The sequence below is a fragment of the Curtobacterium sp. ISL-83 genome, assembly GCF_018613895.1.
Lineage (GTDB): Bacteria > Actinomycetota > Actinomycetes > Actinomycetales > Microbacteriaceae > Curtobacterium.
The window spans coordinates 1-56,543 of sequence record NZ_JAGGPH010000006.1 but is presented as its reverse complement, the minus strand read 5'-3'; the positions used below and the strand labels follow the sequence as shown (position 1 = coordinate 56,543).

The 56,543-nt window shown below is 65.8% G+C and carries 57 protein-coding genes and 1 pseudogene (1 of these 58 running past the window's edge); 21 read left to right on the top strand and 37 right to left on the bottom strand.

Features of this window, described 5'->3' with window-relative positions; all coding sequences use genetic code 11:
• Together J7E22_RS04095 and J7E22_RS04090 are read right to left on the bottom strand one after the other, a co-directional pair.
• Nucleotides 1-535: the 5' portion of a helix-turn-helix transcriptional regulator gene (locus J7E22_RS04095; protein WP_214979219.1), read on the bottom strand. The gene continues 356 nt to the left of window position 1, outside the view; the window shows 535 of its 891 coding nt (coding positions 1-535); the start codon lies at nt 533-535; its stop codon lies off the left edge, out of view.
• Between the two features lie 22 nt (nt 536-557).
• Entirely contained in the window at nt 558-1,721 is a 1,164-nt protein-coding gene (locus J7E22_RS04090) for an MFS transporter (RefSeq protein ID WP_214979217.1), read from the bottom strand.
• Nucleotides 1,722-1,953: 232 nt separating this feature from the next.
• Here J7E22_RS04090 and J7E22_RS04085 point away from each other — a divergent pair, with 232 nt between their 5' ends.
• Nucleotides 1,954-2,874 carry a helix-turn-helix transcriptional regulator gene (locus tag J7E22_RS04085; RefSeq protein WP_214979215.1) on the top strand — a complete coding sequence of 307 codons (921 nt, stop codon included), beginning with the start codon at nt 1,954-1,956 and terminating at the stop codon, nt 2,872-2,874.
• Nucleotides 2,875-2,948: 74 nt separating this feature from the next.
• Here J7E22_RS04085 and J7E22_RS04080 read toward each other — a convergent pair whose 3' ends face one another.
• From J7E22_RS04080 to J7E22_RS04035, 10 genes are all read right to left on the bottom strand, one after another.
• A complete protein-coding gene (locus tag J7E22_RS04080) occupies nt 2,949-3,821 on the bottom strand; it encodes an aldo/keto reductase (RefSeq protein WP_214979213.1) in 873 nt (290 codons plus the stop codon).
• A 101-nt stretch (nt 3,822-3,922) separates the two neighbouring features.
• Nucleotides 3,923-4,267 (bottom strand): carboxymuconolactone decarboxylase family protein, encoded by a 345-nt coding sequence (locus J7E22_RS04075; RefSeq protein WP_214979211.1) that lies wholly within the window; start codon nt 4,265-4,267, stop codon nt 3,923-3,925.
• A 214-nt stretch (nt 4,268-4,481) separates the two neighbouring features.
• Complete coding sequence (locus J7E22_RS04070; RefSeq protein ID WP_214979209.1) at nt 4,482-5,135, bottom strand: SDR family oxidoreductase; 654 nt, start codon at nt 5,133-5,135, stop codon at nt 4,482-4,484.
• Nucleotides 5,136-5,241: 106 nt separating this feature from the next.
• Nucleotides 5,242-6,822 (bottom strand): Na+/H+ antiporter, encoded by a 1,581-nt coding sequence (locus tag J7E22_RS04065; protein ID WP_214979207.1) that lies wholly within the window; start codon nt 6,820-6,822, stop codon nt 5,242-5,244.
• A gap of 124 nt (nt 6,823-6,946) precedes the next feature.
• Entirely contained in the window at nt 6,947-7,354 is a 408-nt protein-coding gene (locus J7E22_RS04060) for a cupin domain-containing protein (protein ID WP_214979205.1), read from the bottom strand.
• A gap of 89 nt (nt 7,355-7,443) precedes the next feature.
• Nucleotides 7,444-8,556: an FAD-dependent monooxygenase gene (locus tag J7E22_RS17850; RefSeq protein ID WP_214979203.1), complete on the bottom strand. Its 1,113-nt coding sequence runs from the start codon at nt 8,554-8,556 to the stop codon at nt 7,444-7,446.
• Nucleotides 8,553-9,800, bottom strand: a complete 1,248-nt coding sequence (locus tag J7E22_RS04050) for an MFS transporter (RefSeq protein WP_214979201.1) — start codon at nt 9,798-9,800, stop codon at nt 8,553-8,555. The genes J7E22_RS17850 and J7E22_RS04050 overlap by 4 nt, the downstream gene beginning before the upstream one ends.
• A gap of 119 nt (nt 9,801-9,919) precedes the next feature.
• Nucleotides 9,920-10,174 (bottom strand): SDR family NAD(P)-dependent oxidoreductase, encoded by a 255-nt coding sequence (locus J7E22_RS04045; RefSeq protein WP_214979199.1) that lies wholly within the window; start codon nt 10,172-10,174, stop codon nt 9,920-9,922.
• Nucleotides 10,175-10,356: 182 nt separating this feature from the next.
• A complete protein-coding gene (locus tag J7E22_RS04040; protein ID WP_214979197.1) occupies nt 10,357-11,340 on the bottom strand; it encodes an aldo/keto reductase in 984 nt (327 codons plus the stop codon).
• Between the two features lie 46 nt (nt 11,341-11,386).
• Nucleotides 11,387-12,223, bottom strand: coding sequence for an SDR family NAD(P)-dependent oxidoreductase (locus tag J7E22_RS04035; RefSeq protein WP_285439834.1), 837 nt, complete (start codon nt 12,221-12,223; stop codon nt 11,387-11,389).
• Between the two features lie 152 nt (nt 12,224-12,375).
• On the opposite strand from J7E22_RS04035, the gene J7E22_RS04030 reads away from it, so the two are divergent.
• The 3 genes and pseudogenes from J7E22_RS04030 to J7E22_RS18100 all read left to right on the top strand — a co-directional run.
• A complete protein-coding gene (locus tag J7E22_RS04030; protein ID WP_214979193.1) occupies nt 12,376-13,305 on the top strand; it encodes a helix-turn-helix transcriptional regulator in 930 nt (309 codons plus the stop codon).
• A gap of 194 nt (nt 13,306-13,499) precedes the next feature.
• Nucleotides 13,500-13,628 carry an aldo/keto reductase gene (locus J7E22_RS18105; RefSeq protein ID WP_308159145.1) on the top strand — a complete coding sequence of 43 codons (129 nt, stop codon included), beginning with the start codon at nt 13,500-13,502 and terminating at the stop codon, nt 13,626-13,628.
• Between the two features lie 16 nt (nt 13,629-13,644).
• Nucleotides 13,645-13,803: pseudogene (locus J7E22_RS18100) on the top strand (hypothetical protein); the annotation flags it as partial.
• Nucleotides 13,804-13,941: 138 nt separating this feature from the next.
• On the opposite strand, the gene J7E22_RS04020 reads toward J7E22_RS18100, so the two are convergent.
• Nucleotides 13,942-14,943, bottom strand: coding sequence for a LacI family DNA-binding transcriptional regulator (locus tag J7E22_RS04020; RefSeq protein WP_214979191.1), 1,002 nt, complete (start codon nt 14,941-14,943; stop codon nt 13,942-13,944).
• Nucleotides 14,944-15,101: 158 nt separating this feature from the next.
• Between J7E22_RS04020 and J7E22_RS04015 the strand changes: the two genes are divergently transcribed.
• The 3 genes from J7E22_RS04015 to J7E22_RS04005 all read left to right on the top strand — a co-directional run bounded on the left by J7E22_RS04015 (nt 15,102) and on the right by J7E22_RS04005 (nt 19,850).
• Nucleotides 15,102-16,370, top strand: a complete 1,269-nt coding sequence (locus tag J7E22_RS04015) for an MFS transporter (RefSeq protein ID WP_214979189.1) — start codon at nt 15,102-15,104, stop codon at nt 16,368-16,370.
• Between the two features lie 203 nt (nt 16,371-16,573).
• Complete coding sequence (locus J7E22_RS04010; protein ID WP_251008710.1) at nt 16,574-19,036, top strand: glycoside hydrolase family 78 protein; 2,463 nt, start codon at nt 16,574-16,576, stop codon at nt 19,034-19,036.
• Nucleotides 18,996-19,850 (top strand): alpha/beta hydrolase, encoded by an 855-nt coding sequence (locus J7E22_RS04005; protein WP_214979187.1) that lies wholly within the window; start codon nt 18,996-18,998, stop codon nt 19,848-19,850. Before J7E22_RS04010 ends, J7E22_RS04005 begins: the two co-directional genes overlap by 41 nt.
• A 315-nt stretch (nt 19,851-20,165) precedes the next feature.
• On the opposite strand, the gene J7E22_RS17845 is transcribed toward J7E22_RS04005, so the two are convergent.
• On the bottom strand, nt 20,166-20,738 hold the full coding sequence (locus tag J7E22_RS17845; RefSeq protein ID WP_214979185.1) for a TetR/AcrR family transcriptional regulator: 573 nt from the start codon (nt 20,736-20,738) through the stop codon (nt 20,166-20,168).
• Nucleotides 20,739-20,843: 105 nt separating this feature from the next.
• On the opposite strand from J7E22_RS17845, the gene J7E22_RS03995 reads away from it, so the two are divergent.
• Nucleotides 20,844-22,319, top strand: coding sequence for an MFS transporter (locus J7E22_RS03995; protein WP_214979182.1), 1,476 nt, complete (start codon nt 20,844-20,846; stop codon nt 22,317-22,319).
• Between the two features lie 130 nt (nt 22,320-22,449).
• Here the strand turns inward: J7E22_RS03995 and J7E22_RS03990 are convergent, their stop codons facing one another.
• From J7E22_RS03990 to J7E22_RS03965, 6 genes are all read right to left on the bottom strand, one after another.
• On the bottom strand, nt 22,450-23,118 hold the full coding sequence (locus J7E22_RS03990) for a hypothetical protein (protein ID WP_374193251.1): 669 nt from the start codon (nt 23,116-23,118) through the stop codon (nt 22,450-22,452).
• Entirely contained in the window at nt 23,093-24,157 is a 1,065-nt protein-coding gene (locus J7E22_RS03985; RefSeq protein WP_308159144.1) for a LacI family DNA-binding transcriptional regulator, read from the bottom strand. The genes J7E22_RS03990 and J7E22_RS03985 overlap by 26 nt, the downstream gene beginning before the upstream one ends.
• Nucleotides 24,154-27,972, bottom strand: coding sequence for an alpha-galactosidase (locus tag J7E22_RS03980; protein ID WP_308159143.1), 3,819 nt, complete (start codon nt 27,970-27,972; stop codon nt 24,154-24,156). Before J7E22_RS03980 ends, J7E22_RS03985 begins: the two co-directional genes overlap by 4 nt.
• A 662-nt stretch (nt 27,973-28,634) precedes the next feature.
• The gene (locus tag J7E22_RS03975) at nt 28,635-29,498 is read right to left on the bottom strand and encodes a carbohydrate ABC transporter permease (RefSeq protein WP_308159142.1); all 864 of its coding nucleotides are present in this window, start codon (nt 29,496-29,498) and stop codon (nt 28,635-28,637) included.
• A complete protein-coding gene (locus J7E22_RS03970; RefSeq protein WP_308159141.1) occupies nt 29,495-30,370 on the bottom strand; it encodes a sugar ABC transporter permease in 876 nt (291 codons plus the stop codon). The genes J7E22_RS03975 and J7E22_RS03970 overlap by 4 nt, the downstream gene beginning before the upstream one ends.
• A gap of 110 nt (nt 30,371-30,480) precedes the next feature.
• A complete protein-coding gene (locus J7E22_RS03965) occupies nt 30,481-31,803 on the bottom strand; it encodes an ABC transporter substrate-binding protein (protein WP_214979176.1) in 1,323 nt (440 codons plus the stop codon).
• Nucleotides 31,804-32,011: 208 nt separating this feature from the next.
• Between J7E22_RS03965 and J7E22_RS18385 the strand changes: the two genes are divergently transcribed.
• Nucleotides 32,012-32,452, top strand: a complete 441-nt coding sequence (locus tag J7E22_RS18385) for a hypothetical protein (protein WP_374193252.1) — start codon at nt 32,012-32,014, stop codon at nt 32,450-32,452.
• Nucleotides 32,453-32,776: 324 nt separating this feature from the next.
• On the opposite strand, the gene J7E22_RS03955 is transcribed toward J7E22_RS18385, so the two are convergent.
• The gene (locus J7E22_RS03955; RefSeq protein ID WP_214979171.1) at nt 32,777-33,148 is read right to left on the bottom strand and encodes a helix-turn-helix transcriptional regulator; all 372 of its coding nucleotides are present in this window, start codon (nt 33,146-33,148) and stop codon (nt 32,777-32,779) included.
• Nucleotides 33,149-33,164: 16 nt separating this feature from the next.
• On the opposite strand from J7E22_RS03955, the gene J7E22_RS03950 reads away from it, so the two are divergent.
• Nucleotides 33,165-33,998 carry a DUF2332 domain-containing protein gene (locus J7E22_RS03950; protein WP_251008709.1) on the top strand — a complete coding sequence of 278 codons (834 nt, stop codon included), beginning with the start codon at nt 33,165-33,167 and terminating at the stop codon, nt 33,996-33,998.
• A 69-nt stretch (nt 33,999-34,067) separates the two neighbouring features.
• Here the strand turns inward: J7E22_RS03950 and J7E22_RS03945 are convergent, their stop codons facing one another.
• Nucleotides 34,068-34,238, bottom strand: a complete 171-nt coding sequence (locus J7E22_RS03945) for a hypothetical protein (protein WP_214979165.1) — start codon at nt 34,236-34,238, stop codon at nt 34,068-34,070.
• Between the two features lie 277 nt (nt 34,239-34,515).
• On the opposite strand from J7E22_RS03945, the gene J7E22_RS03940 reads away from it, so the two are divergent.
• Nucleotides 34,516-34,701, top strand: a complete 186-nt coding sequence (locus J7E22_RS03940) for a hypothetical protein (protein ID WP_214979162.1) — start codon at nt 34,516-34,518, stop codon at nt 34,699-34,701.
• A 910-nt stretch (nt 34,702-35,611) separates the two neighbouring features.
• Here J7E22_RS03940 and J7E22_RS03935 read toward each other — a convergent pair.
• From J7E22_RS03935 to J7E22_RS03920, 4 genes are all read right to left on the bottom strand, one after another.
• Nucleotides 35,612-35,872 (bottom strand): hypothetical protein, encoded by a 261-nt coding sequence (locus tag J7E22_RS03935; protein ID WP_251008708.1) that lies wholly within the window; start codon nt 35,870-35,872, stop codon nt 35,612-35,614.
• Nucleotides 35,873-35,988: 116 nt separating this feature from the next.
• Nucleotides 35,989-36,309, bottom strand: a complete 321-nt coding sequence (locus J7E22_RS03930) for a hypothetical protein (protein WP_214979159.1) — start codon at nt 36,307-36,309, stop codon at nt 35,989-35,991.
• A 1,286-nt stretch (nt 36,310-37,595) separates the two neighbouring features.
• Nucleotides 37,596-37,901 (bottom strand): hypothetical protein, encoded by a 306-nt coding sequence (locus tag J7E22_RS03925; RefSeq protein WP_214979156.1) that lies wholly within the window; start codon nt 37,899-37,901, stop codon nt 37,596-37,598.
• Complete coding sequence (locus J7E22_RS03920; protein WP_214979154.1) at nt 37,901-38,212, bottom strand: ATP-dependent DNA ligase; 312 nt, start codon at nt 38,210-38,212, stop codon at nt 37,901-37,903. Before J7E22_RS03920 ends, J7E22_RS03925 begins: the two co-directional genes overlap by 1 nt.
• 96 nt (nt 38,213-38,308) lie before the next feature.
• Here J7E22_RS03920 and J7E22_RS03915 point away from each other — a divergent pair, with 96 nt between their 5' ends.
• Nucleotides 38,309-38,641: a hypothetical protein gene (locus J7E22_RS03915; protein ID WP_214979151.1), complete on the top strand. Its 333-nt coding sequence runs from the start codon at nt 38,309-38,311 to the stop codon at nt 38,639-38,641.
• Between the two features lie 431 nt (nt 38,642-39,072).
• Here the strand turns inward: J7E22_RS03915 and J7E22_RS03910 are convergent, their stop codons facing one another.
• Both J7E22_RS03910 and J7E22_RS03905 read right to left on the bottom strand, forming a co-directional pair.
• Nucleotides 39,073-39,297: a DUF2188 domain-containing protein gene (locus tag J7E22_RS03910; protein WP_214979149.1), complete on the bottom strand. Its 225-nt coding sequence runs from the start codon at nt 39,295-39,297 to the stop codon at nt 39,073-39,075.
• 357 nt (nt 39,298-39,654) lie between these two features.
• A complete protein-coding gene (locus tag J7E22_RS03905; RefSeq protein WP_214979146.1) occupies nt 39,655-39,915 on the bottom strand; it encodes a hypothetical protein in 261 nt (86 codons plus the stop codon).
• Between the two features lie 317 nt (nt 39,916-40,232).
• Here J7E22_RS03905 and J7E22_RS03900 point away from each other — a divergent pair, with 317 nt between their 5' ends.
• Entirely contained in the window at nt 40,233-40,394 is a 162-nt protein-coding gene (locus J7E22_RS03900; protein WP_214979143.1) for a hypothetical protein, read from the top strand.
• Nucleotides 40,391-40,594 carry a hypothetical protein gene (locus J7E22_RS03895; protein ID WP_214979140.1) on the top strand — a complete coding sequence of 68 codons (204 nt, stop codon included), beginning with the start codon at nt 40,391-40,393 and terminating at the stop codon, nt 40,592-40,594. Before J7E22_RS03900 ends, J7E22_RS03895 begins: the two co-directional genes overlap by 4 nt.
• A gap of 66 nt (nt 40,595-40,660) precedes the next feature.
• Here J7E22_RS03895 and J7E22_RS03890 read toward each other — a convergent pair whose 3' ends face one another.
• Entirely contained in the window at nt 40,661-40,870 is a 210-nt protein-coding gene (locus tag J7E22_RS03890) for a hypothetical protein (RefSeq protein ID WP_214979138.1), read from the bottom strand.
• A gap of 215 nt (nt 40,871-41,085) precedes the next feature.
• Here J7E22_RS03890 and J7E22_RS03885 point away from each other — a divergent pair, with 215 nt between their 5' ends.
• Nucleotides 41,086-41,442 carry a hypothetical protein gene (locus tag J7E22_RS03885; RefSeq protein ID WP_214979135.1) on the top strand — a complete coding sequence of 119 codons (357 nt, stop codon included), beginning with the start codon at nt 41,086-41,088 and terminating at the stop codon, nt 41,440-41,442.
• A gap of 2 nt (nt 41,443-41,444) precedes the next feature.
• On the top strand, nt 41,445-41,759 hold the full coding sequence (locus tag J7E22_RS03880; protein WP_214979132.1) for an ATP-dependent DNA ligase: 315 nt from the start codon (nt 41,445-41,447) through the stop codon (nt 41,757-41,759).
• A gap of 77 nt (nt 41,760-41,836) precedes the next feature.
• Here J7E22_RS03880 and J7E22_RS03875 read toward each other — a convergent pair whose 3' ends face one another.
• Nucleotides 41,837-42,271 carry a hypothetical protein gene (locus J7E22_RS03875; RefSeq protein WP_214979130.1) on the bottom strand — a complete coding sequence of 145 codons (435 nt, stop codon included), beginning with the start codon at nt 42,269-42,271 and terminating at the stop codon, nt 41,837-41,839.
• Nucleotides 42,272-42,967: 696 nt separating this feature from the next.
• Here J7E22_RS03875 and J7E22_RS03870 point away from each other — a divergent pair.
• The 5 genes from J7E22_RS03870 to J7E22_RS03850 all read left to right on the top strand — a co-directional run bounded on the left by J7E22_RS03870 (nt 42,968) and on the right by J7E22_RS03850 (nt 49,786).
• Complete coding sequence (locus J7E22_RS03870) at nt 42,968-43,933, top strand: helix-turn-helix transcriptional regulator (RefSeq protein ID WP_214979127.1); 966 nt, start codon at nt 42,968-42,970, stop codon at nt 43,931-43,933.
• A 293-nt stretch (nt 43,934-44,226) separates the two neighbouring features.
• Nucleotides 44,227-44,673, top strand: coding sequence for a hypothetical protein (locus J7E22_RS03865; RefSeq protein ID WP_214979124.1), 447 nt, complete (start codon nt 44,227-44,229; stop codon nt 44,671-44,673).
• Nucleotides 44,674-44,848: 175 nt separating this feature from the next.
• Nucleotides 44,849-45,181 carry a hypothetical protein gene (locus tag J7E22_RS03860; RefSeq protein ID WP_214979123.1) on the top strand — a complete coding sequence of 111 codons (333 nt, stop codon included), beginning with the start codon at nt 44,849-44,851 and terminating at the stop codon, nt 45,179-45,181.
• A 375-nt stretch (nt 45,182-45,556) separates the two neighbouring features.
• Complete coding sequence (locus J7E22_RS03855) at nt 45,557-45,769, top strand: hypothetical protein (protein ID WP_214979121.1); 213 nt, start codon at nt 45,557-45,559, stop codon at nt 45,767-45,769.
• Nucleotides 45,770-46,207: 438 nt separating this feature from the next.
• The gene (locus J7E22_RS03850; RefSeq protein ID WP_214979119.1) at nt 46,208-49,786 is read left to right on the top strand and encodes an NACHT domain-containing protein; all 3,579 of its coding nucleotides are present in this window, start codon (nt 46,208-46,210) and stop codon (nt 49,784-49,786) included.
• Between the two features lie 255 nt (nt 49,787-50,041).
• On the opposite strand, the gene J7E22_RS03845 is transcribed toward J7E22_RS03850, so the two are convergent.
• The 7 genes from J7E22_RS03845 to J7E22_RS03815 form a co-directional block, all read right to left on the bottom strand.
• Nucleotides 50,042-51,328, bottom strand: a complete 1,287-nt coding sequence (locus J7E22_RS03845; RefSeq protein WP_214979117.1) for a hypothetical protein — start codon at nt 51,326-51,328, stop codon at nt 50,042-50,044.
• Between the two features lie 820 nt (nt 51,329-52,148).
• Entirely contained in the window at nt 52,149-53,177 is a 1,029-nt protein-coding gene (locus J7E22_RS03840; RefSeq protein ID WP_214979115.1) for a hypothetical protein, read from the bottom strand.
• The gene (locus J7E22_RS03835) at nt 53,177-53,437 is read right to left on the bottom strand and encodes a hypothetical protein (RefSeq protein ID WP_214979111.1); all 261 of its coding nucleotides are present in this window, start codon (nt 53,435-53,437) and stop codon (nt 53,177-53,179) included. The genes J7E22_RS03840 and J7E22_RS03835 overlap by 1 nt, the downstream gene beginning before the upstream one ends.
• The gene (locus J7E22_RS03830) at nt 53,425-54,276 is read right to left on the bottom strand and encodes a hypothetical protein (protein ID WP_214979110.1); all 852 of its coding nucleotides are present in this window, start codon (nt 54,274-54,276) and stop codon (nt 53,425-53,427) included. The genes J7E22_RS03835 and J7E22_RS03830 overlap by 13 nt, the downstream gene beginning before the upstream one ends.
• 51 nt (nt 54,277-54,327) lie before the next feature.
• The gene (locus J7E22_RS03825) at nt 54,328-54,609 is read right to left on the bottom strand and encodes a hypothetical protein (protein WP_214979107.1); all 282 of its coding nucleotides are present in this window, start codon (nt 54,607-54,609) and stop codon (nt 54,328-54,330) included.
• Between the two features lie 13 nt (nt 54,610-54,622).
• Entirely contained in the window at nt 54,623-55,636 is a 1,014-nt protein-coding gene (locus J7E22_RS03820) for a hypothetical protein (RefSeq protein WP_214979104.1), read from the bottom strand.
• 39 nt (nt 55,637-55,675) lie between these two features.
• Nucleotides 55,676-56,350: a hypothetical protein gene (locus tag J7E22_RS03815; RefSeq protein ID WP_214979102.1), complete on the bottom strand. Its 675-nt coding sequence runs from the start codon at nt 56,348-56,350 to the stop codon at nt 55,676-55,678.
• Nucleotides 56,351-56,543: the final 193 nt, after the last annotated feature.

Here is a 56,543-nt window from a genome sequence, read left to right as displayed (position 1 = left end):
CGCTGTCCCGGCGTGCGCTCTGGAGATCGAGGTAGAGCAGGGATGCGGGGGGTTCCAGGAACTGGATGCGTGCAGTGTTGAAGGGTTCCGTGTCGGGGGCGGTGGAGACGAACCGGAAGAGGTCCGCTCCGGCTGAGTTTGCTGCGACGACGTTGCACAGTCCGTCGTGGACGGTGGCAGGCACCAGCGCGGCGTTGAGGACGGCCCGTGTTCCCCAACCGACCGACGGCGCCGGTCGGATCGCGCGTGTCCGGCGGGTGTTTGGTGCGGCCAGGGTCAGGAGCGCTTCGCGATCCTTCTCATCCAGACGCAGGGCCCTTGCCACCGCCACGATGACGTCTCGGGACACGTTCGATGTCAGACCGCGTTCGAGTCGCGTGTATGACGTGCTGCTGATCCCCGCGAGGTGGGCAACTTCTTCTCGGCGGAGTCCGGAGACGCGGCGGCGAGCGGACGTGGGGAGGCCAACTTGCTCGGGCACGAGCCGGGCCCGTCGAGCCACCAGGAACCGCTGAAGGGCCTCTGCGTCTTCCATGCGAATCACCGCCTCGATGCTGTCAGCTTGGGTCCGCGAGACGACGGCGGGTGGTGCCCCAGACGACGAGGGAGAGCGCGATGATCACGCCGGCGACAGCGATGACCGCGTTCCAGCCGCCGGCGGACCATAGCGGTCCGGACACCGCCGAACCGATCGCGCCTCCGAGGAAGTTGCCGACGACGAACGCGGTGTTCAGCCGACTCCGGTTCTGACCGGGGAGCGAGAGCAGCCGGGTTTGACCGAGGACAAGAGTGCCCTGAGCGGCGAGATCCAAGGCGATGACGACCACGATCATGGCGATCACGGACGACTGGGCGAGCCAGGCGCCGATCAGGGACAGGGCCAGCAGCGTGAGTGAAATGCCAGAGGCGGGCACCGACCAGCCGCGGTCGTGGAACGATCCGGCGCGCCGAGCGCCAACCGCTCCGACGAGACCGGCGAGACCGAACAGGCCGATCTGGCCGACGGAGAGCGAGAACGGCGCGGCCGTGAGCAAGTAAGTCAGCGACGTCCAGAACAGCGAGAACACGCAGAACACGGCGGAGCTGATGAACACGGTGGGGAGTGCCGCGCGGTGGTGCGCGACGGTTGTGAACACAGATCCGAGGAGACGGAAGTAGTTCGTCGCCGGTCGCTTCTGCAGCCGCGGCAGGATGAACGAGAGGACGACCGCGAGGATGACGGTGAGGATCGCCGCGAGCACGTAGATCGCCCGCCAGCCGATGAACTCAGCAACGGCTCCGCTGATCGTGCGCGACAGCAGTACGCCGATGAGCGCACCGGACGCGATCGTCCCGAGGACTCGCCCTCGCTCGTCTGGTGAGGCGAGCTCGCTGGCGAGCGGAGTCAGGAGCTGCGCCGACACTGTGGTCAAGCCGACTCCGCCGAGTGCGGCGAGGAGCACTGAGAACGTCGGCGCGACGGCCGCCGCGATGAGTGCGAGCGCGGACAAACCGAGGATCAGCGGAATCATCCGCTTCCGGTTGAGGACGTCGCCGAGCGGGACGATAAGGAAGATGCCGAGTGCGTACCCGAGCTGGGTGACAGTGACCAGGGACGCCGCGACGGACGACGACACGGCGAGAGATTTGGCGATCTCCTCAATGAGGGGTTGCGCCCAGTACAGGTTCCCGACGGCGAGTCCGCCAGCGATGGCGAACGTGATCGTTCGCGTCCGAGTCATGCCCGGGGCGCTGTCGATGAGGGTCATTCGTCTCTTTCAGTGAATAGGGTGAAGGTGCACGAGGACCCCGTCGTCCCCCGATGCAGGTCGCGACCTGCGGAGCTGCATTCGAGCGTGTGTCCATTGCACCTCGCGGCCAGCGTCTGCGGCAGGGCGGGATTGTCGTATGTCACCCGAACCTGGTTCCGACAGTGCTAGTCGGAGCGCGGGGGGACGGCCGTACCCTGGCGGGATGGACTTTCAAGCTGAGCTCCGAGGTTTCTTGACGGCCCACCGGAACCGGCTGAGCCCGGAGCAAGCGGGCGTGCCGCACTTCGCTGGCTCGCGCCGGGTTCCCGGCCTGCGGCGGGAGGAAGTGGCCTACATCGCGGGGATCAGCGTCGATTACTACACCCGGCTGGAGCAGGGCAAGAGCACCGGGGTTTCCGAGGATGTCCTCGAGTCGATCGCTCGCGCGCTGCAGCTGAACGACGTCGAACGAGACCACCTGATGTCGTTGACTCGTTCCATCCGGTCCAGCCGAGCGATCCGGAGGCCGGTGCCGCCAGCGCCGAAGGTCCGCGCCGCAACACAGGCAGTGCTTGATGCGTTGACGGTCCCCGCGTTCCTGCAGAACAGCCGACTCGACGTCCTCGCTGCGAACGAACTGGGATGGTCGATCTACCCGCCGGCTCGCGAGCTCGGGCCGGGACGCTACAACCACCTTCGGTACGTGTTCCTCGACCCCCGCGCGCGGGAGTTCTTCCGCGATTGGGATTTCGACACGAACAATGGGGTGGCGGTGTTGAAGGCGGCTTTGGCGGAGGAGCCGGAGGACCAGACCACGATGAACCTCGTCGGGGAACTGTCGTCGAAGAGCGCACGGTTCCGGACGCTGTGGGCTGCGCACGAGGTCCTCCGGTACCGACACGGCGCGAAGCAGTATCGGCACCCCTTGGTCGGCGACCTCGATTTCAGCTTTGAATCGTTCAGTGTAAACGGGGAGCCGGGCCTGACGATGGCTGTCTACGTCTACGAGCCGAACTCGCCGACCGCGGAGGCGGTCCAGCTCCTCGCCAACTGGAGTGGCACCAGTGCGGACCGTCCCCAACAGCAGACGTCAGAACGAGATTCCGAGGAAGCCCCGAGTCGGATCGATCGCCAGGAGCCGTAGGTCTGGCAGCGACCGGGCGACGCAGGAAGGCCCCCGCTCTCAGACGAGAGCGGGGGCCTTCTTGTTCGATCGCGTCAGGCTTCGTCGATGACGATGTCGAAGCTGCCGAAGTCGATGGTGTCGATGTCGATGGTCCCGCCGACGTGCAGGCGGTCGATCGATCGCAGCTCTTCATCGGTCATCGTGAAGTCGAACACGTTGAGGTTCTCGATGATCCGCTCGCGACGCACGGACTTCGGGATCGCGGAGCGCCCCTCCTGGATGTGCCAGCGGAGCATCACCTGGGCGGACGTCTTGCCGTGGCGCTCGGCGATCGCGACGATCGTCGGGTCGGTCAGCGGCGTCTTCTCGTCACCGTTGTAGTGCCGGATGCCGCCGATGGGCGACCAGGCCTGCGTGATGATGCCGTGCTGCGTGTTGGCGGTGACCTCGGGAACGCGCGTGTTGTACGGGTGCAGCTCGATCTGGTTCACAGCCGGCACGACCGACGTTTCGCTGAGCAGCCGTTCCAGGTAGGTCGGCGTCACGTTGCTGACGCCGATCGAGCGAACCACCCCGTCAGCCAGGAGCTTCTCGAGCGCCTTGTACGACTCGATGGTGCGGTCGAAGGTCTTCGGGTAGGCCTGGTGCAGCAGCAGTAGGTCGATCTGCTCGACGCCGAGCTTCTTCGCGCTCTTCTCGAAGGCGTGCAGGGTCTGGTCGTACCCGTAGTCGGTGACCCAGACCTTGGTCTCGATGAAGACGTCCGAACGGGGAACGCCGGAGCGACGGAGCCCTTCGCCGACCTCCCGCTCGTTACCGTACGCGGCGGCGGTGTCGACGTGCCGGTAGCCGACCTCGAGTGCGGTCTGCACGGCCTGGATCGTCTCGTCCGGCGGCGTCTGGAACACGCCAAGCCCGATCGCTGGCATCGTGACGCCGTTGTTGAAAGTGACCATGTCGGTCATGTGTTGTCCTTCCGAAGTGCTTGCGGGTGCTCGAGCGGTTCGGGCGCTGCCGTCCGGCGAATGCCAGCTGCTGCGTCTTCGGGCGAATTGCGGGGTGGAAGTCAGTTCTCGGTGAACACGCGCTTGGCGGTGTTCATCGCGCCCATGCCCTTCGGCCAGCCGGCGTAGAAAGCGACCTGGGTGATCGCCTCCTTGATCTCGTCCTGCGTGAGCCCGTTGTTGAGGCCACGGCTGAGGTGGAACGTGAGCTGGTCGAGGTCGCCGTTCGCGGCGAGGACCGCGATCGTGACGAGGCTGCGGTCGCGAGCGGACAGCTCGGGGCGGTTCCAGAAGTCGTCGAAGAGGACGTCATCCGTGAGTTCGGCGAGCTTCGGGGCGAAGTCGCCGAGCATGTTCCGTGCGCCGCCGACCTGCTTCGGCGTTTCGTTTGTGTTGGTGTCAGTCATGTTCATCCTTCGTTCCTTGTCGCATCGAGCGCGGGGACATCGAGGAGGGGATGTCGTCATTTGCTTGGGAGGCCGCTCGGTTGGTCGAACCCCGATTCGAGGCTACGGAGGCGGGTTCCTGCGGAGAAGGCACAGCCGTGACTATGTCTGCCAGACCCAGCCGCGGGGCCGCGTCCGTCGCGAGCGTCTCCGACGGCGGCGTGTCGGCGTCTGCCTAGTCGCGGACGAGTTCTGGCGTCCAGTCCGATGTGTCTTGCCGGTGCAGTTCGAGATATGCCTGCGCAAGCACAGACGACGAGAGACGATCCTCGCCCCCGTCGATAACCCCACCGATCGAGACCACCGTTGCGTGCACGCCCTTTTCCGCCTGTTCGGCGGCGAGCGTGTGCACGTACGCGCGGAGCCCTGCCTTACCGACGGACAGTGATGCGTACTGCGGCGACGGCGCGGTTCCGAGACCACCCCCGGTGAAGAGCAGACTGCCCGGGCCCTGCAGTGCGCTCAAGACTGATTCTGCAGCGACCTTCGCGCCGAGGACGTTGACCTCGAAGGAGTGCACCCAACCGGCGTCGTCACCGTCGGTGGGACTGTCGGTGCGGAGGACTGCAGCGTTATAGAGCAGCACCTCCGGTGCGCCGAGGTCCGTGACGGCCTGCTCGATCGTCGTTCGCAGCGATTCCCGGTCTGCGACGTCTACGGCGTAGGCGCGCACAGGTTCGCCGCCCGCGAGCGTCGACGCGAATCCGCCGAGGCGTTCCTCGTTGCGGCCGAGGATGGCGACGGGGTGGCCGGCATCGTGGAACGTGCGTGCGAGCGCAAGTCCGAGGCCCGGGCCGACGCCGACGACGATTGCGGTACCGAGTGTCATGGTTTCTCTCTTTCAAACGTGTCCCTGGTGCGGGGTCCGCGTTCCTTCCCCAGGGTGGAAGGGGACCGGCGACCGGCAGTCAGTGTGCGGTCGGCTTCCGTCTTGGCTAGTCGGTCTCTCGAGGGAGCAGGCGAATCTCCTCAATGTCGAGGTTCGCTTCTACTTGTCGGAGAACCGTGTCGTCGATGCGTTTGTCGTCGCGAAGCTGAACGACGGCCTCGCGCTTCCGGTTGACGATCTCGGCGCGAAGGAGTCGGTACTGACGGTCACGGCACACCTCCTCGTCTTCGCCCTCCGTCTCCTCGGACCGGATGAGTCGCAGGTGCGCCTCATATGCCCGACGAGCGCGGTCTTCGACCACCGCTTCGACCTGCAAGTCGCGGGCGACCTCCGGCAAGACGATCAGTGCGTGTTCCGTCGCCGTCAACTCCGCGAGACGGCGCTCCTCGGAGACGGCCGAGTCGCGCGGTAGCGCGGCCCACCGGACGACGGTCGGGAGCAGGAGACCTTGGACGACGAGGGTGACGACGATGACGCCCGAGGTGATGAACACGATCACGTCGCGGTCCGGGAACTTCTCACCCGTAGACAACACGAGGGGGACGCCGAGGGCTGCTGCGAGCGAGACGGCACCCCGGAAGCCGGACAGGCCGCTGAGGATGCGCGCACGGTTGCTGATCCGGCGGAGTCGCTGCTGGGGGCGGCGGTCGATGGCACGGATGGCGTAGGCGGCGAGGAAGAGGAACGCGATGCGGACGACGATGAGGGCGACGCTCACGATGGCGACGGACACGAGCCCGCTCATGATCGCATTGGCGTTCAATGCGCGAACCGCGCTTTGCAGCTGGAGGCCGACGAGGACGAAGAGTGAGGCGTTCAGCAGGAACGTCAACAAGCTCCAGAACGCATTCGACTTGCGGCGTGCCGCGGCGCGGTCGCGACGGGGTGCGACCTGACTGAGAGCGAGACCGGAGATCACGACTGCGAGGACGCCGGAGGACCCGACGGACTCAGCGACCAGGTACGCAACGAAGGGGGTGAGGATCGTGAGGACGGTCTCCTGCAGCGGATCGTCGATGCGGTTCCGTAGCTTTCTGACAACCCAGGCAAGGACGAAGCCGATGAGCGCTCCTCCTCCGTAGGCAAGGACCACGAGCCATCCGATGCGCACGGGAGTTGCGTTGTCGTTCCCGGCTACCACTGCAACCGCGAGGCCGTAGATCACGAGGGCGGTGCCGTCGTTCACCAGGCTTTCCGCACGCAGGGTGGTCACGGTGCGTCGTGGGAGATCTCTGGTGAAGGATCCGACGGCGGTCGCATCTGTCGGGGCCACCGCAGCGCCGAGAACCCAGGCGGGTCCCCATGGCATCCCGAGCAAGTGCGCGACGAACGCGACAGCAGCAGCGGTCACGGCGACAAGCACGGTGCTGGTGAGGACGATGCCTCGGAGGTTTGCCCTGATCTCACGCAGGGACGTGGTCAGACTCTCCCAGAAGAGCAGGACCGGAAGGAAGAGGAACAGCACCACCTCGGGTGGAAGCTGCATCGCGCGGAGCGCCGGAACGAAACCGAGCAAGATGCCGCTCGTGAGGAGCAGGATCGGCGGGGCGAGCCGGAACCGACGCGCGAGCCCGCTGCACACGAGCACGGCCGTTCCGAGCACGACGACGATCTCAAGACCAAGCACGACGGTTCCTCACGAGGTTGCGAGCCAGGTGGCTCACCACCGTGACACAACTCGAACCTCCACGGCTCTGCATGGTGCTGTGAGAACCAGCCTTGGGATACTCGGCCCTGGCGAGGAGCAAGGGTTACTTGTTGGTGCCGTTGTAGTCGTCGTCGGTGATGTGCTCGAGCCAGGTGGTGGTCGTGGCGGGGTCGTCACCGTTCTCGAGCATCGCGATGTGCTCCATGAAGACGCCCGGCGCGGCAGCATGCCAGTGCTCTTCACCCGGCGGGGTGTAGATCGTCTGGCCCGGGTGGACCTCAATGATCTGTCCGTCACGGCCGCCGAACCGGCCGACGCCCTGCGTGACGCGGAGGTACTGGCCCTTCTCGTGCGAGTGCCAGGCGGTGCGCGCGCCGGGCGCGAAGCGCACGGTGGCGACAACCATGTGCTGGCTGTCCTCGTGCGGCAGGGCGATCGGGTCAAGCCACACGTCGCCGGCGAACTGGGCGGCGGGGTTCTTGGTGGTGGGGACGGCGGGTTCGATGTTCATGGTTTCCTCTGCTTCCGGTGGTCACGCGTGGGAAACACCCACGCGTTTTCGATTGTTTTGGTCGACTTCGTCGGATGTGTTCGGTGATGTCAGCCGGCGAATGCCCGGCTGAATCGTTGTCCTCCGCGAACGAGTCGTTGCACGTCATCGAGGCGAACCCGTTCGTAGCGTTGGAGTCGCGATGGGACGTCGTCCCTGCCAGCATGCCGCAGCTCCCGACCGAGGGCCTCCGCGTCGAGGACCGAGGCGTCGAACCCTTGCCCTGTCATGGGTGTCGGCACGTGCGCAGCGTTTCCGACGAGCGCGAAGCGTCCAGAGATGAGGCGGACCGGGACATATTCGGCGATCGGGGTGCCAAGCACGTCACGCTGAGCGATGCTTTGGAGGATTGCGTCGCGCCATGGCTGTGGCCATCGTGAAGCCTCGTTTGCCAGCTCTGCCAACGTCTCGTCGGGCAGGTCCCGTGCGCGGACGGAGTGCTGCACCACTCCGTCGACTACTGCCCCGGTCTGGCGCAGGAGGTCGTTGCGTCTCGCGTCGTACCAGGCCCACCCGATCCGCCCTCGCCCCGGATCGGTCGACGCGTCTGGCCCGGGGACTGGGATCCCGAAGAGGATGTCGCCGTCTGCGTCGAGCATGTCCCAGGAGGTGGGACGGTTGCCGTGGTCCGGGAGGTCGGCCTCGTCGACCATGCCGAGCCAGATGACGTAGCCGGCGTAGTCGGCGTTCGGGCGTTCAGGGGCGACGTGTTGACGAAGCAAACTTCGATGCCCGTCGGCTCCCAGAAGCAGGTCCCCGGCGAAACGCCTGCCGTCCTCGGATTCAGCCCAGGCGTGCTGCGCGTCTTGCCCCACGTTGCTCACGTGGAGATCGTGGTGCAGCTCGATCCGAGGGTCCGACTCTGCCGCTTCACGCAGCGCTTCGCGCACAGCCGTCCAGGGCGCGGCGATCGCAGAGAGCGGGGAGTTGCCGACGAATCGGGTGACCCCAGTGACTCGTGCAAGGAGTGCTCCGTCGACGCCGAGACCACCTCCGAGACGCGGGGTCGGGTTCGAACGCTCGAGCACGGTGACGCCGATGTCCTGACGGGCGAGCGCGAGCGCGCTGACGAGGCCAGCGAGGGACCCGCCGACGATGACTGCCTGGAGCTGACTGCGGTGAACGGGTGTGAAGCTCGACGGGGTCGGTTGGTGAGAAATCACGCGGTGTTCGCCCTTTCCGTCGTGTCTGGAGCGGAGGCGTATTCCTCCGGTCGGGAGGCCGCGGGATGCTGGCGCAAACTCACGAGGAGCACTGCGCCGGCCAGTGCAGCGAGTCCCCCGAAGACGAGCGATGCGCTCGGTGAGACTCCGTCGACGATGATGCCGCCGAGGATCGCGCCCACGGCTACCCCGATGTTGCAGACCGTGATGATGAGCCCGCCAATCTGCTCGAGGCGAGTTGGTTCGAGCTTCGCGCCCCACGTCAATGCTGCGGTCGGTACTCCTCCGAAACCGAAGCCCCAGAGTGCTGCTGCAACATACAGACCGACCGTGGATCCGCCGGTGGTGAGCATGACGAACATCCCGATTCCGGCGAGGGCGGGGAACAGGAAGACGGTCACTCGCAGAGCGCGGTCAGCCAGGGTGCCCCCGACCGCAGTACCGAGGAAGTTCGCGATGCCGAACACCAACAGCAAGAGCGCCAGGCCCGCGGTGTCGATGTTGGACAAGCTCGCGGAGATCGGCCGGATGTACGTGAAGCCGCTGAAGTGGCCGCTGAAGACCAGGAGGACCGCGAACAGCAAGATGATGACGACTCGCGAGCGAAGCGTCGATCCGAGCGCGCGGAGCCCGGAGCCGGAAGCAGCAGCGACGTGTGGAAGCGTGACCGCCTGGACGATCAATGCCACCGCGGCCAGGCCGGCACCAAGCAGGAACACGGCCCGCCACCCCCACACGTCGCCCAGCCACGCACCAAGCGGGACAGCGCCGACCGTAGCGACCGACACACCGATGTTGATGACGGTCAACGCTCGGCCGAGGTACCCCTCCGGCACCAAGCTGGCCGCCATCGCCGTCGCCATCGCCCAGAACCCTCCGAGCGCGATGCCCAAAAGGAAACGTGACGCCAGCACGACCGCGAGGTTCGGCGCCAAGCCAACGACCACGTCGGAGATCACCGCCAGCAGCGTGAGCCCGAGCATCACGCGACGCCGATCTGTCCGCGGGAGGACCACCGAGATGAACAAGGCCGATAGTGCGGCTGCGACCGCAGTGACGGTGACACTCTGGCCCGCGGCTCCGACCGAGATGCCGAGGTCCGCGGCGATCGGAGGGAGCAAACTCGCGGGGAGGTACTCGGACATCACGATCGCGAAGACCCCGATTCCGAGGGAACCCACACCAACCCAGTGGGCTGACGTCTTCGCTGTCGGGGTGTCGGTCGAGGGGGCTGCGCTACTCACGTTCGTGTCCTTCTTCATCTTGAGTCTGTTGCTGTCTTCGAAGCTTGAGGCGTCCGCGACTCGTGGCACTGACTCATCGTTCCCGTCCGGCTACGCCGAACACGAGGCGATCCCCGGCCTCAACCGAGCCAGCCGCCATCGGCTGCGTAAGCGCCGCCAGTGACGAAGCTGGCCTCGTCGCTGGCCAGGAAGAGAACGACGTTCGCTACCTCGTCGGGGGTTCCCCACCGTCCCATCGGGACCGGTACCGGTGCTTCGAGTTCGTCCTCGCTCACGATCGACGTGGTCATCTCGGTCATCGTGGGTCCTGGGTAGACGGTGTTGACGCGCACCTTCGGGCCAAGCTCGGCCGCGGTCGCCCGGGTGACGCCCACGATTCCCGGGTGAGTCAAGGCCGCGGAGCCGGCGCGTCACGCGGGACGCGTCCGGCGTGAGCAGCGATCGCGGAGGGGCAGGCCCGACTGCGGCGAGATCGATCAGGGCAGCGACAATCTCCGCCGTGGCGCCCAGTGCGTCGATGCCGGTTGGCTCGGGGAAGCCGCCAGCGACGGGTGTGTCAGACGAAGTGGCTGGGCTCGCGGAACGTGTAGTGCTCCTCGAGGGCCTTCAGTTCGTCATCAGTGAGCTCGATGTCGACGGCTGCGGCTGCGTCGGTGAGGTGGTGCTCCTTTGTCGCGCCGATGATTGGGGCGGTGACGACCGGGTTGTGCATCACCCATGCCAGACCGATCTGCGCCATCGAGACGCCGCGTGCCTTCGCGATCTTCTCCACGGCGTCGATGACGTCCTTATCGGTGTCGTTGTACAGCGCGTGCCCGTACTCGTCGAGGTCGTCAGCCGTCGTTCCCCGAGCAGAACCGGTCGAGCCCCACGGGCGTGCGACCAGGCCGAGCGCGAGAGGCGACCACGGGATCGAGCCGACGTCCGTGGACTTCAGCAACGGGAACATCTCACGTTCTTCTTCACGCTGGAGCAGGCTGTACTGGTCCTGCATCGACACGAACTTGGTCCAGCCGTTGGATTCGGCGACGTGCTGGAGCGTGGCGAACTGCCACGCCCACATGGAAGACGCGCCGATGTACCGGGCCTTCCCCGCCTTGACGACGTCGTGAAGCGCCTCCATTGTCTCCTCGACCGGCACGTTCGGGTCGAAGCGGTGGATCTGGTACAGATCCACGTAATCCGTGTCGAGGCGTGTCAGCGAGGCGTCGATCTGCTGCATGATCGCCTTGCGGGACAGGCCGCGGTCGCCGGGGTTGTCTCCCATCGGGTAGAAAACCTTCGTGGCGAGAACGATCTGGTCCCTTGATGCGTACTCGCGCATGGCGCGCCCGACAATTTCTTCCGAATTGCCCAGGCTGTAGTAGTTCGCGGTATCCCAGAACGTGATCCCAAGTTCGACGGCCTGGCGGAAGAACGGCTGCGCGTCGTTTTCTTCAAGGGTCCAGTCGAATGTCTTACCAGGCGTCCCGAAGCTCATGCACCCGAGCGCGATGCGGCTGACCTGAAGTCCGGAATTTCCGAGTCGTGTGTATTTCATGTGTATCTCGTTTCATCTCCGGGGCACTGGTCACCCCGATGGGGTTCTAGTGCTCGGCGATGGCGGTGGATGAGGCGACGGTCCGCTGTCGCTCGACCTCGCCGCGGACGCGGTCGAGCTTGGCGCTGACCGTGTCGATCGCCTCGATGCCGACGAACAGCCGCTCCGGGAATGCGCCGGACTCCACGGCCTCGACGACGATCCGGGCGGCCTTAGCGGGGTCTCCCGGCTGCTGATGATTGGCGGCTCCGGAAAGTCCGCGCATCTGCGCGACAACGGTGGCGTCGTAGGCGGCCAGCGGCGCTGAAGCCGTGAGGCTCGTGCCGTCGAGGAAGTCGGTCCGGAAGTCACCGGGCTCCACCACGCCCGCGGCGATGCCGAGCTCGGCGACCTCGCCGCGCAGCGCCTCGGTGAATCCTTCCACTGCGAACTTCGACGAGGTGTACGCGCCGAAGCCGGGCACGCCCTGGAAGCCGCCGTAGGAGGACACGTTCACGATCGTTCCCGCGCCCTTGGCGCGCAGGACGGGCAGAACGGCACGAGTGACGGCGACCAGTCCGAACACGTTGACCGCGTAGATCGCCTGGATCTCCTCGTCGGTCAGCTCCTCGAGCGCGCCCTGGTGTCCACGGCCGGCGTTGTTCACCAGCACATCGATTCCACCGAACCGCTCGACAGTGGCGGACACGGCGGCGGCGATCTGCTCGCCGTTCGTGACGTCGAGTTCCACAGCCAACAGTGCGTCGCCGGCATCAGGGAACGCCTGGCGGACCTTGTCGAGGTCGCGCGCCGTGGCCGCAACCTGGTGCCCTGCATCCAGCGCTGCTCGGGTCATTGCCGCTCCAAGACCACGGCCAGCTCCCGTTATGAACCACACGCTCATCGCTTGCCTCTTTCTCGAATTGGGACAGGTGACACCAGTTAAGGCCCAGCTGCAGCCGAAAACGAGGGCCGAGCGGGGGCCAGCTTCGCCTAGGTCTGGCAGGCCCCCTTAGTCACCCCCGATGGCGGCGTCCACGTGGAAGAATGGCCGAAATGAACCGATTCTCCTCCGGCGTTTCGCCGCATGCCGAACTGAGCGCCTTCTTGCGCGCGCAGCGTGAACGGCTGCGACCCGAGGACGTGGGGCTGGTTCCGGATGCGGTGCCGCGTCGCGTGCCGGGGTTGCGGCGCGAGGAGGTAGCCCGGCTGGCTGGAGTGAGCACCGACTATTACACGCGGCTCGAGCAGGGTCGGAAGTTCACGCCGTCGGATGGGGTCGTGAATGCTATAGCTCGCGCTCTTCGGATGGACGACGCAGCTCGGGAGCACCTGTTTGACCTCATCCGACTTCCCACTGCCTCCGACGGGGCGCCGCCGGTACAGCGGGTGCGGTGGGCCAACCAACAGCTCATCGATTCTTGGACGGCCCATGCCGCGCTCATCACGGGCCGGGGCCACGCCGTGCTGGCAACGAACGCGCTTGCGCGTGCGCTGCTCACTGACTTCAACGCCATGCCGACGCAGCATCGCAACTACATTCGCTGGCTGATCCTCGACCCGGCCGCCGCGCCGCTGTTCGCAGACTGGGAAACAGTGGCCTCCGAGATGGTTGCCGCGCTGCGCCTAGACGCCGGCAAACATCCCGACGACCGCGGCATTCTGGATCTCGTTGGTGAGCTCGCCGTCAAGAGCGAGCAGTTCCGCACCTGGTGGGCCGACCAGCGTGTGGTGAGTTCCTCCTACGGCGTCAAGCGCTTCCAGCACCCAGTGGTTGGAGACCTGGAGCTGAACTGGCAAGGGCTCGCTCTACCGGGCGATGAGGATCAGACAATCTTCATTTACTTCCCAGAACCGAACACCCGTGGTGCAGACGCGCTTGCTCTGCTGGCCAGCTGGAGTGCTGCACCCACCGCGGCATCGGCCGACACCCAAGTTGCTTCAAGCGAGGTGGCCGAGTTGCCGGCCTCAGAAACGCGCGACTGATTCAGTGCCCACGGGTGGGTCGATTTCCGAGCCCGCTGTGGCTGGCTGTGGCGGTCCACCCAGTGGGGCGGGTGCCCGCTGAGCGGCAACGCTCCCGGCATGAACCGTGACTGCGCGGTCGCCCCCACCCGCAGTGGGTTCCGCCCATCGGATTCGGCGTCTTCCAGAGCGCTCCGGACGAAACCATCGACGCCGTGCGCGCCGCCCTCGATGTCAGCTACCGACACATCCACACCGCCGTCGCCTACGGCAACGAACAGCAGGTCGGGGAAGCTATCCGCGCTTTCGGTGTCGCACGTGACGACATCGTCATCGAGACTTAGGTGTTCCCCTCGGACTATGGCTACGACGAGACCCTGCACGCGTTCGACAAGTCCGCCCGAAAAAATCGGAGTGGACACACTCGACGTCTTCATCCTCCGCCAGCCGATCCCGGACCAGTTCGACAAGACAGTGCACACGTACAAAGCTCTAGAGCAGCTGTACGCGGACGGAAAGGTCCGGGCGATCGGGGTGAGCAACTTCATGCCGCATCACCTCACGTCGCTCCTCGAGCAGACCAACGTCATTCCGGGGCCCAGCCATGCCACGCGTCGAGGTCACGGTCGGTGCCATGAATCGGTCATCTGCACCACTTCAGGTGCTCGACCTCTGAACAACCCATTCGGTCGCCAAAAGCTCGTCACCACGATAACTGACCCCGCGCGCGAGGTCCGTGATCCGAGTCGCTACCCGAGACATATGGCCGTCGATGTCGAACCGCACGCTCGACAACGGCGGATCGATGAGGGTGGAGACGGGGTCGTCATCGATGCCGACGATGAGGATGTCATCCGGGATGTGGAGCCCGAGGGCCCGTGCTTCGAAGATGGTCGCGATCGCGTGGAGGTCGTTGAAGGCGCAGATACCGAGCCGTCCGCCGCTTCGCGCCTGCAACGACGTTCGGAGCGGCTGTCGCTCCGACGGATGTAGCCCGTCGAGGAGGACGAGGTCCGGCGCTGGGACTCCGCTCTCGTCCGCGGCTGCACGAACACCTCGCAACCTATCGCTGCGAATCTCCAACTCGAGCAGTTCAGACGGGGCGACGATCAGGAGTCGTTCCGCACCCCGCGAAAGGAGGTGCTCGACCTGGGCGCGGCCGGCTGCGCCCTGGAAATCGTCGACAGGTATGCGGTCGCCGCTGCTGTGGAACCAAAGGTCGTAGAGCGGCACGCGGAGCGTGTCGACCTGCGCCCGCACGACATGCGGTAGGTCGTACATCGCGACGACCGCAGCAGGCGTCACGCTCCGCCACAAGAGCTCTGAGACCACACCATCAGGTGCAGCTTTGGTCAGAACGGTCGCGTAGCCGTGCATGCGCAGCGCATCGGTAAGTGCCGTGACGGCGCGGTCCATGATCGCGGAGGGCTGCCAGGACGGTGCGACGCAGAGGACCAAGCGGCTGGAGCCGGAACGCAGCAGGCGAGCGGCTGCCGACGGGGTGTACCCGAGCTCCCGAGCAGCGGCGAGGACGGCCTCGCGCGTCGCAGCGGAGATCGTCTGACCCGGAGAATCGTTCAGGACGAAACTCACCGTCGTGCGGGAGACACCAGCACGCTTCGCGACGTCCGCAGAGGTCGCTCGTGCACTCTCGGTCATCACGCAAGCATGCCAGACTCTCTTGCTGATTTCACTAACACGAGTTAGTGTTCACGAGACCCGCTCGGGGTGAAACGATTCAAAGGAGAATCATGATGATTGTCAGCACAGACGGGCCAACGATCCGACAGGCGTGGTGGATCACAGTGGTACTCGGGATGGCGTCGTACCTGGATGCTGCAGCGATCGCCGGCACCGGAACGGCCCTGGTCCTGTACCAGAAGCCGCTCGGTCTGTCGGGCGGGGACATCGGACTCCTGTCCGCGCTCCTGACCTTCTCGATCGCGATCGGCGCACTCGTCGGTGGCCGACTCGGCGACCGCTTCGGCCGCCGCCGCGTGTTCGCGCTGACCATGATCCTCTTCGCGCTCGGTGCTCTCCTTCTGACGCTCGCCCTAACCCCATCGTTCATCTACATCGGCCTGGTCGTACTCGGGCTGGCGTCCGGCGCGGACCTCCCGGTCTCGCTCTCCATGATCGGTGAAGCCGCCCCAGCAGCGCGGCGCGGGCAGATGATCGGTCTCTCCCACGGGCTCTGGGTCGTCGGCATCGTCGCAACCATCCTCATCGGCATTTCCTTCGGTGCGCTCGGTGAGACCGGCGCCCGCGTGATCTACGCGCACCTGCTCGTGGTCTCGATCCTGGTCCTGATCTTCCGGGCCGGCATTCCTGAGTCCGCGAAGTGGAAGCGCGCGGAGGACACCCGGACAGCGAGCATCGCCGTCGGTGGAGGCACAGACATCGGGGCGCTGAAGCAGCTGCTGTCATCACGGTTCATCGTCCCGGTCGTGGCGCTCGGTCTCTTCTTCGCGATCGCGAACATCAGCGCCAACACCAACGGGCAGTTTCAGACCTACGTCTACGTGAACGTCGCCGGACTCGACGTTCCCACCGCCTCCCTGTTCGGTCTGATCTCGATCGGCGTCGGGTTCGTGTCCCTGTTCATGTTCATGCGACTGGTCGACGGCGAACGCACGCGGCAGTTCATGCTCTGGGGCGCCGCACTCCTGGCGACCGTCGGGTTCCTCCTGCCCGCCGTCCTCGGCGTCCACGCCGGGACCATCATCACGAGCACGATCCTCTACTCCGTCGGCGGCGGGATCATCGGGGAACCCATGTACAAGGTCTGGAGCCAGGAGATCATCCCCGTCCTGTTCCGCAGCAGCGTGCAGGGTGTCACCATCGCGTTCACCCGGACGATCGCCGCGGTCGTCGCGCTCGTCACGCCCGCGATCATCGCCACCGGCGCGACAAACCTGTACTGGTTCCTAACCGGCACGACGGTTGTCGCTGCGGCCCTCGGGCTCTTCTGGCTTCCCCGATTCCGCCGTGCCGATGACGAAGCCGGGATCGACGAGACTGGCTCGGTCGCCATCCACGCAGCTCCGTCCACTTCGTCCGTCATCCCGGGAACGGCAACCAAATGACCGGCCCCGCACCGACCAAGAAGGACGACATGCCCCCCGACGTCACCGTCTCGACGCCTCGTTTCGAACACCACGAAAACAGTCGCCTGGGAATCGGCGAGACACACCCGCGCATTTCGTGGAAGATCGACACCACAGACCCGGCCTTCCGCCAATCCGCCGTCCGCATCGAGGTCACCCGTGGCCGTCCGGATCGTCCCGCAATGACGGCCGTGCACGAGGTCGAGACCGACGAGCAGGTCCTCCTCGCCTGGCCCGGAGAGCCGCTCCAATCCCGTGAGCGCGTCGCAGTGCGCGTGAGCGTCCGCTCCACCGCCGGTTGGAGTGAGTGGAGCGCCGCCGGAACAGTGGAAGCAGGGCTGCTCGATCCCGCTGACTGGTCTGCATCCTTCATCGGCCCAGTGGACAACGACGGTGCAGCGAACCGGCGACGTCCGAGCCGACTCAGGCGTGACTTCCACCTCCCCGTCGATGTCGTCAGCGCTCGGCTTTACCTGACCGGTCACGGACTCGTCGAGGCCGAGATCAACGGTGACCGCGTCGGGGATGAGGAACTCACACCAGGCTGGACGAGCTACCACCACCGACTCCGGTACGCCACGTTCGACGTCACCGAACACCTCCGCACCGGCGCGAACACGATCGGCATCTGGCTTGGCGACGGCTGGTGGCGGGGACACCTCGGCTTCGGCGGCGAAACAACCAACGTCTACGGGGACCGCCTCGCAGCGTTGGCGCAACTCGAGGTCACGACGACTGACGGCACAGCCGTCGTGATCGCAACCGACAAAGAATGGTCCGCCGGTCACGGGCCGATCCTCTCCAGCGGCCTGTACGACGGGGAATACTTCGACGCCCGCCTGCATGATCCTGACTGGTCAACGCCACACGGGGCAGGCGCGAAATGGGGGCCGGTACGGGCTGATCCGCTGGACGCGTCCGTCCTGGTAGCACCCACGGGTCCACCTGTGCGGTGCACGGAAGAGCTCCGCCCCGTGCAGATCATCGATCGCGGAAACGGGCGGTGGCTCGTCGACTTCGGTCAGAACCACGCAGGACGGTTGCGCGTCAGTGCGTCCGGTCCAGCCGGAGCGGAGATCCGCATCAGGCATGCTGAGGTCCTGGTCGATGGTGAACTCGCCGTCGAACCCCTGCGCGAGGCGGCTGCAACCGACGTACTGGTCCTCGACGGCACTCCCGTCACATGGGAGCCCCACTTCACCATCCACGGGTACCGCTGGGCTGAGATCGCAGGCTGGACCGGGCCACTCCGCGCGGACGACCTGGTATCCCGAGTGCTCCACTCAGACATGCAGCGGCGCGGCTGGTTCGAAACCTCGAACCCGTCAGTCAACCGGCTGCACGAGAACGTGGTCTGGAGCCTGCGGTCGAACTTCGTCGACATCCCGACCGATTGCCCCCAGCGCGACGAACGGCTCGGATGGACAGGGGACCTCCAGGTCTTCGCCCCGACGGCCGCATTCCTCTACGACGTGTCCGGACTGCTGACCTCATGGCTCCGCGACCTCGCCGTCGAGCAAGCGGAGACCGACTGGGTTCCCCCATGGGTCCCGTACTTCCCACTCGAACCGTTCATGAGCCTCCCCCACGACCCGTACGCAGTGTGGAGCGACGTGGCCGTTCTCACGCCAGACGTCCTCCACCAAAGGACAGGGGATGTGGGCGTCCTGCACGATCAGTACGAGAGCGCGAAAGCATTCCTGGCACACGTAGAACGTGCCGCGGGCGCCGACCGTGTCTGCCGCAACACGGAGCAACTCGGCGACTGGCTCGATCCCAACGCACCTCCCGAGAACCCGTTCGAGGCAACGACCGACAAGTTCCTGGTGGCCACCGCGTACTACGCCCACTCCGCACGCCGACTCGCCGCAATCGCTTCGACGCTCGGCGAGAAGGACGATGCTGCGCGTTACAACCAGTTGGCAGAGGAGGTGGCCGCAGCGTACGCAGGAGCATTCCTCCGCGACGGCGGTCGCGCCTCCGACGACACGCAGACCGCGTACGCACTCACGACCGTATTCGACCTGTGGCCCGACGACGCGAGCACCGCAGCAGGAACCGCACGTCTCGCGGAACTCGTGCGCTCCTCCAACGGACGCATCGCCACCGGCTTCGCCGGAACACCGGCCGTCGCCGACGCGCTCACGATCGGCGGACAGACGGACGCCGCATACCAACTCCTTCTGGCCGAGGAGTGCCCGTCCTGGCTTTACACCGTCCTCGCAGGAGGCACGACGATCTGGGAACGCTGGGACAGCCTTCGCCCGGACGGGACGTTGAATGCGAGCAGCATGACGTCGTTCAACCACTACGCGCTCGGCAGCGTCGCAGACTGGCTACACCGCACCGTCGCCGGCATCTCGCCGGCTGAGCCTGGATACCGTCGCATCCGCTTCCAGCCCCAGCCAGGCGGCGGCATCACATCGGCCCGCGCTGAGCACGAGACGCCGTACGGACGGGCGGCGATCGAGTGGAAACACGAGGGCGAGCGGCTGACCGTCTGCATCGCGGTGCCCGTCGGATCCCGCGCCGAAGTCCTGCTCCCCGGAACGGGTGCCCAGCACGTGGGACACGGGCGTTGGACGTTCAACGTCCGAATGCCCGATGGTCACGAGCGTCAGCAAGTGGAGGAGAACGATGCCTGAGTCGGGTACTCACGAGGTGCAGCAGGTCGAAGTCCCCGGGCCCCACGGACGCGTTCCGTTGCGATTGTACATCCCGAGCCAGCCAGCAAAGACCGCGCTCATGTGGGTCCACGGCGGGGCCTTCATCATGGGTGACCTCGACGTCCCAGAAGCGAACGCGGTCGGCCACTACCTCGCCCAGCACGGGGTCACCGTGGCCTCCGTCGACTACCGCCTCGCGAACGAGGGCGTGCACTTTCCCGTCCCGAGCGACGACGTGCTCGCCGCCTGGCGATGGATCACCGAGTCCCAGGACGCCCCTGCACGCGATGCAACGTGGCACATCGGTGGGGGCAGCGCGGGCGGAAACCTCGCGGCCTCAGTGACTCATCAGGTCCGCGACGGCTGCGCAACGGTGCTCCCGGCGTCTGCTTTGCTGCTCTACCCGGTACTGCACGACGCGGTACCAGCGCCGTCCCCGGCGCTCGCGCCGAAACTCGACCTCGTACCGGAGGAGTACCGGTTCACTGCCAACAAGACGCGTGAGTTGAACCTGAACTACGTCGGCGACAGCTCGCTACTTCAACACCCGTACGCTTTCCCGGCCAACGGCGATCTCGACGGCTTGCCCCCGACCCTGATCATCAACTCGGAGATCGACTACCTCCGACCCTCGGGTGAAGCATACGGCGCGGCCCTCGCGCTCGCGGGGAACACCGTCACAGTCCTGCATGAACCGGGCGCCCTCCACGGACACCTCAACGATTTCGACAGCGCCCCCGCCAAACGGACCGTCGAGCGGATGCTGCAGTGGTTGGGGGAAGCGACGGTCTGAGCCGGGCCAGGGAGCCTGAAAGGAAGAGTCGCCCGAACCTGTCGACCCGATCCCCGGAGCACCGGACGCCGAGCCCGGAGTCACCCGCCGTTGGGGCAACGCTCCGGCCCCGCACCGCAGGTGTCTGGGCTGGACCGGTTTGGGGCGCGCGGAGGTCTTGGTCTTGGTGGTCGAGAGGCCCCGCCGCCGAGCCGGGTACGGGTAGGTCGCTGGCAGACGTGAGCGGGCAGCCCGCCTTCACAACGTTGGCGAGGCGGCGGCGCCGTGAGCCGCCGTGCGCATGGTTCGTCCGTCCTGAGGCCTGTGATGGGCCGGTCAGCGTGGCAGAAGTAGCGCCCGAAGCGCCTCGGAGAGGGGTGCGGCGACTGCGGCATCGTCAGACGACGCGAGGGGCTCAACCCGTGTCGACGTGCGCAGGAGCGTCATCCCGAGCGCGACGGACAACGCGATCTCCGCTCGGACGAGACGAGCGTCGTCGATGACGGTGGCGGCGGGGTCGACGACCAGGGCGAGCCGTTCCGCGTAGTGCCGGAGCTGGTCGCGCCGGATCGCGTCGGCGCCCTCGTCCCCCGACGACCGCACCAGCAACATGAGCTGTATCGAGTCCTCGTCGGTGGGCGACAGGACGATGTGGCCGACGAGGGTGCTGATGGCCCGCTCGGCGTCGGCCTCTGGTTCGCGTTCCCGGTCAAGGTCACGGACCGCACGGTCGAGACAGGCGCGGAACAGCCCCTCCTTCGACACGAAGTACCGGTTGATCAGGGCGACGTTCACCCCGGCATCGGCGGCGATGTCCCGGACGGTCGTTGCACGGTAACCGTCGAAGGCGAACCTGCGCCGAGCAGCCTGCACGAGCAGCAGACGGGTGGCCTCGGCGTCCTTGCTCATGCACCGAGCGTACCGATGTGAACATCATGTAAGCAATTGTTGACATCCGCCGAGAAGTGCGTACCCTCGTCAAGTCAGCAACCGTTTACATGACGCAGGAGCACGATGACCGACGCCATGGCGAGTCCCCGCACCGGCTCGCACCCGACCGCCGGCGGCCGCCGCCCGAACAGCACGGCGATCATCATCTACCTGTCGCTCGGCGGGCTCTCGTTCGCTGTCCTGCAGTCGCTGGTCGCACCGGCGCTGTCCACGATCGGCAAGGACCTCGGTGCCTCGACCGCCAGCGCAAGCTGGGTCCTCACCGCATACCTGCTGTCCGCATCGGTGCTCACCCCGATCCTCGGCCGTCTCGGCGACATGATCGGCAAGCGCAAGGTGCTCATCGTCGTCCTGACGATCCTCCTCGTCGGCGCCGTGCTCGCAGCCCTCGCGCCGAACCTCGGCGTCCTCATCGTCGCCCGTGCCCTGCAGGGAGCAGCCGGCGCCGTGATGCCGCTCTCCATCGGCATCGTCCGCGACGAGCTCCCGAAGGAGAAGGTCAGCGTCACCATCGGGCTGCTCTCCGCGATCTTCGGCATCGGAGCCGGCGTCGGGATCGTCGCCGCCGGCCCGATCGTCGAGCACCTGTCGTGGCACTGGCTCTTCTGGCTGCCCGCCGTGCTGGTCGCGATCGCCCTGCTCGGTGCGATCTTCGGCATGCCCGAGTCCCCGGTCCGCAAGCCCGGCCGCCTCGACATGGCCGGGACCCTCGTGCTCGGCGTCTCCCTCGTGTCGATCCTCATCGCGATCAGCGAGGGCGAGTCATGGGGCTGGGGTGACGGCAAGACCATCGGTCTGCTGATCCTGGGCGCCGTCACACTCGTCGGGTTCGTGTTCGTCGAGCTCCGGGTCGCCGAACCGCTCATCGACGTGCGCCTGTTCGCCGTCCGCGGGGTGTGGACCGCCCACGTCGTCGCGCTCGTCTTCGGCTTCGCGATGTTCGGCACCTTCGTCCTCGTCCCGACCCTCCTGCAGCTGCCGACCGCCGTCGGATACGGGTTCGGCAAGGACGTCACGCAGGCCGGGCTGTTCCTCCTGCCGACCGTCGCGATGATGGTCGTCGCCGGGCCGGTCGCCGGCATCCTGGTGCGCAAGGTCGGCCCGAAGGTCCCGATGCTCATCGGCGGGTTCGCCATCGTGGCCGCGTTCCTGCTGCCCGCGATCGCGCACGGCGAGCTATGGCAGGTCGTCGTTTCCGGCCTCCTGACCGGCGTCGGAATCGGCATGGCACTGGCGGCCTGCTCGAACGCCATCATCGAAAGCGTCCCCGCCACTCAAACTGGCGAGGCCGTCAGCGCCAACACGGTCGTCCGGTCGATTGGTTCAAGCGTCGGAACGGCCGTCATCGCCGCGCTCATCACATCGAACAGCACCCCACGGGGCCTGCCGACCGACGACGCGTTCACGATCGGCTTCTGGGCCTGCACCGGCGTCGCAGTCCTCGCCGTCCTCGCTGCACTCGCCGCCCCATCGATCAGGGCGCGCCGAGCAGCAGCGTTGGCTCGCGGAGTCTCCGACTTGGACGGGGTCACGGAGTAGGTCCGGTAGGTCGGCGACGGAACCAGCGAGGCGAAGCGCGGCGAAAAGACGCATTTGACGCGTTGCAGTGATGCGGCCGCCGTGACCGGGGTCGCAGCGGCCGCTGCACCCTGCAGCAGCCGTGCTCCGATCAGGACGGGAAGGCTGGGAGCGGCGGAGGCCAAAAAAACAGAAGCGACCGTGAACGCACCGATAGTGACAAGCCAAGTTTGGCCGGCCTCGAACCGGCGAGACAAATCATCCACAGCGGCAACGTCGCCACCAGGGCGAGCAGGTAGCCGCGCGCAATGCACTGCGTAGCGGTGCGCGAGGCTGAAAGGTGGTCGGCGATGGTGTCGAGACCCACCTTCACGAGGGAGGGGTCCAGACCCCCCAGGAAAGCGCCGAGGATCAAGAGGATTGTGATTCGCCAGACGGACCCGGGAATTCGCCTGGGCGGAGCGCGTGGACGCTCCGGCATCATCGGGGCGGTCACCGGGCGACGTCTCGCGCCAGCCCAGCGGTGCAGTGCCACCGTCAACCCGGCGATGCCATCGTCGGGGTCGCTCGTGTCCGTCGCCCAGGCGATGATGCCGTCGGGGCGGATGAGCATGCCAGTAACCGTTCGGTAGGTGTCGGGGCAGTCCGCTTCGGATGTGACCTCGGTCACGCTAGCAACTCGCTCCGACCAGCCGGCTGCGGCGGCGGCGATAGCCCCACCGAGGCGATCGAGCAGGACTAAATGGCCGGTGTGGAAGTGGTCCGTGAGCCGCCCGCCACCCGAAAGCGGTGCATCACCGAGGAGGGCCGGCGCTTGCACGGACGACAAGTTCGGGGAGCGATGTCGAGAGTGTTACCTCCCGGTCTCCCTCGAGGAGCTTGGCCATGAGGCCGAATGCCCGCCGGCCCAGTCCGGGAAAATCCTGCGCCATCGTCGTGAGTCCTGGACGCCAGACGCCCGCCAACGGATGGTCGTCGAAACCGACCACGCTCACGTCTTCGGGCACCCGTGCTCCGCCGTCCGACAGACCCGCGATCAAGCCCATTGCGATCTCGTCGTTGCCGCAGAACACCGCGGTGACGTCCCTTCGAATTGCGAGCGCACGACCGATCCGGACCCCGGACGCGGCATCCCAGGTTGCCGAGATGACAGGAGGGACGATGGCGCCGGCCGCTTCGAGCGCATTCCGCCAGCCGATCGTCCTACCGTCTTCTTCTCGAGAGGGCGGAATTGCGACGTGGTGCACTGTCTCGTGTCCCAGATCCAGGAGATACCGAGTGACGTCCGTGCCCGCCTGGACCTCATCGAGGACAGCCTGCGACACGTCCGAGGCGACCTCCCCCGAGACCGCGACCACCGGCAAGTCGAGGGGAAGCGCTTCCAGCACCCGCACCCCGACTGGGTCGAACTTCAACACGATGACGCCGGCAAGCGGCTGTCCTAGTACGAGTCGGACAGCCTGCTCCGCCTCCTCTGCGGTGGGGCTCTCGACCACGGAGATAACGACGAAGTAGCCCGCTGCTCGTGCAGCGGTCTCGATCCCTTGAATCGTCGCGGAGTAGCCGAAGATGGAGGTCTCGGACGTCATCACCGCAATGAACTTCTGCTTCCCGCTCGCGAGCGCTCGAGCGGCACCGTTCGGACGGTAGCCGAGTTCCTCGATCGCTTCGAGCACACGCTGTCGCTTGTCCGGACTGACGGGGGCAGCGCCAGTGAGCACGCGTGAGACGGTCGGTACCGAAACTCCGGCGACCTTGGCGACGTCGCCGATGCTTGCTGGCTTCGCAAAGGACCGCGACATCGTGGGGTCAGCATACTGGCTGGGGTGGCCGATGGGACTCTCGCTGATGTCCGTCACGACCGGAGCACGAGCGGCTCGAGGGTGACCCGAGCTACCCGGACACCACTGCGTCCGGACGTTGCGAGGATCACGGGTCCTTCGTCACCCCGTTCGATCGTGAACGGGACGCTCACTTCCCGATACGTGTCCCATGAGTTGGTGAATCGACACGGTACTGCCACCGCGTCGCGTCCACCGACTCTTGCCTCGAGAATCGTGGTGATCACATCGGCGTTGTACAGGTGCCCGGTCATCCTCGAGGCGTTGGAGTATTCGACCGTCAGCAGGAATTCACCCCCCGCGTTGCCGTCTAGCGTCAGTTCCACCTCTCTGCCGTCATCCCAGCGCTCCACCGGCGGGTCGAACGACCAGCTCTGAACCTCGACCGGCGGCGCTTCGGACACGGCGACCGCCTGGACGACGGCGCGACCGGACGCGGTGACACGAATGACGCTGACACCGAGTGGCAAGGTGAGCGTAATAGGCGCGCCCGTCTCCGACACGGCGCGACCGTCGATGGTGACTGCGACATCGCCCTGCCCCTCCACGTTCACCACGTGAGCACCGCGGCGACGCGTCGCGACGAAGAACGTCGCGCTACCGCGTCCCAGTTCGACAGCCGCAATGCCCGTGGGGGTCTCGACGGCATCGAAGCGGAGCGCTGCCCCTCCGGCGAGTCGTGCGTCGACTGCGTCGTAGCGGGTCGTCTGGACCAGGGTGTGCTCCGTCACGATGAGTCGCTGCACCGCGATGTCATGGGTGGACTCGGATGCGACGAGAGCGGAGGCGCAGAGGCTGATGCGGTGCGGTCCCGCGGCGAGCAGAACAGGGATGTCCATTCGTCCCGCGTAGGTGCGGGAGAGCGTGGCGGGGAACTCGACCGGTCCCACCGTGACGCCGTCGATGACGAGCGACGCACCAGCCGGGCGACCTTCCGTTCCGTAGACGATGCCCAAGAGGTACTCGCCCGCCTTTGGCACCGTGACCGGGAACTCCACGGAGCTCCACGGGTGGGGCAACGCTGCAACGGACACGCGGCCGGCCGCCGCGTACTCCTGCGGATCGTCCCCGTGCCGGCGCATCTCGGCACCGACCACCTCGGCCTCCGATACGTCGGCATGCAGCGCCCACGGCGGAGCCGGAACGGGGACACCACCGGCGTTGGGCGTGATCACGACGAGGAACGCTGCTTGCGGGTCGCCGCCCGGGAGGTTCACGACCAGCGCGTCGTCGTCCGTCACGGCGACAACGCGGTCGTCAAGGACGACGGGGGCTTGCGCGTCACCCTCGTAGCCGGACCAGGTCACTTGAGAGATCCGGAGGCGGACGTCCTTGTGTCCGGATGGAAGCTCCGCGACACGTAGGGCGATAGCGTCGGCGGTACCTCCGACGATCACTCGGAGCACGGCACCGTCACGGGCGGCGATGGCGCGCACGCTGTCCCGCACGCCCGCGTGCTGCGTCGCGACGCCCACGGTCTGCCCGGTGAGGCTGGCGTACCAGTGGAGAAGCCACCAGCCCCCGTTCGCTTGGTTGATCCCAACCGCATGGTCATCGAGGTTGCCCGCCATTGTCCAGTACGCCAGGTCTGCGTCCACCTTCGTGTCCTCGAAGAGGGCGAGCCACTGGATCAACTGGCCCGGGTTGGACATGTCTCGCCGATTGCCGTACTCGTCGATGTTGATGGGCAGGGGGTTCAGACCTAGATGACGCTCGAGCGCCCGGTAGTGCGCGTAGTGGTTCGGGTAGCGCTCGAGCGAGGATGGCTGCAGCTCGTGCCAGCTCATCACGTCCGGCAGGACGTCGTGAGCCGCTGCGAAGGTCAAGAAATCGGTGACGCGATCCGGGTGGTAGCGCGATTCGTTCGGTCCTGCGATGCGTGCCGCCGGGTCCACAGATCGGATCGCTTGGTGAATGGTTACCCAGTCGGCGAGGAAACGGTCCCGACCAGCCGGGGACCAGTCGGCGTACCAGATCCAGTCTCCTTCATTGAACGGCACCCACACGAAGCGTGAACGGTCCGGCCGTTCCGCGGTCTGCGTCACGAGGTCGCGGACGAGAGTCGCGTACCCCTCGATCCCGATCTCTTCGTACGGCCACTGGCTGAGTGCGTCCTGCAGGTACACCACGACCTCGGCCCCGCCGGCTGCAAAGAACCCGTCCGCGAGTTCGGCCGCGTCACCTCCCGGATGCTGCGCCCCACCAGGAGCCTTCTGGGCGACGGTCCGCGGTCTGACACCAGCGACGAGAGCCGCGGACGGGACCCCGACGTCGCCGAGGCCGTAAAGCATGCCCGATGCGCCGCCGTGGACGGTACCGGTCACGGCTGTCGCATCGACCGTCACGGCGACTTGAGCCCGCGAGGTCGTGATCCTGATCGTGCGGGCGGCCACCTCAGGACCTGTGGAGGTCACGTGCAGGACGCCGGCGTCCGCGTCCCACCGGTACTCCCATGGCTCGAGCCGGGTGGGAAACACGGTGTCGACGAACACGGCCTGGCCGACGAGGTCGGGCAGGGGCACGGAGATCCTCGCGAGGGAGCCTGTCCGGCGCCAGAGAGTGAGGTATCGCTGGTCGCGGGTGCCGATCGCCAGCGCAACCCACGGTGCTGTCCACTGCTCGATGCCGAGCGGCCAGGACGCATGTCCCGCCGCCAGATCGTGCCGCAGTCGCTTGTGCGCGGCGACAGCCTCGGCGACCAGGGTCGTCTGACTCGTGCTCATGGTGTCGACGTGACCCGACAGGTAGAACCGTCCGAGGATCGCCGTGCACAGGGTGAAGGCGAGCGCCTCATCGTCCATGTTTGGTTGGGGGTAGGCCCAGTTCGCTGCTTGCTCGGGGAGCATCATGAGCGGAGCCGCAGCCGCGATCGGCGGGTACGCCTCCGGGTCCTGTTGGTCCGTCGTCGACTGCAACTGCAGCCGTGAGAGCATCGCCTGGTCCATCCGCATCGCGCCCGAACCACAATTCTCGAGCACCAGGTCTGGGTGGCGGTCCAGCACGGAGTCCAGCCAGGCGAGGTGCGCGCGGTTGTGGGCGAGCAGGCCGCTACCGGGGCTGACCGCGTCAATGTCCGTGCCGGCGCCGGGATTGATGTTGTAGTCGAGCTTGAAGTACCCGACACCCATGTCAGTGACGAGCCGGTCGATGACGGCGTTCAGGTGTGCGATCGCGGCAGGGTGTCGAAGGTCCAGGTGGTATCGGCCGTGCTCCACAACGCGTACACCGTTGCGGGACAAGAACGCGTCTGCGGGCAGCCGCTCCGCTGCCGGACTATCGACGCCGACCACCTCGGGCTCCAGCCACAGGCCTGGGATCATGTCCCGCTGGCGGATCCGCTCAACGACGGCCGCGAGGCCGCCCGGGAACCGTACCGTCGACGGGAGCCAGTCTCCGACGGAGTACCACCAGTCTCCGGAGTCGTCGTACCAGCCCGCGTCGATCATGAAGTACTGGGCGCCCGCTTCTGCCGCCGCGTCGATGAGCGGCAGCAGCTTCGCCGTCGTCGGATCACCCATCAGCGTGTTCATGTAGTCGTTGAAGACGACACCGAGTGCTGTGTTGTCCGGGTGCGTCCGGCGGGCCAGACGTCTGAAGTCGGTCAGCTCGGCGATCGCGTCCTCCAGGTCGTCGCCGGCAGCGACGGTCGCCGGTACGGTTGTGAAGTCCTCGCCGGGGTGGAGCACCGCCAGCCACTGGTGGTCTGCGTCCGTGGGTCCGGAGAGCGCGAGCGATGTCCCCTCGAGGTCTTCCCCGACCTCCCACCGCCAGCCGCCGTTGTGCTCGATCTGCCAGGCGAGGGCACCGCCATGGTCTGCGCGGGTCTGGAGCACGCCGGTGGGTAATACGCGTCCAGTGGACCACGTTCCTTCCGAGGCGAACGAGATGCTGCCGCGTGCGCCCGTCTGGTGTGCCGGGAGGCGGAGGTCTGGGAGTCCCGCAGCACGGAGGTCTCGGACTCGCCATCGGGATTCGCCGATCCAATCGCTCTCCGCCGAGGCGAGCCGGAGAGCGTCTGATGCCGTGACGGCCGTCGGACCGAGACCGACCCGCAACGCGAGAGCCGTCACGGCCTGCACGACGCGAGCTGGTCCGTCGCCAGTCGCGGTCAGCGTGACAGATGATCGGGCCGCCAAACCACTCTGTGGGATCTCGAGGTGGAGCACCGCGCGCAGGGGAGTGTCGCGGTTGACGTTGACCTCCTGAAGCGTCACGTTTAGCCGGGTCCATCCGTCGACATCGGCGGAGTGGTGCGAGACGTATCGAAGGTGGCTCGTGCTCTCCCCCAAGCTGAGGCGGGAGGACGAGGGCGCGTGTCCGGAATCGACTGTGAGCACCTCGATCACCGGCTGCCCGGGCGCGAGGTCCGCGGTGCGGCCCCGGGGCCCCCAACGGAGCACCCGAAGGGGCTCGTCGCCCTGTTCTAGGAGCACGATCTCGAGGTCGGCGTTTCCGGTTTCGATTCGCGTCTCTGTGGCGAGCGCTGAAATGACGGTCACTTGACAGCCCCCGCCGTGATGCCGGACACGATGCGCCGTTGCGCGACGATGAACACGACCAGCATGGGCAGGCTCATGAGGACGACGTAAGCGAAAATGAGGTTCCAGTTGTTCGTGTATTGCGATTGCGAAGCCACCTGGAACAGGTTCAGCGGCATCGTCGACGTCGAACCGCCACCGAGGACGAAGAACGCGTAGAACACCTCGTTCCAGACGGAAAGCGTGACGAGGATCGTCGCGGTAGCGATCACCGGCCCGAGGAGCGGCAGGATGATCTGCAGGTACACCTGGATCGGGCGTGCGCCGTCAATCCGAGCAGCCTCCTCGAGCTCAATGGGGATGTTCCTGATGAAGCCCGTCACGAAGAAGATGACCGTCGCCATAAACATGCCCATGTAGACGCCCACCATCCCGACGACCGTGCCCGCGATGCCCAGGTCCTTCAGCGTCAGCACGATCGTGATGACGGCCGGCGGGAGCACAATTCCCGAGATGCCGACCGAGTAGAGGAACGACATCGCCCTCGTGGCTCGGCGTGCGAGGACCCACGAAGCGGCGGTGCCGACGATCAATACGCCGACGACGGACGGCACGGTGACGAGCAGGCTGCCGATGAACCCTCCCCAGATGTCTCCCTCTGAGAACACCTGGGAGTAGTTCTGCACCAGGTTCCAGACGTGAGGCAGTGCCAGGTTCGGCGACTGCGACTCGCCGGTCGTTTTGAACGAGTTCACCAACACCATCCACATCGGAACGCCGATGACGACGAGGGTGACGATGACGACGGCGACTGGTCGGATCGAGGCGATGAATCGACGGCGGTTGGCACCGGGACGGATGCTGCTTCGGATGGTGGTCACAGGACTTCCTCCCGCTTTCGCAAGAACTTGATAACGGGGATGGCGAAGACGATGACGACGACGAACAGGATCAGGCTCATCGTGGTCGCTTGCGCGTAGAGGCCCTGGCCGAACGTGCGGTAGATGAAGATGTTGAGCACCTCCGTGGTCTGGGCTGGTCCGCCCTTCGTCGTCGCCTGGACCACGTCGAACCCGTTCATGGACCCGAGCAGCGCCGTTGCGACGTTGAAGGTGAGGGCCGGTGCCAGGAGCGGGAAGCGGATGCTCCGCAATGTCCGCCACCACCCTGCGCCGTCGATGCGGGCGGCCTCGAGCACGTCTTCGGACATGGTCTTGAACCCGGCGAGGTAGATGAGCATCGACAGGCCCTGGAACTTCCAAGCCTGAACGAGGGCGACCACGACGATGGTCCACGTCGTCGAACCCAACCACGGGATGTTCACCGCATGCCCGCTGAAGATGCCGAGGATCCCGTTAAGCGGCCCGTCCGGTTTGAGGATCGCCTGGAATATGTAGCCGACGGCGAGCGAGGACATGAGCACTGGAATGAAGAAGAGCACCCGGGCCGTGCGGTTGAGGCGCGTGTCCTTCTCCAGGAACAACGCGAGCACGAACCCGAAGAGGTTCTGGAACACCGCCACGAGGATCGCGTACACGACCGTGGTCCGGAGCGACACCAGCAACTGCCCGTCGGTGAACAGTGACGTGAAGTTACCCCAGCCGATCAGCCCGACACCGGAGTGGAAAGCGGACCAGTTGGTGAACGCGTAGACGAAGTTGAGGATCGTCGGCACGAAGAAGAACACCGCGAGGATCGCGAACGCCGGCACCAGGAACCAGGCCGGGTACGAGCGGGCGTTCGCGAGAGCCACAGCCCGGCGATTCTTGTCGTTACGCCTCTGCTGACGCGCCCGATCCGTGACGCCCTCGTCCTGCTCCGGACGCCTGAGCGATCGCTTCAGCGAGTTGCTGGTGACACTCATCAGAACCCCTTCGCGCCCTCGGCCTGAGCGAGCTGCGCGAACTGCTTCTGTGTGGTGGCGGCGACCTGTTCAGGGGACATGGTGCCCTGGATCATGTTCGCCAGGTTGATGTAAAGGTCGGGGTTCGCGATCGCCAGCGACTGCATGGAGCCAACGGACGAGCCGAGCGATTTTGAGATCTCGTTGGCGATCTCCGGAACGCCGTCAGGGCTCGGCACACCGGTCTCGATCGACGGGGTCCCAGCGGCCTTGATGAAGGATTTGTAGTCGGTGGTCATCCAGAAGTTGAGGAACTGACGGGAGGCGGCCTCACGCTTCGCGTCCCCGGTCTTGAACGCGACGACCGCGTTCGAGTTGTCCGGGATGTTCGTGCCGATGTTGCCCTTCGCCGAGATCGGGAACCATCCGAGCTTGTCGTCAATCTGCTTCGCAGACGCGGTCGTCTGCAACTGGCCCAGGTACGAGTTCACCTGCAGCACCATCGCCACCTTGCCGTTGAGCAGGGACGTTGCTTGATTCTCGAACGTGCCGGTCTTGATGTCGGAGTTGAAGTACCCCTGGTCGATGAGCTTCTTGTACTCGGTGATCGCGTTCATCATCGTCGGGCTCGTGAACTGCTGCTTGTTCGAGTTCACGTCCTTCCAGAACGCGGGTGCCTTCTCGGCGATCTGCGCCTGCGGCCACCACTGCGTGGGCCACTGGGTGGCGCCCGCCTCGTAGAACGGGGTACCCCCGCCGTCCTTGACCTTCTTGGCGTCCGCGACCATCCCCGCCCAGTCCTTGGGTGTCGTCTTGATGCCGTACTTGGCGAACTGCGCCTTGTTGTAGTACATGCCGATGACGCTCGGCGACGTGACGAGTGCGGCGTAGCGGGTGCCGCCGACGAAGCCCGTCAAGTCCCGAACGTCCTTATTGACCTTCGGCAGCCACGGCGCACCGTTCAGGCTCAGGAGATTCGTCGGTGCCTGCAGCGCCGTCAGCTCGCTTGTGGTCGGCTGCCAGGATGCCAGGTCCGGCTTGTCGCCCGTTGCGACCTTCGTGAGGAGGTTCTGTTCGTACGGGTCCGGGTAGGCGACGCGCTTGATCCTGGCGTGTGTCTTCTTCTCGAACGCCTTGATCACCTGGTCGATTGGACCACCGGCTACACCACCCCCGTAGGTGATGGTGACACCGGTCAGGTCCTTCGTTGGCGAGTTCCAGGTGGCTTCGCTCTTCGAGGAGCTGCCCGAGAGGCTTCCGCCTGAGGAGCATCCGGACAGGAGGACGGTGGCGCCGAGAGCGAGAGCGAGAGCGACGCTGGTCGCGAGGATGGATTTCGTCATTGAACTTTCCGTTGTCTGATGCGCGCGAAAACTGCGCGCCAAAGGCGTGCAGATGTCATCGCCGACCCCGGTGAGGGGCCGGGCGGCGGTGGCCGCGCCGGAGTGCGGCGTGGCGGGGCGTTCGGCTTGGTCACGGCGCAGCGGAGGAGCCGCTCAAGAGCGGGACCGTCACTGATACCTCATGACTTCTTCGTGATGAGTGAGCAGCATGCGCTGCTCGGCTGACCGGAGCGACCCGGTAAGAAAACGCTATCAGATAACGCTTTCAGCGCAAGGGGTTCATCACACGCACGCCAAGACGCCGCCGACGGGCGCGACGGGCCACTCCGACGCTGGGCTGAACTCAGTCGCGTGCCGGTGGTACCGAGGTTCAGTGGGCCGGGCGTCATCTTGCAACGCGGTCGACCCGCGCGCGACCGGCGGCGGATCGGCCCAAGACCACCGCGCCCGTTCGAATCAAGTCAGGAGGTCTTTTCGGCAGTGCGCACGGCGGAGGCGCGCACATCTCTTCGCAGCGCAGCTGGACGGGTTACTCACCGCCCTCACGCTCCGACAGGACGCAACGTTGCGATCAGTTCCACCGCAGACCTTGATCGCCTGGTACGGGCCGATGCTGCAACAGGCACTGACCGGCCCCGCGACAACGTGACACAGGCAAGTCGACGCAGCGAGAAGAACCTGAATCCCACGTCCCGCGTCCCGCGATGACACCGCCATCGATGAGCAGGTCGGTGCCCGCGACGATCATTGCGGCCGGGCCGAGGAAGAACGCAGCGACAGCGACGATGTCAGTGGGCATGCCGAGACGGCGAATGCCGGAGCGTCGATCATCCGCTGCATCAACCCACGTACGGCGCGCCAGTTCTGGCACCGTTCTGTGGCCCATTCCGTCCAGTAACCCAATCTGTCAACGGGACGGGACGGCCGCTCCAACCAGTTCGCGTGGATCTGATCCTCGAGGGGTGGGGTTGTGTCAGCGTCGGAGGGTTTGTTTCGGGTACTCGCCGAACTGGTTCAGGTACTCGTGGGAGAACCGTCCCATGTGGCCGAATCCCCACGTGGAGGCGACTTCCGCGACCGTCGTGACGTCCGGGTCGGCTTTGAGGAGGTCGGCGTGGACGTGCCGGAGGCGCACTTCTCGGAGGTAGTTCATCGGCGCCACGTTGAGTTCCCGTTGGAACGACTCTTGGAGGCTGCGGACGCTGATAGCTGCTGCGTGGGCGATGTCCGAGACGGTTAACGGTTCGGCTGCGTGTTGGTGGATGAACTCGACCGCTGCTCGCAGTCGCGCGTTCTTCCGGTTCCCGAACCCCTCGGGAAGCGGCTCACCTTGGAAGGCGCTCATCGCGCCACTGCCGGGGATGAAGAAGCAACCCAATCTGGTGTTCGCGGCCGCGCGGTTCCACGGCGCCCCCGACGGGACGTACGAGGAGTTCCGGCGCTGGCTGCTCGAGCACTGGGATCGTGTCGAGCCGACGATCATGACCCGCGCGACGCAGACGAACGAGGCCGCCCGATGCGCGGTCCTCCTACCGGTCCTCAGCCGACTCGACGGACCGCTGGCGCTCATCGAAGTCGGGGCCGCTGCGGGGCTCTGTCTGTACCCGGACCGCTACAGCTACCGGTACGAAACCGATGGGCGCACCATCGCCCTCGATCCCTCGGACGGACCGAGCACGGTCACCATTCCCTGTCAGATCGACGCTTCGAGCGTGCCGCACCGGTTGCCCGACGTCGTCTGGCGTGCCGGCGTCGACCTCAACCCCATAGCCCCCGATGACCCAGACAGCCGCGCCTGGCTTCGGACACTGGTCTGGCCCGAGCAGGAAGAACGCCGTCGACGGCTCGACGCAGCGCTGGCCCTCGCGGCAGCCGAGTCCGCGCACCTGATCGCGGGTGATCTCCTGGACTCCATCACTGACCTGGTCACTGCCGCGCCTGCTGGAGCCCACGTCATCGTGTTCCACAGCGCCGTGCTCGTCTACCTCGACAAGGCCAAACGTGAACGGTTCGCGGCTCTCATGCGGTCCCTGGAACACGTCACCTGGGTCAGCAACGAGGGAGAAGCGGTGTTGCCCCGAGTTGCCGAGCAGCTGCCTCGCTCATCCAGCGGGGGCACAGTCCTGGCGGTCAACGAGACTCCCGTCGCGTTCGTCGGCCCACACGGACAAAGCTACGAATCCCTCGCCCAGTAGAGGATCCCTTACCGGGAACACGGCGCTACCCGGTCTTCAGCGCATCGAGAGGGGGGGTCGCGTTAAACTTCAGGACATGAGGACCAGGACCGCAAGGACGAGCGCTACCGCGGAACTTGCGGTCCAGATCGTCACGACGGACAGCTTGCCGCCTGGGGTCGTGGGGCGACGGAGAATCCACGTCACCGAACAAGCTACCGAGACGAGTGCCGCGATCACGAGCAGCTCGAGCAGCTGCATCAGCAGCCCTCGAACGCGCCGATGGTTGAACCGAAGGCTGCACCGTTGACGGGCAACGGTATCGACACGATCGCGAAGACGATTGCGAAGGGAAGGAGAGCAGTCATCAGTAGCTTGACTCGCTACTGGCCGATTGGTGAACCATCACAGCGTGGAGCTTAGGGCTCCGACCGGCGCGCAGGACAACAATCAGTGAAACAAGCGGTTTCGCACCAAGCGAGCCGTCTCGTTAGCCGATCGTCTATCGGGACGCGCTTGTCCTCGCTACGGTCATCTCATGAACACGACCGGTCCGCAGTGGCACAGCGAAGCTGATGACCTCACGCCTGCCACTGCTGCTGCGTTCGATGCTGACGTGCCCGGTGTTCCCGTTGCCCCGGGTGGCGAGTTCTTCCCCAGCATTGAGGTGCCTCCGATGGTCGTCCATGCCGCGGCCGGCGACCTGGTCACCCTCGAGGTGTAGCGCTCGGGTCACGTGTCCCTGCGGCGGGACTGAGCCTTCGTGCTCAGGACCGCGAAGGCGGTCTGAAGGCCAGCCGTGTGCACCGGCGACGTTCCCAGTAGGGGATCGTCTACTGGGAGTTCCGGGTTACCGAACTCGTCGGTCGAGCATCATCGCCCCTGTATCGCCCAGACCACGAGACCAGAGCAGCCGATCGCCTAGCGAACGGATCTTCCCAGCGTCGGTTCGGGCGCACAGACTGTGAGCATGACGCGGCGGATACTGCTGGCAGCTTGCGGAGTAGCTGCACTGTCAATGTGCCTCACCTCGTGTGCACCCGTCGCTCCGACCGCGTGCGCGATGGCTTGGGTCTCCGACTCCGTCACGGTGCATGTCGTGGGCGACACCGCCGCGGTCGCTGACGTCGGGTATTGCGGAGGGCCCTTGGCTTGCCTTCCTCAGCGTTTGACCGTCATGAACGGTGACAGCAGCCCGAGCCCCGCACCAGCACATCACCAGGGCGATGACTGGGTGGTGCCGACACGCCACGGCGAACTGAGACGAGGCCGCGTCGCTGCGTACGACGACGCCGGGAGGACGCTCGCCGAGCGCGCCGCGCGACTGACCTGGAAGAACGACGGCACGGCGCAGTGCCCAGGGCCGTACAGCACCCGCGTCACGCTCCACGTGCCCAGCGCCCGATGAACGATCGGTCATCGGACGTTCCTTCGAGCGGCTCAACGGCGACGCAGCTTGGCGATGAGCACCATCTGCACGTGCGCGAGGAGCACATCCTCGACCTCGATCCGGGTGCGGCTCGCGCCGTAGTACAACGAACCCACTCAGAGTCTTTCCCTCCGCCTGCGCGCATGCTGACGCCCCGGTGCCGCTGCTGCGGTTTCCGATCACAACCGGTATGAAACCGGGCAGATCACATATCGAACAATCCGCCCCACGGCTCGTCGTCGCCGCCGGTGTCCCGAGGGTCGAACTGCACGGTCTCGACCGAGATCACCACTTCCGTGCGCGGCGAGACCAGGACACTCACCTCACGGTTACCCACCACCGTGAAGTGCACGAACCGGCCCGACGAGCTGATAGCTGCTTCGACGCTCCGCCGGAGGGCGTCCACGTCTTGATCCTGCGCGAGGAAGAAGCTTTGACCATTGATGGCCACCTCGGTCCGCACCATCGTTTGCATATCCGTCACACCCCCAACCTACGTCCGGGTCCTGAGGGTGTTCGGACGGCTCGGTTGCCGAAGCAGGGGCAGATCGATCCGCCCCATTCAGCGCGACCGCCGATAGCTCAACCGCGTCGGCGGAAGTCCTCGATGACGCTGGGAAGCTGCCCCGCTGTTGTCAGGACCGGGCGGCGCCGGTCTGGCTGGACGGGCCCCAGCACTCCGCAGTGCTCGAGGCGGGCAAGGAGCTGCTCGGCCACTTCTGCCGTCACCTCGGGCTGCGTAACGAACGCTGCAAGCGTTGCGACCCTCGTCGTCACGGCGAGCCGTGCCGCTTGAATGACGAGCTCGGTGTCCACGGTCTGCTGCGCGGTCGTTGGGTTTGGTGGCTGCGCAGTGGTGGCCTGGTTGCGCCGGAGCCCCCACCAGCGCGTGTTGTTGCTCATGCGTTGAGGCTACGAACAGGAGTGTCTCGACCGCGACCCACCTTCGGGCCAGCGTCCCGATACCGCGGTGCCAGGACGCGGTTATCGAAGAGCTGGTCGGCCGCGCAGCACTGGCCTCATCGAAGAAGTGATCTGCTCGTTCCTATGGCTGCGCTGGCGACGGCGACGGCGACCCGTGCGGCTTCCAGTGAAGCGCACTGGCAGCGGGTGCCGAGAGAAGACACCGCGATGGCGTGATACTGCCCGTTCTGGAAGACCACGACCCCGAGGAACGCTCCCACGTCGTCTACGGAAACAGTGCTGTCCAGGACTCGCCACAGGGACGGGACCACCGGATCGAGCCGTACCCTATCCGCGGTGATCTCGCTCAGTTCCGGTTGGGGCCGGGAGTCGGGAAGTTGACACACCATGCCTTCATCCCCTCCGAACCAGCGTGCGCATGCTCATCGGTCTACGCACGAACTCGTGAAGATGTTTTCCGCCGAGGGGAGGTCTTCCGCTGGCGCTGTGCTGTGGGGCTCTGCCATGAACGTGCAGAAGAAGCGCGTCTCTATTTGCTCAATGAACCCGAGCAAGAGTGCCGGGTCGTTGCGTTCACGGGCCGTGTCGATCACACGCCAGCAGCCGTCAGTGACCGGTTCGCATCGGACGTTGCCCGGGCGGACACCAACCAGGACGACCGGAATCTCGGTACGAGCGGCCGGAAGCTGGATCCTGTTCCGGGTACTCACGACAGACCGCCGATCAGGATCAGGGCGGTGTGGTCGCTTCCGCGGCGGTCCTGCCCTGGTCCACTCCTGGGGCGCCCGCAGTCCCGAACTGTCGGACCGACACTGCAGACGCCCGGGTCGTGGAACGGCGGACGTGGCCGCTGTTCGTGATGAATCCGGGCCAATCCCGACAGACCGCCGGGTTGCCGCTCGTGCCGGCTCACTGCTGGCCCGCCTGCACTTCAGTCGTGCTCATCGGTTGCCCCTTTGCTCCGGTCGTGTCACACCCTCCATGCAAGGGGGTGAGACAGAAACGGTACGGAGCGGACGTCCACCGAAAAAGGGGATTGACAAACCCCGCCATGAACGTCTAACCGTGAGCACCCGCCGACATGGGGCAAACGCGAGGGACGAAGCCACGGACGGCGAGCGACCGGGGAGGCAGGTACTTCCGGGCTGCTACAGCAGCGGCACCGGGCCACCTACCGCGTTGCCGATGCGCGCAGCCACAGCGATCTCAGCCATGAGGTTGGACGTGGTGATGCCGGGGATCGAGCAGGGGAGTCGCAGCAGTGCTCAGACTTCGAGGTGGCCGTCGTCGGTTGAGGCGGACCGGAACGCGTCTGGTTCGAGGAGGTACCGGGCGGCGGGATCATCGTCGTCGCCTTGCTCGTCGGGGTCCCGCTCGGTGACGATCGCCACTGGGGTGGCGGGTGAGATGAGTAGGAGCGCGGGGGTGGCGCGGCCCTCGCCGTGGTTCACCTGCAGCCACATGAACGGTTCGGCCTGCAACCCGGCGGTGATTTGCTCCTGAAGGGCCGCCGCGTCGGTGCTGGGAACGGTGTACTGGCTACCGCCGTAGGTAACGATGGTGCGTTTCATCAGACTCCTCCTGGGTCCGCGGGTTCCGGGACGATCCGGAGCCCGCCTGAGGATACGGCGGTCATGCTGAGGGCCTCCACCCATGCTCGGTTGATCGCTGGCACCCGGCCACCGGAGTACCGGAACACCAAGGGCAGGGACCGGTCGAGCCAGATCGCGGTGCGCCCGTCGCCGGCGTCCCGGTCATCCCGCCACGAGAACATGAAGGACTCACCTCGGCGCAGCTTCGTGGCAATCACGATCTGCAGATGCGTCAGCAACCGGTCGTCGAACTCCGCGGTGAACGTCGAGTCGTAGACGAGCTTGCCCATGACAGTGTCCTCTCGGTGGCCGCCGCAACCTCGCGTCGGACACCCCATGATCGCACCCGAGCCGCGCACCCAGGCGACTCCGATCACAGTGGGGCGATGCGCCGCATCCACTACGTCGACAGTTACGTCCTCACCGGAGACCGGACCTGCAAAGCCCTCCTCCGCTACGCGCGCGCCCTCGCACTCGCGAACCTCTCCGACATCGTGCAGATTCCCGTCATCACCGAAAGTGGCAGCCGGGCCTACGCGCACCTCCTGATCGGTCCCGCCAGCCAAATCTTCTCGACCCCGGTCCCCGACAGCCCCGACGAACCCCTCGACACCGACGTCATCGAGAAGCTCGAGGCGGCGACCCGGAAGCTGCAGCCCGCCCGTCCTGAGTGGCCTGACGAAATGACCAACGTCCCAGACTTCAGCTTCGACATCTGACCCAAGCGCGGTCACGACCAACGCGCTACATCCCGGCTAAGCGGGTGCGGCGAAACACAGCGCAGACCCCCGGTAACCCAGGTGCGCCGATAGCGCAAATGTGTCACCGGCGACGCCGCCCTGTCGTACACGTAGGACGTGCTCGGGGTGATCCCCATCGTCCTCGAGCGTGCCGCCCGGGTAGTTCCCCCCCCCAACTGTCCGGGCGCCTTGGCCCCGGCCCGTTCCCCCCAACAGGCCGGGGCCATTTCGGTCCGCCCCCGCATCGTGCATAACAACGGACGGCGCCTGGCGGCAAGCAGCGGCAACGGGAGCGCCAGGGATATCAGCCAGTCTCGGGCCCTGTTCTTGGTCCGAAGGGCCCCGTAGCTGACCTACCGAGCGCCATCTCATCTCTGCTTCGGCTCCAGCGCTGTCGTGGACCTGGTTCGTCAGCCGGGGATGTTCCTCGGGTCATGACCGGTGTAGGTGGAGCGGTCAGAGATTCGGCCGTCTTCGTTCCGGATGAAGTGTTCGACCTTGTCTGCCTTCGCCCGGTCTCGGCCCCGTGCTACGGCTTCCCGTTTCGTTGGTGCGGACCCGAACACCTCGTTGGTGCCCTCAACTTTGTTGTGCCAGTGACCGTCCTGGTGGAAGGTCTCGATATCTCCTCGCATGCACCGACCGTACGAGCGCGAACCCAACGCTGGCCACAGGGGGAGAGGAGGTGCCCCAGACCTTGAGGAACTATCCCTGCCCTCGTCTCCGGCCCACTCGGGCAAAGGTCGGACGTGTCCCGATAGCCGGGGTGGGCTGCCGAACGCAGTCTCGGTCGCTCGTGGTCGTTCCGGTAGAGGATCCACTACCGGATACACATATCAAGTCCGAGCTACCGTGGGTCACGGAGGGCCTCACGGAGTCGCCAAACCTGGCCATGCGACGACTTGTCTGATGTCACCAGCACCCCAAGCGCTCCGGGGAGTCGGCCGAGGCCCAGCTCACCGATAGCTGATCCTGACGGTCGTCCTCGGTCCCTACAGGTTTGCGGTCTCGATCAGCCGGCGGAGCGCTGCTCGCCAATCGTCCGTCGTTGGAAGGTCGTCGCCCTCGTACCCAGGCGGCTTGGACGCGTAGTGCATCCAGGGCTCCGCGGCTGTCGCATCTGTCTGCACTACGACGCCGAGGTAGGTGTCGCCGTCGTAGACGCGCCACTGCTCGGAGTCGACCTCTGCGAGACGGTAGGACTTGCCCTCGTACTCGTACGAACCCTCAGCGGATTCCGGCCCATCTTCCATGCCAAAAGGTTAGGCCGCGAAGCCAGACCTTCTATGCCAACAAGGTTAGGCCGCGAAGCCAGACGTCTCTCAGTCGAGGAAACCAGGGGCACGTAGGGCCCGAGCTCAGCGGACGACGGCGACCTCGGCATGTGACCTCGGCGGCAAACGGTGGTCATCGGGAACGACACCACCAGAGACGACCCGCCCAAGCAGTACTCGGGGGCCCAACTGGTCGCTTTGTCAAGCCTCTAGTGCGCTTCTGTTCCCCCCCGTACGTTTCCGGTACCCATCCCGGAGTACCCACCACCTGGGGACCGTAGGAAGCAGAAAATCTCATGAACCGGTACATCTCCGACGAGGCAGCCGTGCCCGCTCGCGTCGTCACGTACGCCCACGTCCGCCGGATGCGGACGTTCGGCGACACCGCCGTCGGCACCGAGCCCGTCCTCTACGAGGACTTCTTCACCAGCTCCCCCGTCGGCGGAGGCCGACGATGAGCACGCCCGGTCGCAGGCCCGTGCAGTGGTCCGCGCCTGAAGACGGGCTCTGGGTGCTCCGCGTCGCGGGGGTCGAAGGTGGGACCATCGACCGGCACGGACGTGGGTACTTCGTCACTGATGCGTTCAGCCGGTACGTCGGCGACTACGACAACCTCGGCACCGCCCAGTCGGAACTGCTCCACAACCTCGGCGCCTGAGACGACCTCGGCGGAGCAGGTCGTGGACAGGGTTCCGGAGCAGGGCGAGGGCTCCGGCCGAGTTCGTTACTGTGCTTGAGCGGACCAGGAGTTCCACGCGTCGAGTTGCGCTTGTGCACTGGAGAGCGAGTTGTGTGAGCCGCGGATCTGTCCGCTCACGGTCTCAAGCTCGTACTGCGCTCCGACGTGAATGGTGCCGATGTCGACGCCGCCGATGTCGGCGGTCCAGGTGGTTTCGTTCGGGTGCTCCCAGGCGATGCTGTGCGGTTGAACCATTGGAGCTGCCTCACGGTTGCGTCGTTCACACGGACCCGTGGTGCACGACGCCTTTCACCGTAGGCGCTGTACACGTGGGCACATGCAACCGTACGGGTGCCGTCGCCGTATTCCCCGGACACTGCGACAGTGCTTCTCGGCGATACCCGTGCCAGGTCTGGTCACGGCTGCGCGTGCCGAGCCGGGGGAGAGGCGTCCCGGGTACGGTGGCGGGCATGAAACGCATCACGTTCAGCGGCGGGTCGATCGTGACCGGCAACGCGATCACCGCCGCTCTGATGGAGCACACGACCACCGTCGCGAACGCCGAGCACAGTGTCACGGTCGAGATCCCCGTCCTCGAGGAGAACGGGGCGATCAGCACCCACACGCTGCTGCTCAGCCCGGCGAGCCAGTTCGACATCGCCGACGTCGGCGGGATCAGCGAGGAGGAAGAGGCGGAGCGGTTCCCCGTCCCGGACATGCCAACGGTCGGCGTGATCGCGAACGTGGAGAGCGACGACGACGCCCGTTCCGCCGCTGAGGACTTCAACCGCATGAGTGCGGAGATCGACGAAGGGCTCGGAGCCTAACCATGGGCAAGTTCATCTACGGCACGCCGTCGATCGCCGTCGACTTCGACGACCGGGTCCTCGCCCACCTGAAGGTCGTCATCCTCGCCAAGGTGCGGCGGGGTGAGAGCTTCTCGTTCTCGTGGGACTACGAGGCGGCCGCCGGCAGCGGGAACAGCTCGATCTGGATCAACCCGACGATCCCGCTGCAGTTCGACTTCCTGGGCAGCCGGCAGCCCCGACTTAACCGCGCCTGGACCGAGCAACTCATGCAACTCGCGAACACTCCCGCCGGTCTCCGCGTCATCCCCGAACCCCCCGAACCCGCTACGAGGTGACTTCCCGCCGCGCGCGCTACGACCGCATCACCCCGCCGGCATCAGCACGGTGACCGAACCGGCTCAAGCGACGGCGGTCACCACTGGTCGATGTCGGTGTAGTCGGGGGCGGTGGCGTCGGTGGAGCTGGTGGTTTCGTAGACGGACATCACAATGGCAGCTCCGAGCCGAGCGGTGCGAGCCGGTTGCGCGGAACGTTGCACCGCCGACTCCACCCGGGCACCTTCCACCAGAAGAGCAAGGACCTGACCGATGTGCCGCGGCATGCCCGCCGCCTTGCACACGGCCGTGAGACGGCGTTCCACGTCCGCGAAGTGTTCCGCGGCGAGAGCCGCGATGACGGGATCCTGCCGGCCGAGCTCGGCGTGGCCGTTGATGAACGCGCAGCCCCGCCAACCCGAGTCCGAGAAACACTCCTCCAGATACCCGAAGATCCCCAGCACCACATCCCGCGGGTCCACACCGTACCGCTGATCCGCTCCACTGCCATCCCGCTCCGGCGCCCTCGTCATACCGCTGACGGTACGTTGACCCGCCCACCTGCCGCCCCCCTGCCGCCCCAGACGCTGGCAGGACGTCGAACCCTCAGCGCGGATCCACATTCCAGATCCAGGGTCTGTGACGCGTCCTTGTGCGATGTCGTTGGCGGCGAGGGTGTCTTTCGTGGTCGAGGGGGTCGGGACTGAACGGCGGCTGCAGTGCGCGGTCCGAGGACATCGAACTCGAGCTCGAGCGCGACCTCGCGACCTCGCAACCAGAACGTGCAGTCGACGTGAGCGACGTCAACGGGAAGTCGCGTCGCTTCACGGTATGAAGCGCTCCTGGTCCGCCCCCGTGCCGTCGGTCGCAGGGGTCGCCGGGTGTCGGCTTCTGAAGACGACAGTTCACGAAATGAAACGTCCGCTTATCGACGTGTGTCCCGGACGGGGTCGCTGAAAGCGGTCGGGCGCGCGTATGGTGACAGGACCGGGCGCCCTTTGCGGTCTCGTCGTCAGAACGATGTTCGCAGCCGCGAAGCACTGACGCAGCGAGATGGCCCGGCAGCGATGAGGCTTTCAGCGCCTCACGGAAGGCCGGTCTCTGATGACCGCCACACGCTTCTTCCTGCCGTCCAGATTTTTCCACGACGGAACCCCCCGGAACCCAGCCGTCCTCCTCTTCGGCGGCACACGCATCTACCGCTCCGCCTCCCGGACACGGTGCACCTCGTGACGGACCTGCAGACCGCCCCCGCCGCAATTGCTCCGATCGTCGCCTTCGCGGGAACCGACACCGCCAGCGCGATCCGGGACCTCGCCGGCCTATACGCGGGCCGTGCCTGGCATGCATCCCACATCGATTCCGGCTACTGGTACAAGTACGTCGCCGTCGGCGACGACCGGATGAGCATCCACCGATTCCAGATGCACGGCTACCTCCGCGGCGACGTCACGGTCGAGGACGAGGTCGTCGTGCAGTGGATCGACGCGGGCCGCGGACGGGTGGACGTCGGCCGCAACGAGGTGCAGCTGCAACACCGCATCCCGACCCTGTTCCCGATCGAGCAACGCTTCGAGATGGAGTACGAGGACTGGGACCAACGCCTCGTCCACCTCAGCCGCGACCTCGTCCTCGACGTCGCCGCGGAACGGTACCTCACCGACGGGACGATCGCGTTCGACCGGTCCGTCGCCCCAACCACGGACGCGGTTCTGCAGTGGCGTCGGTCGGTGGCGTCCGCGATGCACGCGCTCCGCTCCGTGGGCCCCTCGTCGATGGCATGGCATGAGGCACAACGGGATGTTGCCCGGTCCCTGTTCGGGTTGTACCCGTTCCAGGGTGAGACGCTTCCGGAGGGGTTCGGGGACCGCAAGAACGCGCGACTGCGAGCAGCGGTGGAGTTCATCCACCAACACGCAGCCGAACCGTTAACCGTCTCGGACATCGCCTACGCAGCAGGTATCAGCGTCCGCAGCCTGCAAGAGTCCTTCCAACGGGAACTCGACGTGGCGCCGATGAACTACCTCCGAGAAGTGCGACTCCGGCACGTCCACGCAGACCTCCTAGAAGCCGACCAGGACGTCACGACGGTCGCGGAAATCGCCTCCAAGTGGGGGTTCGGTCACATGGGGCGGTTCTCCCACGAGTACCTCAACGAGTTTGGTGAGTACCCGAAGCACACCCTCCGGCGCTGACCAACCGCTCCCCTCGAGGATCACAACCACGCGAACTGGTCAAAACGGCCGCTGCCGTCCCGTCGACCGATTGGATTACGGGACGGGATGGGCCACGGTACGGTGCGCGCGATCCTGGTCATACCTCAGTGAGCGTCACTGACGGCTTCCGTCCCAATTGCCGATCGGCTACCGGTCGTCCTCTGGGAGGTTCAGGGCGCCGTACACGGTCGGCAATCGGCCGACTACACCGGCGGATGTGTTTCCCTCTTCCGGCCGATGACGTGCGCCAAACGGCTTCGTAGCCTCGCAGAGTGACCGACTGGGACGCGTGGGACAACGAGGATGGCTGGGATGGGTCCCCGCTGGCGCCCCGACGAGAACCTCGGGAACGACTCCCACGGCGAGGGCTGAACTGGTTGGCTGTCGCGACGCTCACCGCGCTGCTCACCTGGGTGACTGCGATGGTGCTGGCCGGCTCGTACGCCCACGCGGTCGGCTACCCACCAATCAGCTTCGATCACGATCTCGATTACATCGCGCCGACGGATCTGCAGAACCGCGTCCGGGGCGTGTGGGGCACCCTCGAGATTCTGTCGCTTCCGGTTGCCCTGGTCGCGGTAGCATTGTCGGGAGCATCTTTCGCGTTGCGGCGGGAACGCGTCACCGCGGCGGTCGCGCTTGGAATATCGGTGGCCGCGGGCGCTGTGGCGTTCGTCATCGCGATCTTCGGGCTCATCGACTTCGTTTTCCGTGAGTGAGCTTGGAAAGGCTTGTCGGGCCGTCCCGGCAGGGGATCCCGATGCGGTGCACGCACCTCATCAGCTCGACCTGGCCCGCTATCGTGTCGCCGTGGGGAGCGCGACGGGCATGGGCGGTGCGCCGGCAATGGGAAGCGCTCGGCGCAACACGGGCACGGTGCGTCGCGTCGTCGTCGTGGTCCTCGTGCTCGTCGCAGCGCTGGCGGCCTTTCGCTACAGCGCCCTGTTCCTGTTTGCGACCGAGGGCGATGTGCCGCCCGCGTCCGTGGTCGCGCTCCCTTCAGAGTCCGAAGTCGTTGACGACGACGTTGAGTGCGGCTCCGGCGGATGTTGGCGGCTCCTGACGGTTCGACCTCCGAGCGGGACGACGGCAGAGGACCTGGTCACCGAGCTTGGCACCAGACTCGGCCACCGGATCGGTGGCACGATCTGGGACCCCCGGACCATCAACCTGTCGTCGGAGGTCGACGAGGGCTTCCTGGTGGTGCGGGCCGATTACTGGTCCTAGCCACCTGTAGCGTGCCGGCCGCAACGCCACCGTGTCAGCGGAAGCACACGATCGCGCCAACTTCGCCGTCCGCTAGCCGATCCCCTACCGGTCGCTATGTGGCGGGGTTAGCCTGCGAGGGTGACAGCGGGGGCAACAAGTTCAGCGTCGGCGGAGCAGCGGGTGCGCGTGCGAGCCGCGCTTGTGGTGGCGGCGCTGACGTGGGTGCCTCCGGCCGCAGTTGTCGCCGTTCGTCTGAGCTGGGAGACGGTTCCTTCCCGTGTGCCGGTGCATTGGTCTGGGGCGGGCCCTGACCAATGGGCCTCCGTAGGGTCGGCCTTTTGGTCGTGCATCGTGCCCGGCATCGTTGGAGCGGTGGTGTGCAGCCTGTTGGTGGTGCCCTTGTCGTCAGATGTGTCGCGTTGGGGCGCGGCGCTCACGATGGGAGCACTGTCCGCGGGGACCGGGGCCATCGCGTTTTTGTGGTTCGCGATGGCACTGACCGCTGCCGGAACCGGGGCACCGTTCTTGGTCGTCCTGGCACCACTCGGTTGGGGCGCGCTCGTGTTCGGTGTCGCGCTGCTCACAAAGGCTCGAACTGGTCGGTAGCGGATCGGCTACCGGACGCGGATGTCAGTGCCAGACGGTCACCGCTACATCAAGGACCTTGAGGACTGCGAGCACGATCGGTCGAATCAGCCAAGTCCAGCACCATCTGAAGGGTCGCTGCAACCACATCGGCAGCTCGTACCGTTTTCGCTTGGCGGTACGTTCCGCACGCGTGAGCGGCCGTCCTCGCCGGCGACCGGTGCGCTCCCCGTCGACCATCGTCAGAGCGTAGCGCCAGAACGAAGACCGCCTCGATCGTCGATCAGCTAGTGAAACATCTGGGGAGCTTCTGCAACGCGAGCAAGGCGCGATCTGTAGAACGCTTCGAAAGCTGCTTGTTGCTACGCCATTCTCGATCAACTCACGCTTGCACCCTAAGCGGACGGCGCGGACTCGGACTCGGCCTCGCTACCGAACGAAAAATGTAGGCTCGTCACTATGAGCGATGCACGTCGGGGTCTCCGGGGAGGCGCGGCAAACGAAGCGGGCAGTCTCCATCGTGCTGGCGTCGCCGCGTTCTTCGCCGCAGCTGCCTTGACGGGTCAACCCGTCGGCGGTCTTGATGCCTCGAGCGGTATCCCGACGGAGGTCGCTCTGGAGACCGACTCGCCCACGGACGACATCGAGGTTGTGTTCCGCGACGGCAGCAAGTGGTTCGTGCAAGCGAAACGGCGGGGCAGAATGGGCGCACCGCTCCACGGCACGCTCCGGCAATGGAACGAGCAGCCGCTTGACCCCGTCGACGAGCTTGTGCTGGCCGCCGCCTCGCTCAGCGCGCCACTTCGTCACACGCAAGCAGTGCTCGACAGTCGACGAGGCCAGCCAGTCGCTACGCCTTCGGCCACAGCCGAGGCCGACTTCGAACGGATCATGCACGAGCTCGGAACCATATCTGACTCGCTTCCAGGCACCGTGCTCAACCACGGCCGCTTCTTTGAGTGCAACACCGAGACCGGCGGGCCTCATCGAGCGATCGCGAGTGCGTGGTTGTCAACCATCGTCGGCTCGGCCAACGGTGAACGCGCGTTCGACGTTTTGATTCACCGGATGCACCAGGCAGCTGCACGGCAAGAGCGAACCGCCATCGCGACCTGGGTGGACGCGCTCGCGGCCGCGGGCATTAGTCCTCGCGCAGACTACGATCGGACCCCCGGTGAACGCCACCAGGCCTTGCGAGATGGGCTTCGCAGCTATCTGTTTGTCCTCGCGGAGAGAGCTAACAAGCTCGAACTTGAATCGTTCGCTCCCGGGGTACCTCCGGTGGAGGGCGCTGACCTCATCAGCGATTGGAGTCTCGGTCGCGCGACGGAGGACCGTGATAGTCGAACTAGTAAGCCCCTGCGCTTGGCTCGGCGGCAATCGGACCTCATCGTCGTCGGCCTCCCTGGTATCGGAAAGAGCACCCTCCTGACGCAGCTCGCGGCTGCGTGGGCGTCCGACGCGCGCGCGCCCGCCCCAATCCTGGTCAAGTTCGAACAGATCGCCAGCCAGGTGACTTATGCCGAGGACCTCACGCTGGACCTTCTGACCCGCCTCGCCGCATCGCGCGTGAACGACACCGACAACAGGGCGGTTGCGCGGGCACTCACTGAGATGGCGCGGTCCGGCCGCGCCACGTTTTTCATAGACGGGTTCGATGAGGCGTTCGGGAAGCTTGATGTCGTGGCGGAAGGTATCCGCCGCCTCATGCCGCAGCTTCACGCGGGGACGGGCTGGGTGTTGACTAGCCGGCCGGATGCGGCGACTCGATTAAGACGGCTCGACATCGAGCAGACGACCCTGAGCTATACCGGGCACTTTGACCAGGCAATAACGGCGATCCTCGGACAGAAGGCAGATGAACGTGGCTTGCGCGGGCAGAACGCCGAGGCCTGGGTAGCAGAACGATCATCGTGGCTGGAAGACCTCCGACAGAAGTCGTCCGATCCGCTCCTCAAAACGCCCCTCCACCTTGGTTTACTCGCCGCGTACCTCGCCGAACATGATGAGGTCGAGCCCTCCGTCGATCATGCGCTCCCAGCGGTCCTTCTCGACCGGGCGTCCGCCTGGGCCACGCTGAGCGAAAAGCGGAAGCCGCCCGGCGGTTGGGACCATGAACTTCGACCGCTGATGGTAAAGCAATTCATTGTCGCTGTTGGCCATCTGCTCGACCGTCAGGGCGCAGCCACCATCGAAGAGGTGGTCGCCCTTGCAGTTGAGGTGCTGGAGCCGTGGAACTTGTCGGTACCTGTTCGAGCGTCCATTGGCGAGCAATTGCTCTGGTACTGGGATGAGTGCGCCGCGGTCCTTGACCGGAGTCGGACAACAGTGCGAGCCCGGTACCGCCGGTGGGCGGAGATCTGCGGCGCGCTCTGGCTCGCGGAACAAGGTGACGACGTGCTCGATGCGGCGATCTCTGAGGCTCTCGCGGCTCCTAACAGGCTTGACGGGCTTATCGTTGCCGTCGCGCAGGATGAGCGTGTCCTACTGGCACTTATCGGCCACGCCACGAGAGCCACGACCGACCTCACCCTCGCGTATGCCGCTGGCGCGGTGCTCATGAGATGGATTGATGCGCATCCCATCGACGCTTCCGCCGCTGGCAAGCTCCTCCCGGCGTTGATCGCACTCCACGGAATCGCTCCCGTCTCCGGGCGGTCTGGAGTAGGACGCCTACGAACCGCTTATCTGGAGCCGCTGAAATCCGAGGTGCTCATCGTTGTCGCGTCACTCGACCTCGAGCACCGGGATCGTTTGGACAGAGATGCCTTTTTGCGCTCCGCGACCGAGGGGGAAGAGGGCCGGAATTGTGCAGCGATCGCAGCGATCCATGACAGCGCCATCGACGGCAGCGCCGCCCTGCCCATCGAAGCGCGGAACATCATGGCTAACGTTCATCTTCCTGCAAAGGAGGACGCGTCGCGGCGTCCTAAGCAAGACCCACGTACTGGCGTTTATAACTTTGGCGGCCAACGACGGGTTGTAGCGAACGGACTGGGAGAACTCGCCGCGGCGATCGTTGAATCAGGCTGCCCACTGTCGCCGGACGAGGCAAGCTGGCTCTATAACGCTGCCGGCTACGCTAGGCACGGGCTCTATTCGCTTACTCAGGCACGACTGGCACGACGCGGCTTTACCGACCCTAAGCCGCCATTTGTAGGCCTCCAGGCTTTCCTCGGCGGTCTCCACCGCGATTCATGGGGTTGGCTGATATCTCTCCTCGCGGAGAAACGCCGCTCGCGTACGGTTAGTGCGCAGTCCTGGAGAGCGGTGAATCTCGGTGACCTTCTGCAAGCGATGAACGCGCGGGCCCTTTTCGATCCCGCCGTAGCGCAGTTCGAGACACTCGACGAGCAAGGCTTTGCCGACGTTTACCGAGCAATTGAGATCTTCACCCGCGCGTACCACCTTGACTTGCGAGCAGTCGAAGACGAAGCGAGACTGCTGCTGACGGAATCGATGGAACCGTTCGAACGGGACTTCTTTTTGCTCACGCCGCGTCACGGGGCGCTCCCAGACCTGTCCGACCTGAGTGCCGATGAACGTCGTGACCTTTGTCACTTGGTGACGTCCAACGTCGACTGGATCAGCGACGCCTCGGTGCAGCTTCTACTCCAGTACGAGATCAATGTTGAACTCGCGTCCTACGCGGCGGACTCTGCCGTGACGTCGGTCGTTGCTGCGGGAAATTGCGCACGAATCACCGTCTGGACGGCAGATGATCCCGCCGTGCGCGCACGCTCTCTACTCGCGGGTGACCGGGCCGCTGTCCGTCGGGGCGCAATCGCAGCGACAGCAGCTTGGACCGACCCGGACGCCGCTTCCGTTCGGTTGTTGACGGACGCACGACTTGACGACGACTGGTCCGTTCGTGTCCTGGCTGGGGCGACGCAGGAAACGGCGGAAGGAGCGGAGTACTGGTCGTGCCCCGACTGTGACCACAAGAACGATGGATATGAGGCGCGTCCATGTGGAGGGTGCGGACGCTCGAGCCGTCCTTCTGCCCAGCGTGAGCGTGAAAAGACTGACCAAGAGTGATCCGGACTTCCGGATCCGGCGTGCCTCTGTTGGCGCTCTACCCGGATCCATTTTTCGGATGTTGGCAGCGCTTTCGACGACCGCGCGCAGGCCGGCGGTTTGACTCTGTGCTCGCGTCATGAATTTTAAGGTCGCAACGAGGAAATCGTTCAGAGGCGCAGCCGAGGGTGGTGAGCGTGGCCAGCGGGTCAACGATGGCGCCGACGTCACGGTCACGACTGAACTCAAGGTCGGCTATCGGGCAGCGGCCTTGTCTTATAAATGTCCCGATAGGCGCACGTTTGTTGCGTATTGGAGCGCTGTTTTGGCCGCTTCCGCACGTTGCTTTCGCTTTCGGAAAACCCATTCAAGACCGGATCGAACGCCCGCGGGTCCGCCGGGCGCGGGCAATCCTCCCATCTTCATTCCGACCCCAAATGCAACGCCGGCCGCTGCGGGCAGGCCGCTGCCAAGCAGGAAACTTCTCGCTTGCTCCTTACGTAGCTGATTTTCTGCTTCAGCAAACGTATCGCGCGCCGCCGCGCTCATGCGACTTGCGTACTCATTTACGGACTCGCCCCTCACGGAGGATCCGGTCTGCCGGATGGTTTCCAGAAGGGCGCCTCGGATCGCCGAGAAAACCTCTTCTCCTCCGCGCATCTTTAGCGCGTCAGCGAGTGTGAGATTCATTATAGGTAGGTCTAGCTTGAACGATTGACCATTGGCACTCGCGCCCTTAGTTGCTACTTGGAGAAAATCCTCGACGCCCGGGGACGGGGCCGGGGTGAGGGAGTTAAGTGCAGCGTAATCGTCGAGAGCGATAGCGCGGCGCAGCTGCCGTACTCCTTCCGTCGGATTCAACCGGGGGAAAATCGTCTTTCCCATTGCCTCCCACCGTTCCTCGGCGGTGTAGTAGTAGTCCAAATTCATTGCGAGTGTGTCGTCGTTGTCACTGCCCGGGACGTCCTTATCGTGCTCATCCTGCATGAGACCCCATCCCGGAAAAGCGTCCCGAAGCAAGCTGTGCGTTGTCGGATTCACGAACAATCGATTCATCTCGATTGATGTTTCCACCGGGGGTCGTAGGAGCTGCACGACGCCGGAGCGAATTGCATCACCAAGCGGCATCAGTCCCGACAGTACCTGAATCAGCGCATTAGAAGGTGGTGTGCTATCTCTGTGCCAGGCTCCGCCGTAGGCCCACGTGCCATCAGGCCCGAGAGCATCCACCCATGCCCATACTGGGTCGGCCACGACAACGGTCGGTGCGAGTAGCAAGAGCTGGGACAGACCAGGACGGGCAGAAAGCGGTCTCTTGTGATCGAGCAGAAGAGTTTCAGAGGCTAGTTCACCCGACAAATCTTCCCGCACCTCATCCCTGAGCGGCTCTTCTCTCCATAAACGGAACGAGTCCAACCCTTTCTCGCGGGCAACCTCTGCGAAGGCCACCAGATGTCCCGTTGGCGCAGACTTCACTCGCTCACGGAGGTCCCCATCCAGACGCTCGCCGAAGTAGGCCTCTAGAAGGTCTAGTCCGTTGACTGCTTGTCGGGAAGTGGTCACACGCGAATACTAGTTCTAGTTCATCCCGTGCGACAGCTAGACGATGAGGCGAGACCCGAACGCTGCGAAGCTCACCTGCGCGGGCCCCGGCGAGCGTTCGTAAACGAATCGGCCCGGGAAATCTCCAATCGTCGCATCGAAGCGATGGTCGCAGCGTACGACGGGCTTCATCCGGGGCCAATCAAGACGAATATCGGGAGTGATCCTGACTGGGGGTGGCCGAGCGCGGCGGCGAGACGATTCTCGACCGGCGGTAGCCCCCACTCGGAAAGCTCGGGAACGTCACGCCCACCGCCGCGTAAGCAGCCGCCGATGTTTCTTTCGCCGGTCCTCCATCCGGCGGCTGCGGCCGTGTGGCCGCCCTCCGCGAGGTCGTGTCGCAGATAGCCCGTTCGGATTGAATCTCAATGAGGGGCCGCGATACGGCCGCCCCTCTCCACGTCAGTGCTGGTTCGTACCATTCCGGGATGGGTCGTCGTCGTTCAGGTCGTTGGGTACCGCCGGACCCGTTCTCGCTCGAGGAGGAGGCACGGGGTGTCGGCGTTCGTGACCTGCCTGAACCGTTGCCGGTGTACGCGTGGTTCCAGTTGCCGGACCGTCTCATCCGTCGCGACGACGCGCAGGCGTTCCGGTTGACCCATGATGCGGTGTGGGTCGAAGCGGGTCGTGGTGAGACAAAGCTCGCGGCGTGGGTCTGGCGGAGCTCGGTGAAGCACCGGCAGCCAGGGAGGGGATCGGTGGGTTGACCCGCTCAGGCTGATGCGAGTGGCGTGCGTAGGTGGCCCGTTCGCCTCGAAGTCCTGATCGCGCCGGAGCCTGGTCAGCCGGGGAGGTTGTGGCGGAGGTCGTAGCCAGTGTCGGCCGCGAACTGGAGTCGGTCGCGGATTTCTTCGAGGGCGGAGTTGTCGTCGTCGTTGCGTATGTCGGCGCGGAGGAGCGTGTTGGCGGTGATGATGTCGTCCGTGCGGTCGGTGTAGCCGGCGGCTTCGGCGGTGAGGGCGATGGTGGGGTCGGCGGGGAGGATCAGTTCGGTGCCGGAGTAGCCGACCGTGTCCGGCTCGAAGCCGAGCGCCGTCATGTCAAGCTCCCGTTCGGTGAACGCGACAAGCCGGTACGGCATGTCCCGCTTGCTGATCTTCGGGTAGCCGGGGCGGCCCGAGATGGCACGGCCGGAGATCCGGCAGCCGGCGCTGATGAGCCGCTCTGCCTGCTCCGTCAGCGGCAGATCCGACGTCCACCGGGTCCGGATACCGCCCGGCCCCGGGTAGCAGGCGATGGAAAAGTCCACGAGCCCGCCAACGTGTCGGGACTCCCAACCGATGCTGGTGCGGTGCACGCGCTTCCCGAGCCGGGCGAGTGCGTCATCCACCTGCCCGGCAGTCAGTCCTGCCCCCACTAGCCCGTCGAACGTGGCGCCGTTGACGGCGAGCATCCGCGCGACCGCGAACGTGACGTAGATCGGTGCAGCGTCCTTCCACCGTTCGTGGACGCCGAGGACCTGTTTCCCGTCGACCCAGACACGTCGTCGGTCCACGTCGACGAGGAGCACCGTCGATGTCTGTTCCGCGAGCGCGATCTGCGTCGTCGTCACGGTCCGCGGCGCCAGAAGCAGCAGTTCCGCGTCCACGGCGGGCTCGTCGCGAGGGTTCTGCGTCAGCGACGGGAAGCGTGCGCGGCGTCCGTCTGCGAGGCGGATCGTGTCGTGGGCCTCCACGACTGCGCGGAGGCCGGCGAGTTTGAGGACGGTGAGGGCGTCGGTGAGGTCGGTGGTGTCACCGAGCCCGTACGGCATCGTGATCTGCGGCCCGTCGCCGTACGCGGCAGCGACCCATTCATGTCCTGGGCCCATCAGCGGCGTTCCTCCGGAGTGTCGGGACGGATAAGTGCCATGAGCCAGCCCGCTTCGATGAGGTACGGCTCCCACCCGTCCCTGGTGTCACCGTGAGCCGGTTCGCACCGGTAGCTGGCGGCGTCACCAGTGCCATCGACGACGATCTGCCGGTGCTCCCTGCCTGTTGGGTCCCGGAAGAACATGAGCCCATGCACACCAGTGACGTCGAACGCGACGTTGATCAGGAACAGGTCCGGCCGATTTGTCACCACCGCCACCGCCGCCCACGAAACAGGGCGACGATCGTCGCGAGCGGGCGGCCCTGCCGCATCCAGTCCAACGGTGTCAGCGGCACATCGCCGACGGTGAGGAACGCGCGGGGTGTGGTCATGAACTCAGTCATCGCTGCCGCGTCGAGGAGCGGCTGCGGTGCCGCCGCGTACAAAACCTCAAGCCCGGGAAGGAGGACTGCTGGGTCGCCGAATTCGGGCAGGGCGGGTTGGTGGATCTGCCAGTCGGGGATGCGTTCTTCGCCCTCGAGGTCGAAGCTCAGCAGCCGGTTCGACCCGAACAACTCACCAACCTCGTCGATGCTCACCTGCAGTGCTGCAGCGGCTTCCGCCTCGGTGAGGGTCGACTCGAGCAGGTGCCGGCGAATGCGGGCCTGCGTGGCCTGCCACCAGTCTTCGGGCACGTCCGCCTCGTCGGCGGGGGCGACTCCGGGTGCGCGGGGGATCTGTCGGCCAACGTCGGTGTAGGCGCGGAGTTGGTCGCGGGTGATCTCCCCGCGGGCGAACATCCACAGCTGCGACTGCCACGACATGACGTCCGGAGCACCTTCGAGGTAGCCAGAGTGAATGACCGCGCGGATGGCCTTCTCCCGTCGGGCGATTTCGGAGGCGGGGATGAGGAGGGTCTGCACGATGCGGTTCGCCTCCCGCGTCGCGGGGACGGTCGTGTCGGTCAGGACGGTGTTGTGTTTGTCGTAGAGCTCGTAGCCGGGTTCCTTGTCGATGGCACGGAGCAGGATCTGCACCATATGCGCGTTCGGGTTGTCGGTGTCCTCGAGGAGCACGTGGCCCCAGAGGATCCGGTCGTTGGACAGATGTAGGGACACCAGACGCATCATCAGCGGATACCTCCAGGTAGACGGGACAGGGCAGCGCGGTCAGGGCTGCTGAGGGAAGTCGGCCGCGGTGCGGCCGATGCGCTCGGGTGCATAGCGGAGGATGAAGCGCATGATGCGGTCCGCTTCGACCATCGCCGGGACCGACAGGTCCTGCGCGTCCGGGTCGACGTTGCGGAGCCGGAACCACGGCGCCTCGCCGGCGTGATCGACGAGCACCGTCGGCGGTGGTTCGTCCGGGTGGTCAGCGTCGTTGAACATGACGGAGCCGAAGAAGCGGGCATCGTCGAACGCCAACGTCAGCGACAGCAGCTGCAACATCACCAGACCTCTCTCATCAGCTGCCAGAGGGGTGCCAGCGAAGGTCGTGGGCGAGGTCGGATTGGAAGTGCAGTAGCTGCCGCAGCCCGTTCACCGCGTCCGTGTTCACGTCTGCGTAGCTGTCGGTGTAGATGACGTGCGCGGTGATGAAGTCGTCGGTGCAACACCCCTCGGCCGCGGTCAGGATGGTGGTGTCCTGCGGGATGACGACCGTCACCGTTGCGTCGTCCGAGGTGGCCGGCTCGTAGCCGAGCGCATCCATATCGGGGTGCTGGGCAAAGAAGGCCGTCAGCCGGTTCGGCGGGACGAAGACGCCGGACTGTTGCGCGGCCCACCTGTCCGACATCAGCCCGCCGAGGGCGATGAGCTGGTCTGCTTGGACGTCGATGGTGTCGTCGCGTTTCCAGCACGTGCGGACCCCGCCGGGCCCCGGGTACGCCGCTAACGCCCAATCGCACAGCGCCGGCCGGTCGGCTGCCTCCCACCCAACGGGGGTGTGGAACACGTGCGTGCCGAGAGCGGGCATGGCGGCGCGGACGTCATCTGCGGGGATGCCGGTGCGGTCCGCGATGGCGTGCGTGCCGCTTCCGTGCAGCGCGATGGTTCGGGCGATGGCGAACACGGTCCGCCAGCCCGGTGTCGCGTCCCGTTGCATCGACGTGCCGTACACCTGCCGGCCGCCCGCCCACACGCGCTGCCGTTTCCCGTTCACGACCACCAAATCCGGGTACCGCCGCGCCAACGACAACACGCCGCCTTCCGACCCGCCGGGGAGGACGATGAGGTCCTCGTCACGTTCGGCCGGGGTGCCGTCGTCGTTGATCGTGGCCGTCGGGTTCGGTGTGGACAGGAACCCGGACCGGCCGTCGTCGAACCGAAGCCGGTCAAACGCCTCCACCTTCGCCGGCATCCCCGCCGCCGCGAGAGCGACCAGTGTCTGTGTGATGTCGATCGTCCACCCGAGCCCGAACGGCAACGACAGAATCGACTGCTCCCGCCGAATGGTCTGCACCCACTCCCGGTCACCCATCAGCGCCGCCTCAGCCCTGCGGTCCGACGTCGCCAGCGCTCAGCCACGGCCAGCGACCCGCGGGTCATCTTCGGAGAGCCGCTCGAGTCCGAGCCCGGATGCGTCGAGGATGGCGTTCTCGGACTCTTCCGTGGCGACGAACGACCCAATCTGCGCGTTGACCGCGACAAGAACCCCGATACGACTCCGCGCATCCAGCGTCACCGCCGCGACCTCCTCATCGCTGCAGTCGGACGTCAGTTCCGGCTTCGACGGGTGCAGGGCGGGGAACTCGAGCTGCTGCGCCGGGGGATGCCACTTCACTCCGATGCGGAGGACGCGGCCGTCGGTGTCGTTGCGGTAGAACATCGACCCGAAGGGGTGACCCTGGTCGAGGGTGAGGTCCGCGCCGTAGAGCGTCCAACCGGCCGCGGCGTAGGCGGGATCCCACCGCTGCACGGTGAGAGCCCCGAGCCCCATCTTCAAGCCCGGAATCAGCGCCTGACCGTCCTGCACTTCGGCGTAGAGCGCGGTCAGGTTCGGGGGACTCTGGTCGCGCAGGTCCGACAATGGGATGCGGGCGAGGTTCGGGACAGCTGAGTCTGAGCGCTGACGACGATTGTCGCCCGCTGCGTTTGACTCGGCGACAGTTCGGTTGCGGCCCGCTAGGTCGTTCATCCGGTCCTCTTCCGTAGGCATGGCACGTGTTGAAGCGACTCTGAGGCTACGAAGCACGGGCGACCTGTTGAAGCTCCACGACCAATCCGGCGCCGGTACGGGGAAAGTTTGGAAGTCTCCTTCGCAGGAGCGATCGATAGAGTCTCGTCCGGCATGGATGAACTCGAACAGGCTCAGCAAACCGGCATGGCGCACCCCGGAGAGTCCATCCGACGGATTGAACGAGGCCTAGGGCGTGTCTCCTAAATGG

Bases quoted from the DNA above. Each gene is read 5' to 3' on its own strand.
- J7E22_RS04090 (WP_214979217.1), bottom strand. From the start codon at position 1,721: ATGACTCGGACGCGAACGATCACGTTCGCCATCGCTGGCGGACTCGCC.
- J7E22_RS04085 (WP_214979215.1), top strand. From the start codon at position 1,954: ATGGACTTTCAAGCTGAGCTCCGAGGTTTCTTGACGGCCCACCGGAAC.
- J7E22_RS04080 (WP_214979213.1), bottom strand. From the start codon at position 3,821: ATGACCGACATGGTCACTTTCAACAACGGCGTCACGATGCCAGCGATC.
- J7E22_RS04075 (WP_214979211.1), bottom strand. From the start codon at position 4,267: ATGACTGACACCAACACAAACGAAACGCCGAAGCAGGTCGGCGGCGCA.
- J7E22_RS04070 (WP_214979209.1), bottom strand. From the start codon at position 5,135: ATGACACTCGGTACCGCAATCGTCGTCGGCGTCGGCCCGGGCCTCGGA.
- J7E22_RS04060 (WP_214979205.1), bottom strand. From the start codon at position 7,354: ATGAACATCGAACCCGCCGTCCCCACCACCAAGAACCCCGCCGCCCAG.
- J7E22_RS04040 (WP_214979197.1), bottom strand. From the start codon at position 11,340: ATGAAATACACACGACTCGGAAATTCCGGACTTCAGGTCAGCCGCATC.
- J7E22_RS04035 (WP_285439834.1), bottom strand. From the start codon at position 12,223: ATGAGCGTGTGGTTCATAACGGGAGCTGGCCGTGGTCTTGGAGCGGCA.
- J7E22_RS04030 (WP_214979193.1), top strand. From the start codon at position 12,376: ATGAACCGATTCTCCTCCGGCGTTTCGCCGCATGCCGAACTGAGCGCC.
- J7E22_RS04020 (WP_214979191.1), bottom strand. From the start codon at position 14,943: ATGACCGAGAGTGCACGAGCGACCTCTGCGGACGTCGCGAAGCGTGCT.
- J7E22_RS04015 (WP_214979189.1), top strand. From the start codon at position 15,102: ATGGCGTCGTACCTGGATGCTGCAGCGATCGCCGGCACCGGAACGGCC.
- J7E22_RS04010 (WP_251008710.1), top strand. From the start codon at position 16,574: ATGACGGCCGTGCACGAGGTCGAGACCGACGAGCAGGTCCTCCTCGCC.
- J7E22_RS04005 (WP_214979187.1), top strand. From the start codon at position 18,996: ATGGTCACGAGCGTCAGCAAGTGGAGGAGAACGATGCCTGAGTCGGGT.
- J7E22_RS17845 (WP_214979185.1), bottom strand. From the start codon at position 20,738: ATGAGCAAGGACGCCGAGGCCACCCGTCTGCTGCTCGTGCAGGCTGCT.
- J7E22_RS03995 (WP_214979182.1), top strand. From the start codon at position 20,844: ATGACCGACGCCATGGCGAGTCCCCGCACCGGCTCGCACCCGACCGCC.
- J7E22_RS03965 (WP_214979176.1), bottom strand. From the start codon at position 31,803: ATGACGAAATCCATCCTCGCGACCAGCGTCGCTCTCGCTCTCGCTCTC.
- J7E22_RS18385 (WP_374193252.1), top strand. From the start codon at position 32,012: ATGCGCTGCTCGGCTGACCGGAGCGACCCGGTAAGAAAACGCTATCAG.
- J7E22_RS03955 (WP_214979171.1), bottom strand. From the start codon at position 33,148: ATGAGCGCCTTCCAAGGTGAGCCGCTTCCCGAGGGGTTCGGGAACCGG.
- J7E22_RS03950 (WP_251008709.1), top strand. From the start codon at position 33,165: ATGAAGAAGCAACCCAATCTGGTGTTCGCGGCCGCGCGGTTCCACGGC.
- J7E22_RS03945 (WP_214979165.1), bottom strand. From the start codon at position 34,238: ATGCAGCTGCTCGAGCTGCTCGTGATCGCGGCACTCGTCTCGGTAGCT.
- J7E22_RS03940 (WP_214979162.1), top strand. From the start codon at position 34,516: ATGAACACGACCGGTCCGCAGTGGCACAGCGAAGCTGATGACCTCACG.
- J7E22_RS03935 (WP_251008708.1), bottom strand. From the start codon at position 35,872: ATGGTGCGGACCGAGGTGGCCATCAATGGTCAAAGCTTCTTCCTCGCG.
- J7E22_RS03930 (WP_214979159.1), bottom strand. From the start codon at position 36,309: ATGAGCAACAACACGCGCTGGTGGGGGCTCCGGCGCAACCAGGCCACC.
- J7E22_RS03925 (WP_214979156.1), bottom strand. From the start codon at position 37,901: ATGAAACGCACCATCGTTACCTACGGCGGTAGCCAGTACACCGTTCCC.
- J7E22_RS03920 (WP_214979154.1), bottom strand. From the start codon at position 38,212: ATGGGCAAGCTCGTCTACGACTCGACGTTCACCGCGGAGTTCGACGAC.
- J7E22_RS03915 (WP_214979151.1), top strand. From the start codon at position 38,309: ATGCGCCGCATCCACTACGTCGACAGTTACGTCCTCACCGGAGACCGG.
- J7E22_RS03910 (WP_214979149.1), bottom strand. From the start codon at position 39,297: ATGCGAGGAGATATCGAGACCTTCCACCAGGACGGTCACTGGCACAAC.
- J7E22_RS03905 (WP_214979146.1), bottom strand. From the start codon at position 39,915: ATGGAAGATGGGCCGGAATCCGCTGAGGGTTCGTACGAGTACGAGGGC.
- J7E22_RS03900 (WP_214979143.1), top strand. From the start codon at position 40,233: ATGAACCGGTACATCTCCGACGAGGCAGCCGTGCCCGCTCGCGTCGTC.
- J7E22_RS03895 (WP_214979140.1), top strand. From the start codon at position 40,391: ATGAGCACGCCCGGTCGCAGGCCCGTGCAGTGGTCCGCGCCTGAAGAC.
- J7E22_RS03890 (WP_214979138.1), bottom strand. From the start codon at position 40,870: ATGGTTCAACCGCACAGCATCGCCTGGGAGCACCCGAACGAAACCACC.
- J7E22_RS03885 (WP_214979135.1), top strand. From the start codon at position 41,086: ATGAAACGCATCACGTTCAGCGGCGGGTCGATCGTGACCGGCAACGCG.
- J7E22_RS03880 (WP_214979132.1), top strand. From the start codon at position 41,445: ATGGGCAAGTTCATCTACGGCACGCCGTCGATCGCCGTCGACTTCGAC.
- J7E22_RS03875 (WP_214979130.1), bottom strand. From the start codon at position 42,271: ATGACGAGGGCGCCGGAGCGGGATGGCAGTGGAGCGGATCAGCGGTAC.
- J7E22_RS03850 (WP_214979119.1), top strand. From the start codon at position 46,208: ATGAGCGATGCACGTCGGGGTCTCCGGGGAGGCGCGGCAAACGAAGCG.
- J7E22_RS03840 (WP_214979115.1), bottom strand. From the start codon at position 53,177: ATGGGCCCAGGACATGAATGGGTCGCTGCCGCGTACGGCGACGGGCCG.
- J7E22_RS03820 (WP_214979104.1), bottom strand. From the start codon at position 55,636: ATGGGTGACCGGGAGTGGGTGCAGACCATTCGGCGGGAGCAGTCGATT.